This window comes from Rhodococcus sp. NPDC004095, assembly GCF_053604015.1.
In genome coordinates this window covers 476259-526768 of the sequence record NZ_JBSGGS010000004.1, presented here as the reverse complement: position 1 = coordinate 526768, position 50510 = coordinate 476259, and the positions used below count along the sequence as shown (strand labels likewise).

Genomic DNA, 50510 nt, shown 5'->3' with positions numbered 1-50510 from the left:
GTGGCGGGCCACTACACGGTGCGGTATCGACGCACACCGCCCGGATGGCGGAACGTGCACCGGCCGGAGGCGGCGGTTCGACGCGACCGCGCAAACCGCGCACGAGCGCGTCAGCGTCTCTTGTCGTATCGCTCCTGGTCGACGATGATCTCCGGCATCTGCGATTCCACGAGGTCGATCAGGGACTGCAGCTGCGCCGCGACCTGCTCGCCGCGCGCGGTGAGGCTGTATTCGACCTTCGGCGGGATCGTTTCCTGGACGTCGCGGTGCACGAAGCCATCCCGCTCGAGCTGCTGCAGCGTCTGCGAGAGCATCCGCTCGCTGACCCCGTCGACCCGTCGGCGAAGCGCGCTGAAGCGGTAGGGTCCCTCGCCCAGGGCGACCAGTGCGAGCGTTCCCCATCGGCCGGTGACCGCGTGGATCACGTCGCGCGACGGGCAGGCGCGCTCGAACACGTCGGCCGCGAAGTCGAGGCCGGGTTCGGATTCCGGCAGGTCGGGGACACTCATGCGCCCAGATTACTACCAGCGAATCGGATAGCGCTAACAAGATAGATTGCACTTACGAAAAATAAGTGCATGATGGAAGGTGCGACGCATGAAGCGTCAACCCGTCTGTTGGAGGAGCATCCCGTCATGACCATCGCCGTCACCGGAGCAACCGGACACCTCGGCCGTCTCACCGTCGACGCCCTGCTGGCACGTGGCGCGGCACCCGCCGACCTCGTCGCGGTGGTCCGCGACGCGGACAAGGCGGCAGACCTCGCCGCCAAGGGCGTGCAGGTGCGGGTCGCGGACTACAGCGACCCCGCGGCGCTCGAAGCCGCACTCGCCGGCGTCGACAAGCTGCTGCTGATCTCCGGCAGCGAGATCGGGCAGCGTGTCCCGCAGCACACCAACGTGATCAACGCCGCCAAGGCCTCCGGTGTCGGGTTCATCGCCTACACCTCGCTGCTCGACGCGCAGAACAGCCCGCTCGGAATGGCAGCCGAGCACAAGGCCACCGAGGACCTGCTCGCCGCGTCCGGCATCGACCACGCCCTGTTGCGCAACGGCTGGTACTGGGAGAACTACACCATGGACGTCGCCGGGACCGTCGAACGCGGTGCGCTCGTGGGTGCCGCGGGCGAGGGCCGGGTCGCCGGAGCCGCCCGCGCCGACTTCGCCGAGGCCGCCGCCGTCGTGCTGCTCGCCGACGACCAGGCAGGCAAGGTGTACGAACTCGGCGGCGACGAGCGGCTCACCCTCGCCCAACTGGCCGAGAAGATCTCCGAGGCCGCAGGCAAGACCGTTGTGTACCAGGATCTTCCGACCGAGCAGTACCAGGCGGTGCTCGAGGGCGCCGGGATGCCCGCCGTCTATGCCGCGTTGCTCGCCGGCTCCGACGCCGGTATCAAGGTCGGTGCACTCGACACTGAGAGCGGTGACCTGCAGCGGCTCATCGGCCGCAACGCCACGCCGACCGTCGACGTCGTGCGTGCCGCCATCTGATTCCCGCCTCGGCCGCAGGGCACCTTCGTGTGGTTCAACCGCGCGAAGGTGCCCTTCGGCCGTTCTGGTGCAGGTGGTTGGTGCCCACTCAGCGGAAGGTGTCGCGTCCGATGCGGAGGGTGTCGATGGTGGTGGCGAGCATGTCGTACTGCCCGACGAGCAGCACGAACTCGATCATCCCGCGTTCGTCGAGGTGGACGGCGAGCGCGGACCAGGTGTCGTCGCCGATATTCTTCGTGCCGATCAGCTCGTCGACCGCAGCGAGCATCGCGCGGGTGCGGTCGCTCCAGCCGTCGGCGTCCGGGCCGATGAGCACCCGGGCGAGCAGTTCGGCGGTGACGCCGGCGCGGCGGCCGAGCCGGATGTGGTGGTCCATCTCGTAGTCGCAGCCGCGCAGGTGTGCGATTCGCAGGATCACCAATTCCGTTTCGTGCCGGGAGATCCGACCCCCGGGCCGCAGGACGGTTGCCGCGAAATGCAGCCAACCGCGGTAGGTGCCGCCCGCGCGGCCGAGTGTGCTGAACACCTTCGCGTCGGGTGTTCCGGACGCGAGTGAGACGACCCGCCACACGACCCAGTTGACCGGCCCGAGCCGGCGCAGGCGTCCGGGGGCGATCCGCGCGCTCATCGGGTCCGGTCCGGGAGCTGCGGCAGCCGCGTCGTGAAGCGCGCGCGCTCGGTGCGGGCGATCGCCAGGGCCGCCGCCATCCTCGGCTGCGGACGAAGGTCGATGACGCGCTGCGCCGGCACGCGCAGGTGCACGACGCCGCCGACCCAGCCGGGCGCGTAGATCCGTCTGCGGCGCAACGCGATTCCCTTCTCCAGTGCCGATACCGCCGTCTCCATCGGAGACACCGCCGTGAACATGCCCGACCATTTGATCTTGTCGGCTGCGGCGCTGTCGAACCCGATGGTGATCATCTCGGTGTCGATCTCGCCGAGGTAGCCGACGCCGACGCGGGTGCCGAGGTGACGCATCTCCACGCGCAGCGTGTTGCCGAGCGCCTCGACCGCGGCGGCCGTCGCGTTGTACGCGCCGAGCAGCGGCAGGTGGACGGCCGCTGCGCCGGCGGTGACGAGCAACGCGTACCCGTTCGCGTGGCCGAGATGCTCACCTGCGGCGCGCAGTGTGTGGTAGGTCCCCATCAGGTTGACCTCGACGATCTGCCGCATCACCTCCGGGTCGCCGCCGACCATCGGCAGCTGCGCCCCGACACCGGCGTTCGCGACCACCACGTCCAGGCCGCCGAGCTCGTCGACCAGTTCGGCGACCGCGGCCTCGACCGCGGCGCGGTCGCGGACGTCGCAGTGACGCCACGGTGCCCGGCCGCAGGTGACGGCGACCTGGTCGAGTAGTTCCGGTTCGAGTCCGAGCAGCGCGACCCGGGCGCCGCGCCGATGCAGGCGGCGGGCGAGCGCCGCGCCGATGCTGCGGGCCGCGCCGGTGACGATGACCCGGCGCCCGGCCAGCTGCTCGTCCAGCCCCCTTGCCATGGCGTCCCCTCAGGTGTTTCGTGGTGCGACGGTGCATTTCGTCCGATTGGCAAACTAACACCGGACCTGCGGCATCCGGTGCACATTGGCGGCTCCGCCGCCCGGTGGCATTCTCTGCACCGGAAACCGCAAGCACGTCACCGCAGGCCCGAAGCGCCCCGACAGCTCGGTCGATGTGCCCTACCCTTCAGATATGGGCATTGCCCGTCGGGTGGGGGTGGTGGTTGCCGCGCTGCTGTTGGGCACGGGGACGCTCGCGAGCGCCACGGCCGACCCGATCACGGATCTGATCCACCCGCCGCACGATCCCGCGCTGGTGGCGCCGACCCCGCTCGACGACCCCTGGTACGACCCGCCGCCGGGATTCGAGTCGGCGCCGCCGGGAACGGTCCTCGCCGCCCGGCCGGTGACGGTGCGCCCGCTGGTCACCCTGGTCTCGTCGACGGAGGTGCTGGTGCGGTCCACGGATTCGAAGGGGCGCCCGGTCCCGGTGGTGACCACCGTCATCGTCCCGGCCGCGCCGTGGACCGGGCCGGGGCCACGGCCGGTCGTCGACTACAACATGGCGATCGACTCGCTGGGCAACACGTGTGCACCCTCTTACCAAATGCCGCGCGGGCAGGCCCTGGAAGTGGTTGGAGTGCAGTACTTCCTCGCCCGGAACTACGCGGTGGTGGTTCCCGACCATCAGGGCCCACGGCAGGCATATGCCGCGGGCCGGATGGCCGGGCACGCGGTGCTCGACGCCGTCCGGGCCGCGGTCTCGACGCCCGCGTTCGGCCTGACTCCGGACGCACCGGTCGCGATGACCGGGTACTCGGGCGGTGCGATCGCCACCGGGTGGGCGGCGGAACTGGCGCCGACCTACGCGCCGGAATTGCGCGTCGTCGGCGCGGCGCTGGGCGGCACACCCGCCGACTACAACCTGCTGCTCGGGTCGCTGGACGGCAGGAACCTGGCGTCGGGGGTGCTGCTCGGCGCCACCCTCGGGGTGGCCCGCGAGTACCCGGAGCTATACCCCCTGTTCAACGACAACGCCTGGCGGCTCGGGTCTCTCGCCCGTGACCTGTGCCTGTTCGGCTTCGCGGTTCCCGGTGCGCTGGTGCCGATCCGTGCGCAGCACCTGTCCGACGTGCCCGACGTCGTGCACAACCCGGTGGCGCAGGCGGTGATCGCGGACAACCGGCTCGGCGCGCAGGCCCCGGCCGCGCCGATCCTGCTGTACCACGGCCGCCACGAGTTCTGGATCACCCGCCAGAACGCCGAACATCTCTACGCGGAGTGGTGTGCGGGCGGCGCCGACGTCCGGCTCGCCGAGTATCCGGGCGAGCACCTGATCGTCGCGATCGCCGGGATTCCCGAGGCGTACCACTGGATCGACGCACGGCTCGCCGGGGTGCCCGTCGAGCCCGGCTGCTCGAGCGTCGTGCGGTGATCGGTCGGGTCGCGGCGATCGGTTGATCTTCGGGGGCGCTGTGTGCGGCGGATCAGTCGGTCGCCATGGAGCCGAGCCGGGCCAGCAGCGGTGCCGCCTCGACGAGCTTGACGGCGTCTTCCGGGCTCATGTCGGCGAGCAGCCTGCGGACGCCGTCTGTCCACATTTCGTCTATCCGCTGGTTGTTGCGCACGGCCAGCGGGGTCTGGTGCAGCCGGTGCGAGCGTCCGTCTCCGGGGTCGGCCCGCCTCTCGACCAGTCCGCGCTCGACCAGGTGGCGCACGGTGGTGCTCACGTTGCTGCTCTGCAGGCCAAGCAGTCGGGCGATCTCGGACACGGTGCTGCCCGGCCGCTCCGCCAGGACACGGAGTACTTCGATCTCGGACTGGGGGAGCCGCGACAGTCCGGCTTCCTGCTCGCCGAAACGGCGCAACGTCCACACCAGTGACCGGGCGGTCTGCGCCAGGTGCCGGGCGACCTCGTCGCTCACGACATGGTGTTCGCCGTCACCTGCGACCGCTGAATTCGACACGAGACCAGCTTAGTCGGTAATCTAGATATAAATTTAGATCTAAATCTAGACATTCTTTCCGGACTCGGGCACGAAGGGCTGATGTGAACCAGCAAGGAAGCGACATTGCATTGGACGCGCCAGACCTGGCGCACGCCGATCACCCGGGGGTCACGTCCTCCCCGGTTCCGCCGAGGTTGATCGCGACGCTGGCCCTGCTGGCCGCGGTCGCGCCCCTCGCCATCGACATGTACCTGCCTGCCTTCCCCGAGATGGCCGACGAGTTCGGCACCGGCGCGTCCGCGGTGCAGTTGACCCTCACGACGTTCCTGATCGGCCTGGCACTGGGGCAGCTCGCCTTCGGTCCGCTGTCCGACAGGTACGGCCGTCGCCCGATGTTGCTCATCGGCACCCTGGTGTGCACGGTGTTCAGTGCGACATCCGCCCTCGCGCCCACCATCGAACTGCTCGCCGCGTCTCGCTTCCTGCAGGGCTTCGCAGGCGCCGCGGGCATCGTGCTCGGACGTGCCGTGATCTCCGACCGCGCCACCGGTGCCGCCGCCGGCAAGCTGTTCGGCCTGCTGGTTGCCGTCAACGCGGTCGCTCCCGTCGTCGCGCCGCTGCTCGGCGGCGTGTTCGTCACCAACTTCGGGTGGCGCAGTGTGTTCTGGGTGCTGACGGTGCTGTCCGCGCTGATGTTCGTGGCCGTGCTGGCACTGGTCCCTGAGACGCTTCCGAAGGAGGAGCGGGCCACCGGGGGTGTCTCCTCGATGCTCGGTGACGCTCGCACCATCCTCGGCAACCGACGCTACGTCGGGTTCACCCTGGCGTACGCCTTCGCGTTCGGCGTGATGTTCGCCTACATCTCGGCGTCCCCGTTCGTGCTCCAGGACGTCCACGGACTCGCGACGGGCTGGTACACCGCCGTGTTCACCGCCAACGCCCTCGGCCTGGTCGTCTTCAGCATCCTCAACAACGTCGTCGTCGGCCGGATCGGCGACCGGGCGACCCTGCGGATCGGCCTCACGTCGCTCGCGGTGTTCGCGGTCCTGATGCTGATCAACGCGCTCGTCGGCCCGGCGCTGTGGCTCACCCTTGTCGCCATGTTCGGCACCATGGGCAGCCTCGGTCTGGTCATCGCCAACGCCACCACGCTGGCGCTCGGCGAGGCGCACCACCACGCAGGCACCGGTTCGGCGGTCCTCGGCACGCTGCAGTTCCTTCTGGCCGCACTGATCTCGCCCCTCGTCGGCATCGGCGGCGAGGACACCGCTGTCCCGATGGCCATCGCCATGGTCGTCAGCGTCCTCATCGCCCTCGGTGCCCTCGCCCTCACCCGCGGGCGCACGGCGAACCACGCCGCCTAGGGACCCGCCCGAGACGCGAGAACATCGAGCCGCCCCGGATCACGCCGATCCGGGGCGGCTCGCCCCGGTCAGGTCTCGGCGATCAGGTACGGCGACACCGAGCTGCGGTGCTCGTTGATGTCGAGCTCCTTGCCGAGCGGCGGGAACGCCCGCTGCGGGCAGTTGATGCGTTCGCAGACCCGGCAACCGGCACCGATCGGTGTTGCGGCGGCGTCGGATTCGATGTTCAGTCCGTCGGCGTAGACGGTGCGATGCGCATGCCTGAGTTCGCAGCCGAGACCGATCGCGAAGGTCTTGCCGGGCTGCCCGTATCGGGTCGCGCGCCGCTCGACGGTGCGGGCGATCCACAGGTAGCTGCGCCCGTCGGGCATCTGCGCGATCTGCGTCATGATCTTGCCGGGATAGGCGAACGACTCGTACACGTTCCACAACGGGCAGGTGCCGCCGCTGGTGGAGAAGTGGAATCCGGTGGCGGACTGTCGCTTCGACATGTTCCCGGCCCGGTCGACGCGGACGAACGAGAACGGCACCCCACGCAGCTTGGGTCGCTGCAGCGTGGACAGTCGGTGACAGATCGTCTCGTAGGACTGCGAGAAGAACGCCGACAGCCGCTCGATGTCGTAGCGGAAGTCCTCGGCGATCTCGTGGAACTGGCTGTACGGGAGCACGGTCGCGGCGGCGAAGTAGTTGGCCAGGCCGAGCTTTGCCAGCGACCGGGAAGCGTCGGAGGTGAAGTTGCCCTCGTCGACGAGCTTCTCGATCAGGTCGCCGCACTCGAGATACGCCAGTTCCGCGGCGAACTTGAACACCTTCTGCCCGCCGGACAGGTGCGGGGAGATCTCCAGCACCCGGGCCTCCGAGTCGAACCGGTGCAGGACGCCCTCGCCGAGGTCGATGCGCTGGACGATCTGCACGTCGTGCGTCACCTGTAGTCGCTTGGCGATCTCACCCGCGACGTCGCCACGGTGGAACCGCATTCGAGCAGTGAGATCTTCTGCGGCCGTGTCCAGCTCGTGCAGGTAGTTCTGGCGCTGGTAGAAGTAGTCCCGGACTTCCTCGTGCGGCATGGTGATCGAGCCGGAGCCGCTGCCGTCGCTGAACCGGTCCTCGGTCGCGGCGGCCAACTGCGCGGTGGTGTTGCGGTACCGGCGGTGCATGTTCACCACCGCTCGCGCCAGGGACGGGTGTGCGGAGACCATCTCGGCGAGCTCCTGAGGGTCCGCGTCGATGCCCATCTCCTGGTCGAGGGCCACCTCGCGCAGTTCGGCGATCAGCCGGGTGTCGTCCTGGGAGGAGAAGAAGGTGGTGTCGACGCCGAACATCTCGGTGATGCGCAGCAGCACCGGGACCGTCAGCGGCCGCACGTCGTGCTCGATCTGGTTGAGGTAGCTCGCCGAGATCTCGAGGGTCTTGGCCAGTGCCGCCTGGCTCATGCCCCGTTCGGTGCGCAGCTGGCGGAGGCGTGCCCCCACGAAGGTCTTGGCCATCACACGAGGTTAGAGCCGCTCCCGATCCTTCGCAACCAGGGGTTAGCACGATTAGCTCCATCCCTTTGCGGTGCTGGCGGTCTGTTGTCCCGGGGTGCGTCCGCCGCGGCCGCGGTTCGGTGGCGCCCCGCACCTGTCGGTGGCCGATGGCATTCTGTCGGGCTGGCCACGAGGCGGGCGCCGATCCGTCGGCTCGAACGCACCAGGAGGTCTCATGACCAACCCGAACCTGACCCTGATCGCCGTGCTCCTCGACCGCTCCGGGTCGATGCAGGCGATCAAGTCCGACACCGAGGGCGGCTTCGACGCCTTCATCGCCGAACAGCGCATCCAGCCCGGTGCGGCCGTGGTGACGCTGGCCCAGTTCGACAACGACTACGAACGGGTCTACCGGTCGATCCCGATCGAACAGGTGCCGCCGCTGGAGTTGCGTCCACGGGGCAGCACGGCACTGCTCGACGGGATCGGCCGGTTCACCACCGAGATCGGCGAGGAGCTCGCGGCGCTGCCCGAGCACGAGCGGCCGGGCACCGTGATCGTCGTGGTGATCACCGACGGTCAGGAGAACGCCAGCACGGAGTGGAGTCTCGACGCGGTGAAGTCGGCGATCACCCGGCAGGAGCACGAGTACGCGTGGGACTACGTGTTTCTCGGCGCGAACATGGACGCGGTGTCGGTCGGCGCGGGCATGGGATTCGCCCGCGACAAGTCGATCACCTACGACGCGGCCGGCGAGTACGTCGGAGCCGCGTACTCGGTGACCGCCGGCTATGTCAGCCGCAAGCGCAGCGCGCCGATGGGTGCGTCCGTCGCGGGTTTCTCGGACCTTGATCGCTCGGTGACCCGGGAGTAGTCGCGGATGGGACGGCGTCAGGCCCAGGGATTCTCGCGCGCGAAGACGGTCGGGAAGCTCAGTGCGACGCCGTCCGCCTCGGCGAGCCGGGTCAGGACCGTCATCGTGCGGTCCAGGTCGTCGCCTGCGTAGGGGAGCGCGCGCAGAGGTTCGTCGAGGGGGCGGAAGAAGTCGTCCCAGTGGATCAGCACGGCGCGGCGGGCACCGACGGTCCGGACGGTCTCGTGCCAGTACGTCTCGATGTAGTCCGCGGCCTGCAGGCCGAGTTGCCCGACCCCGAGGTAGGCCACCTCGGCCTCGCGACCGGCGAGGGCGCCGGGGACGTGTCCCGCACTGCCCTGGATCAGGGCAGTGCGGCCGGACGCGATGTGGCGCAGAACGATCGACCAGGCGTCTCCGCAACGGAAGGCCGACGCGCGCACCGGGGTCCGCACCGGGGCGGTGATCGCGCCGGGGAACCGGTCCGGCGGGCAGTGGTGCGACGGCACGAAGGTGGCCTCGAAACCGCCCAGCGTCAGCGGCTCCGACGCGGTCACGACCACGACCCGGTCGTCGGGGAGACCGTGCCCGCGACCGAGCTGCGCCGCCGAAGCGCCGCCGACCAGCGTTGCGCCGGTCCGTTCCGCGACCGTGGCGGAGTCCAGCGCGTGGTCGAAGTGGGTGTGCACCGGGAGCACCGCATCGAGATCGGTGATCCCGGTTCGGTCCAGGACCGAGGAGATCCGCGTCCGGTCGGGCGCGATCCGGCCCAGCCCCACCCGAGCCAGCGACGGCCGGCTGAAATACCCGTCCGTGAGGACCGCGGACGAGCCGTCGTCGATCAGCAGGCTGGAGACACCGAGGAAGGTGACGGCGAGACCGTCCTCGGCGGGAGGCACGTCGAACCGGTCGAGGTACGCATGGATGTCGGGGCGTCCGAGGCGCAGTCGCATGCCATCGGACGGTACGGCCTCGCCGCGGCGCCGTCAGCGATTCATCGACCAGACCGCGGTCACCGGTTCATCGACCACACCGCGGTCACCGGTTCGACGACCTCGGCGCTCCGATCCCCGGGTCGATCCGCATCGGGCCCGCCGCCGACGGCGCCACCGGAAAGTCGAAGATCGCCGTCGGCAGGTACACCGTCGAGCACGAGTTCGGGATGTCGACGACGCCGGACAGCCGGCCCTCGATCGGGGCGGCACCGAGCAGCAGGTAAGCCTGTTCGGGGCTGTAGCCGAACTTGGTGAGGTAGTCGATCGCGTGCAGACACGCCCGCTGGTACGACAGGTGCGAGTCCAGATAGCGCTGCTCGCCGTCGAGGGTCACCGACGTGCCGGAGAAGGCCAGCCACTCCGAGTACTGCGGGTCGGTGTTGCCGGGCATGAAGATCGCGTTCTCGGAGACACCGTAGGTGTCCATGCCACCCTTGATCAGGTCGACGCGCAGGTCGATGAAGCCGCCCATCTCGATGGCGCCGCAGAAGGTGATCTCGCCGTCACCCTGGGAGAAGTGCAGGTCCCCGACCGACAGGTTCGCGCCGTCGACGAAGACCGGATAGAAGACGCGGCTGCCCTTGGTGAGGTTCTTGATGTCCTGGTTGCCGCCGTTCTCCCGCGGCGGGGCGGTGCGTGCGGCCTCGCCGGCGACGCGGTCGTGCTCGTCCGCCGGGAGCGATCCCAGCACCGCGTCGCGGGGCTCCGGCGGAAGGGCTAGCGGCGGAACACGATCGGGATCGGTGGCGATGAGGGCACCCTCGCGGGCGTTCCACTTCGCGAGCAGTGCCGCGGACGGCGCGGTGCCCATCAATCCGGGGTGGACGATGCCGGTGAAGGACACGTGCGGCACGTGCCGCGACGTTGCGGTCTGCCCGGAGAAGTCCCAGATCGCCTTGTAGGCGTCGGGGAACTGCTCGGTGAGGAAGCCGCCGCCGTTGCCGCGCGCGAAGATTCCGGTGTATCCCCAGCCCTGGCCTGCGAGCGGACCCGAGTCCTCCTGCGGGATCGGGCCGATGTCGAGGATGTCGACGATCAGCAGGTCGCCGGGCTTGGCGCCCTCGACCGCGAACGGGCCCGACAGTGTGTGCACGGTGGTCAGCGGGGCATTCAGGATGTCCTCGGCCGAGTCGTCGTTGTGGATCGCGCCGTCGAACCACTCCCGGCAGTGCACGCGGAACGAGTCCCCGGGCTTGACGGTGACCGCCGCCGGGATCTCCGGATGCCAGCGGTTGTGGCCGACGAGCGCCTGGTCGGTGAACTTCTTCGCGGAGTCGAGCGGGAACAGCAACTCGGGCATGGGTTCTCCTTATCCGGTGCGTGAACTGGACTGCCGAGGTTTCACGGGCGCGGCAGCCTCCGGTGCAGGGGGTGCGTGGAGGTCGGCGCCGCGGCACGGCGGCCCGGCGGGGTGGCGACGACGTCGGGTTCGTGCGCGGTACGCGCGGTGCGGTCGAGGAGTGCCATCTCGGTGGAGTTGAGGTGGCCCAGCCGGGGTGCGGACACCCGCCGAGGAGCGTCGGCGGCACACCGGTCGCAGGTGACGCGCAGGGGCACGGTCGCCATGGCATGTGTCTGCTCGAACGGCCCGCACTGCGGGCAACGGAACTCGTACAGCGGCACGGTCGACCCCTCTCGCGGACGCGCTGTGGCCCGCATGCGCGACGCACGGTGGGGCGTCGCCGCAGTCCGGTCACGCTCGGTTGCGGGTCACGGTAGCGGCGTTCGCCGAAGTCGGCAGCGCGAGCGCGGACTTCGTGCGAAGACGGTGCGACTTCGCCGGTTGCGAAGTCGGCGCGAGGGTGATTGCCCTCACAATCGGCGGCCGGTTCACGTGATCGGAGCTCGGAGCGGGTGTCCCGGGGTCGCCCGGCAGACGTGCCGTCGGTCACGACTCCGCCGCGCCCTCAGCCTGCAGATTTGCTACTTGACGGTAACTTCAGGCGCTGCGGATTCGCTTCCGGATTCGCCGTACGTGTTCGCAAAGTTAACAACGCGGTTTGAAAACCTAGCCAAGGTTGGCATTTGCAACAGGTAGACGGCAGTTTTTGGGTGTGTCACTCTCGATACGTACACAGGAAGGGCCTGGCAAGGATGCGAAGCCGTACGGACGTACTGGACGAGCAGCCCCCGAAGGGCCGTAGAGAGAGTGGAGTCTTGATGTCGACCACCGGCACCCCGAAGACCGCAGCCGAGATCCAGAAGGATTGGGACACCAACCCGCGCTGGAAGGGAATCACCCGCAACTACACCGCCGAGCAGGTTGTCAAGCTGCAGGGCACCGTCGTCGAGGAAGCCACCCTCGCCCGCCGCGGTTCGGAGATCCTGTGGGACCTCGTGAACAACGAGGACTACATCAACTCCCTCGGCGCCCTCACCGGCAACCAGGCCGTGCAGCAGGTGCGCGCCGGCCTGAAGGCCATCTACCTCTCCGGCTGGCAGGTCGCCGGTGACGCGAACCTCTCGGGCCACACCTACCCGGACCAGAGCCTCTACCCGGCCAACTCGGTGCCGCAGGTCGTGCGCCGCATCAACAACGCGCTGCTGCGCGCCGACGAGATCGCCAAGGTCGAGGGTGACACCTCGGTCGACAACTGGCTTGCCCCGATCGTCGCGGACGGCGAGGCCGGCTTCGGTGGCGCGCTCAACGTCTACGAGCTGCAGAAGGCCATGATCGCGGCCGGCGTCGCCGGCTCGCACTGGGAGGACCAGCTCGCGTCGGAGAAGAAGTGCGGCCACCTCGGTGGCAAGGTACTCATCCCGACCCAGCAGCACATCCGCACCCTGACCTCGGCTCGCCTCGCGGCCGACGTCGCCGACGTCCCGACGGTCGTCATCGCCCGCACCGACGCCGAGGCCGCCACGCTGCTGACCTCCGACGTCGACGAGCGTGACCGGGAGTTCCTGGACGGCACCCGCACAGCCGAGGGCTTCTACGGCGTCAAGAACGGCATCGAGCCCTGCATCGCCCGCGCCAAGGCCTACGCCCCGTACTCCGACCTCATCTGGATGGAGACCGGTGTCCCGGACCTCGAGGTCGCCAAGAAGTTCGCCGAGTCCGTCCGCAGCGAGTTCCCGGACCAGCTGCTGGCGTACAACTGCTCCCCGTCCTTCAACTGGAAGGCGCACCTGGACGACGCGACCATCGCGAAGTTCCAGAAGGAGCTCGGCGCGATGGGCTTCAAGTTCCAGTTCATCACCCTGGCCGGCTTCCACTCGCTCAACTACGGCATGTTCGACCTGGCGCACGGCTACGCCCGCGAGGGCATGACCGCCTTCGTCGACCTGCAGGAGCGCGAGTTCAAGGCCGCCGAGGAGCGTGGCTTCACCGCCATCAAGCACCAGCGTGAGGTCGGCGCCGGCTACTTCGACAGCATCGCCACCACGGTTGACCCGAACACCTCCACGGCTGCCCTCAAGGGCTCCACCGAGGAGGGCCAGTTCCACTAGGAACTGACCGGTTCCCTCTCTCGGGAACCTCCTGTGTCACCGCGACGGCGCTTCCCCGGCGCCATCGCAACGGTTGACCGACTCACCGTCCACCCCGCCGCGGGGCCCACAGCCCGGGCCCCGCGGCGGGGCTGGACATCCCCCGGACCACCGACAGTCTTCTGCATGACGATGACGATCCACCACACGATGAGGAGCTGACGTGACCAGCGAAAAGATTCAGCGCGTCGGCGTGATCGGCGCCGGACAGATGGGCGCCGGAATCGCCGAGGTGTGTGCCCGCGCACATGTCGACGTCCTGGTGTACGAGCAGACCCGCGAGCTCGCGGCCGCCGGACGCGCGCGCATTCTGCGCTCGCTCGACCGCGGTGTGAGCAGTGGGAAGATCACCGAGCGTGAGCGGGAGCAGGCCGCATGGCGGCTGCGCTTCACCTCCGATCTCGGTGACTTCGCCGACCGGCAGCTCGTCGTGGAGGCCGTCGTCGAGGACGAGAAGGTGAAGAGTGCGATCTTCACCGAGCTCGACGAGATCGTCACCGACCCGAACGCGGTTCTCGCCTCCAACACCTCCTCCATCCCGATCATGAAGCTCGGCATCACCACCAGCCGGCCCGAGCGCGTCATCGGCATGCACTTCTTCAACCCGGTCCCGGTGCTCCCGCTCGTCGAGCTGGTGACCACCCTCAAGACCAGCGCCGCGGTCACCGAGCGGGCCGAAGAGTTCGCGAGCGAGATCCTCGGCAAGCAGGTCGTGCGCTCTGCCGACCGCTCCGGCTTCGTCGTCAACGCACTGCTGGTGCCGTATCTGCTCTCCGCCATCCGCATGGTCGAGTCCGGATTCGCCACCAAGGAGGACATCGACAAGGCCACCGTCCTGGGCCTGGCGCATCCGATGGGACCGCTGGCGTTGACCGACCTGGTCGGTCTCGACACCGTCAAGTCGATCGCAGATTCGATGTACGAGGAGTTCAAGGAGCCCCTGTACTCGGCTCCTCCGCTGCTGCTGCGCATGGTCGAGGCCGGCCTGGTCGGCAAGAAGGTCGGCCGCGGCTTCTACGAATACGGCGAGAACGGGCGCGTCGCCAAGAAGGCCAGCTAGGCACACCGCAAGCCAGCAGTCAGCACCTTCGGCGCCCGTGCGTGATTCTCACCCCACCCGGGGTACACATCGCGCACGGGCGCGAATCGCATCACGGAAGGGTCGACACGAATGTCAAGCAGCGCAGCTACTTACGGTTCCAGCGTCCTGGGCTACCCCCGGATCGGCCCCCGGCGTGAACTCAAGCGCGCACTGGAGGCCTACTGGCACGGCCAGGGCACCCGGGCCGAGCTGGTCGCGGTCGGACGCGAACTCCAGGAGCAGACCTGGAGCGAACTGGCCGCCACCGGTCTGACACAGGTCCCCGGAAACACCTTCTCCTACTACGATCACGTCCTCGACAACGCCCTGCTGTTCGGTGCGGTCCCCGCCCGGTTCGCGCCACTGCAGGGCGAGCTCGACGAGCTGGACTTCTACTTCACCATGGCCCGCGGACGGCCCGACTTCCCGCCGCTGGAAATGGTGCGCTACATCGACAGCAACTACTACTACCGCCAGCCCGAGCTCGACGAGAAGACCGTCTTCTCGCTGCATGCCGAGGCGCTGATGGACGAGTTCGAGCGGGCCAAGGAGCGCGGCATCGAGCTGCGCCCGGTGGTGCTCGGCCCGGTGTCACTGCTCCTGCTGTCGAAGGTGGGACCCGGTGCCGCCGAGGGCTTCTCGACCCTCGAACTACTGGATTCCCTGCTGCCGCAGTACGAGGCGCTGTTCGAGCTGCTCGCGAAGGCCGGCGCGACGTGCATCCAGCTCGACGAGCCGATGTTCACCCAGGACCGCACCGCCACCGAACTGGCCGCGCTCGAGCGCGCGTACGCGACGCTCGGACATGCGCCGCTCCGGCCGCGGATCCTGGTCACCGGCCCGTACGGCAACCTCGGGGAGGCGCTGCCGATCCTCGCAGGCACCCAGATCGAGGCCATCGGCCTGGACCTGGTGTACGGCAGGATGTCCGCCGACGAGCTCGCGGCGATCCCCGGCCTCAAGCGCAAGCGCCTCTACGCGGGCGTGGTCAACGGCCGGAATGTCTGGCGCGCAGACAATTTCGTCACCCTGACCTACCTGTCGCAGCTCAAGGACGTCATCCCGGACCTGGTGGTCTCGACGTCCTGCTCGCTGATGCACGTGCCCTACGACGTGCTCGCCGAGTGGGACATCGACGGTGCGGTCGCGGACCGGTTGGCGTTCGCCAAGCAGAAGGTCGGCGAAGTGGTCTCGCTCGCGAAGGCGCTGACCGAGGGACCGTCCGAGCGGTGGCGCAAGAAGCCGACGTCGGTGCACTTCAAGCAGAAGCACGAGGTCCGGTCGCGGGTCAACGCCATCAGGCCCGAGCACCGGGTGCGTGCGCCGTACGAGGAGCGCCGGGCCGCGCAGCAGGCGCGGCTGAACCTGCCACTGGTGCCTGCCACCACGCTGGGCTCGTTCCCACAGACCGGCGAGGTCCGGAAGGTGCGGTACGACCTGGGCGAGGGGCGAGTCGAGTACCCGGACTACGTCAAGCGCATCCAGGAAGAGATCGAGCGCACCATCCGGTTGCAGGAGGACATCGGCCTCGACGTCCTCGTGCACGGTGAGCACGAGCGCAACGACATGATCCAGTACTTCGCCGAGCTGATGGACGGATTCGCCTTCACGCACAACGGCTGGGTGCAGGCATACGGGTCGCGGTGCGTGCGTCCGCCGATCCTGTACGGGGACGTCCGGCGCCGCGGGCCGATGACGGTGGAGTGGATCGGCTACGCGCAGTCGCTGACCGATCGGCCGGTCAAGGGCATGCTCACCGGCCCGGTGACGATGCTGGCCCGGTCGTTCGTCCGGCAGGATCAGCCGCTGCACGAGACCGCCGACCAGTTGGCGCTGGCGATCCGGGACGAGGTCGCCGACCTCGAGGCCGCGGGGATCGCGATCATCCAGGTCGACGAGCCCGCGATCCGCGAACTGCTGCCGCTGCGCGCCGGTGGTCGCGCCGAGTACCTGGGCTGGGCGGTCGATGCGTTCAAGCTGGCCACCGGTGGCGCGAAGCCGGAGACCCAGATCCACACGCACCTGACCTACACCAGCCGCGCCGAGGTGGTGGACGCGATCGAACGCATGGACTGCGACGTCACGGCGATCGTGGCCACCCGCTCGATCGGCTGGGTGCTCGACGCGATCAAGGAACGCAAGCTGACCCACGGTGTGGGACCCGGTGTGTACGAGTCCCGTTCGGCCCGCATCCCCGACATCGACGAACTCGACGAGTTGCTCACCGAGGCGGCCGAGTCGGTGGATCTGGACCGGCTGTGGGCGAATCCGGACGGCGGCCTCAAGACCCGCTACTACTGGCAGCTGGAGCCGTCGCTGCGGAACCTGGTCGCCGCCGCTCGCCGGTTGCGTCGCCGCGCCGCCGCGGAGGGCTGAGCCCGGCGAAAGTCGTGCGTTCCGTCCGCGGCCCGTGAGTGGTCGCGGCCGCGGAGGGAACGCGTCGAGGGGCCCGGACTTCACCGTCGTCCGGGATGAAAAGGCCCCGAACCGATTCCGGTTCGGGGCCTTTTCGTGTCTGCGTGCGGATCAGGAGCCGGCGCTGCCGCTGGAGGACCCGGTTGCGCCATCCGGTCCGCCCGGGAGGTTCGTGCCGTCGGATCCGGTGCCGTGGATCGAGACGGTCACCTGCGCGCCCGGATCGGCCTGGACCGTGACGACACGGGCGCCCGGTTCCGAGGTCACCCGGCCGCCGGCCACCTCGGCCACGTACCCGTCCGGGTAGTGCAGGTCCGAGACGTAGATCTCGGTCGGCTTCGCCGACACCCGCGCGGTGTAGGTGTAGCGGAAGTCGCCGCCGTCGGGGTTGAACGCCAGCGAGCCGGGCGTGCCCGCAGTGGCCCGGGGATAGGTGCGGACCAGTTGACGACCCACCTCGCCCAGGAATGGATCCGTGCCGCTGTCCGCGTCGAAGTGCCAGTACTGCCAGCCGATGAAGCGTTCGTCGGCGCGTTGGAGAGTGTTGCCCAGCACCGTCGGGTCACCGTCACCGAACTCGGTGACCACGGTCGGGATGCCGGCACGCTCGGTGATCGCGTCGATGTTGCGCCAGGTGTTGTCCTGCGTGACAGTGCACAGCGCCCTCAGGTCCTCGGGCAACCCGAGGTAGATCGCGAGCTGGCTGGGGATGCAGTAGTCGTGGGGCGCGAAGACGATGTTCGGGTCGGTGAGTGCCGGCGTCTTCGGAGGATTCGCGACGTTCGAGGGCATCAGTTGATTCCAGGTGACATTCGGTTCCCAGAACACCGGCAGCGTCGGGCTCACCACTCGGACAGCGTCGGTGAGCCGCTGCATCGCTGCCTGGTACGTCCGGTCGAAGTCCGGGCAGCCGTTCGGGAAGCACGTGAGGAAGGGCGATCCGGGCCACGGTTCGTTCATCAACTCGATGCCGAGGACGCCGGGCTTGCCGTCCACCTCCGCGGCGAGGGCGGCCAGAGCGGTGCCGAGGTGATCGAGCGCGCCGTGGGTGTTGTTCCACACCTCGTCCCACCCCCTGTTCATGCTCGGCATCAGGTTGTAGAGCGGGAAGCCGGGATTCGGCTCGTTGGCGCCGGGGCGCGCCTCGATGGCCCAGGCGGGAAAGCCGTTGCCGCCCCAGATCTTCGAGAGTCCGTCCTGATGGTTGTCGAGCAGGACCTGGATGCCGCGCGAGGTGAGGGTGTCGACGACGGTGGACAGCCGGTCGAGGTAGGCGGTGTCGATCTGCCCGCGTTCGGGCATCAGGGCCTCGAACGACGTCCCGAGCCGGACGGTGTTGAATCCGTGCCGGGCGAGCAGATCCGCGTCCGCGGGAGTGAGTACCTCGCCGGCCGAGAGGTACGGGGCCTTCTTGTCGACGGTGTTCACTCCGTGCAGCAGGACGGTGCGGTCGAACTCGTCGACGAAGTGTCGGCCGTCGACACGGACCGATCCCGCCGCTGTCGGGGTCTCGTCGGCGACGGCGACGGCGGGGACGGCCATCAGCGCCCCGACGGTCGCGACCATGGCCACCAGTGACTGCACGCGCATCGCGGAACTCCTCCGGATCGAGTGTGTTGGACAATTGTCCAAATTCACGCGATGTTAGCCAGATTCGCGCCCCGCCGTGTCTGGAACGCCGGAAACTGGCTGTCCGCGGGAGCCGCCCGCCGTTGCACAGGTTCGGGCGACGGGGATAGACATATGCGCATGCTCACTGTTTCCGCCTACGCCGCGACCGCCGCCGACTCCCCGCTCGAGAAGACCACCATCGAACGCCGCGACCTCGGCCCGCTCGACGTCCTGATCGAGATCAAGTACGCGGGCATCTGCCACTCCGACATTCACACCGCACGCAACGAGTGGGGCGGTACCCGATACCCGGTCGTCCCCGGACACGAGATCGCCGGCATCGTCACCGAGGTCGGCTCCGAGGTGACCCGGCACCAGGTCGGCGACCGCGTCGGCGTCGGCTGCTTCGTCGACTCCTGCGGCACCTGCGCGCCGTGCGCGGCGGGCGAGGAGCAGTACTGCGCCAACCGGGTCACCGCCACCTACAACTCCGTCGGCAGCGACGGGCAGGTCACCCAGGGTGGCTACTCGACTCACATCGTCGTCACCGAGCGGTTCGTGGTGTCGATCCCGGACGGGCTGGCCCTCGACGTCGCCGCGCCGCTGCTGTGCGCAGGCATCACCCTCTTCTCGCCGCTCCGGCACTGGAATGCCGGCCCCGGCAAGAAGGTCGCGATCGTGGGAATGGGCGGCCTCGGGCATGTCGGGGTCAAGATCGCGCACGCGATGGGTGCCGAGGTGACCGTGCTGAGCCAGTCGCTGTCCAAGCAGGAGGACGGGCTGGAGTTCGGCGCCGACCACTACCGGGCGACCGCGGATCCCGCGGTGTTCAAGGAATTGCGCAGCACGTTCGACCTCATTCTCAACACCGTCTCGGTCAACCTCGACCTCGACGCCTACCTCGGCATGCTCGCGCTCGACGGCACGCTCGTCCTGCTGGGGCTGCCGGAGAAGCCGATCTCGGTGCGCGCCTTCTCGCTCGCAGGCAACCGTCGCAGCCTGGCGGGCTCCAACGTCGGAGGGATCCGCGAGACGCAGGAGATGCTTGACTTCTGCGCCGAGCACGGCATCGCCGCCGAGATCGAGCTCATCACGGCCGACCGGATCAACGAGGCGTACGACCGCGTCCTGCGCAGCGACGTCCGTTACCGCTTCGTCATCGACGCCGCCACGTTCTAGCCGCCGCGGCGCCCGTGAGTCCCTGCCGCGCCCTCGCGGTCCGGGGGGCGCAGGCGGCGTGGCCCCATCGCCCGGAGAGGGCCATACTCGGTGACGTACGTCACAGTTGATGGAGGGTTGGGGCGATGGGAACGCAACTTCACGGGCACCGAGTGGCGGTCCTCGCCGCCGACGGGGTCGAGCAGGACGAGCTCGTCGAGCCGCGGCGGGCGGTCGAGGCGGTGGGCGGCCGGACCGAGCTGCTGTCGATCGCGCCGGGGGAGATCCAGGCGTACCGGGCCGACGTGATGCTCGGGGAGAGGTTCGCGGTGGACTTGCTGGTCGGTCGCGCCGACGTCGACGACTACGACGCGCTGATCCTGCCCGGCGGCACCCTCGGCCCGGACCGGTTGCGCACCGACGACCACGCGGTCGCGTTCGTGCGGCACTTCATGCACGTCGGCAAGCCGGTAGCCGCGATCGGGCACGGGCCGTGGATGCTGGTCGAATCCGGTTCCGTCGTCGGCCGGACACTCACCAGCTGGCCGAGCCTGCGGACCGACATCATCAACGCCGGCGGCACCCACGTGAACGAGAAGGTCGTCGTCGACCGGAATCTGGTGACCAGCCGCGGCCTGCTGGACCTGGGGTGCTTCTGTAACGCGCTGGTCGGCAAGTTCACCCAGCAGCCCGAGGCGATCGGCCGGTTCTGAACCCGGCGGGACCGATCCGATCGGGCACTGTCGCGTTCGGCGTGCCGGGCGTAGCGTCGATCACAACAGCCGATCCTCGTGACGAGGAGGAGTGAACGATGAAGTTGCATCTTTTCGCCGAATGGGTCGGCTACGCGCTCGGACTCATCGCCGTCATCAGCCTCGCGATGGCCGTCGTCGCGGCGGCATCGGGATTCACCGGGTGGGCGGTGGTCGCCGCCGTGGTCTTCATGGTTTCCATCGCGGCCGGGCTCGGCCTGGTTGGCGGCACCGTGCACCACGACCACAGGCAACGCCGCCACGCGCCGCGGTTCCCGTTGCCGGGCGGCACCGCGTGGCCGGTCAAGGAGTGACAGGCATTCAGGCGGACGTCCCCGGATTCACTGCTCGGATTCACCAGCTCTCCAACTGGGAAGGAATGGTCCGATGAGTCTGAACATCGTCGCGGGCTGGGTGGGGTTCGCCTGCGGGCTGCTGGCCATCGTCGGGATGGCCCTGTTCCTCGTCGCCGCCGGCAGCGGGCACACGGGGTGGGCCGCCGTCGCGGGCGCGCTGTTCCTGTCTGCGATCGTCACGGCGGTCGGCGTCGTCGGTGGGACGGTTCACCACGACCACAAGCTGGGACTGGACGTTCCGCACTTCCCCTGACATCCGTACCGGCGGGTCACGCCTCGGCCAGTCGCCGCTTCTCGGTCGCGACGTCGAAATCGGCGGGCGGCCAGTCGAGGTCGAGGCGCTCGAGCGCGTCGATCAGCAACTCGGTCACGGCGAGGCGGCTGTACCACTTTCGGTCGCAGGGCACGACGTGCCACGGTGCGTGATCGGTGGACGTGCGGTCCAGCATCGCCTGGTAGGCCTGCTGATACTGCGGCCAGTACCCGCGTTCGGTGACGTCGCCCGGGTTGTACTTCCAGTACTTGTCCGGCCGCTCCAGTCGCTCGGTCAGTCGTGCCTTCTGCTCGTCGAGCGAGACGAACATCGCGACCTTCACCAGCGTGGTGCCGGACTCGACGAGGTCCTGCTCGAACGTGTTGATCTCGTCGTACCGCGACTCCCATTCGTTCGGCGGCACCAGGTCGTGCACCCGGACGACGAGCACGTCCTCGTAGTGCGACCGGTCGAAGACACCGAGTTGTCCCTTGCGGGGCAGTGCCTTTCGGATTCGCCACAGGTAGTGGTGCCGCATCTCCTCCGGGGTTGGCACCCCGAACGAGGCGTGGTCGACGCCCTGCGGGTCGACGTGGCCGATCACGTGCCGGACGACCCCGCCCTTGCCCGCGGTGTCCATGCCCTGCAGGATCAGCAGCACCGACCGGTTCTCGTCGCCGGTGCGGGCGTTGGCGAACAGCTTTTCCTGTAGGTCGGACAGGACGGCGCCGCGTTCCTCGAGGAGTTTCTCGCCCAACGCCTTGTCGCCCTCGAATCCGGGGGTGCCGTTCGTGTCCAGTTCGTCGACCCGGGTGCGGTCGGTGACGCGCAGCGCCTCCACCGCGGATGTCCGCCAGCCCTCGCTCGTGCCCATGGCCGTGACTCTGCCACGTGCGAACCGCGGCCGTGGGGATCTACAACGCCTCGGGTGCGCCGGGGAGGAGGGGGTGCGGAGCGGACTTGAAGCGCGCGGGCGACCCGGCCACGGCGGCGATCCCGGTGACCCCGCCCCACGTCATCATGGCGAGGTAGTCGATCAGGTCCTCCGCGGTCATCGACCGGTTCGAGATCCACCAGTGGGTGGCCAGCTGGACAGCACCGACGATTCCGTACGCCCACGGCACCGCGCCGCCCGAATCCATCTCCATCTGCCGCAGCTTCAGGCCCAGCACCGCGGCGAGGGCCTCCGCGATCATCCGCTCCGACTCCGCGACGACGTCTCGGTTGGCCCCGGAGCTGTTGGCCATCACGTAGAGGTAGACCTCGGTGTCCTCGGCGACCGTTTCCACGTACGCGGTGATCGCGACCCGGACCAGTTCGTACTCGTCCATGTCGGCACCGATTGCCGCGTACATGCGCGGCGCGAGGACCGTCTCGACCCAGCGGGTCATGGTCGCGCTGGTGAGGTCGTTCTTGTCGTTGAAGTACCGATAGAGAACGGTCTTGGAGACCCCGATCTGCGAGGCGATCTCGTCCATCCCCACCTCGCGACCGCGGGCGCGGATCGCGGAGAGGGTGCCGTCCACCAACTCCTCGCGGCGCGCGATCTTGTGCTCGCGCCACCGGCGCTTGCGGCCGTCGGACTTCTCGGCCTTCGCGTCCGGTGCGGAGTCGGAAACCACGGGGGAGTCGAGGTCGGGCGCTGTCTTCTTCGACACTGGTGTTTGCCACATCCGTTCAGATCGATCTTCGGCTCAGTTTACGGCGGACGCACCGGGCGGAGCTGGTCCTCCCCGGTGACTCGCCGAATTTCGGCACAATTGGCGAGGTGATGCAGTTGCTGAGCGTCGACGACGCCGCCAAGCGGCGCGATCTTCGGCGGATGAAGGCGGTCGCGACGGGGTTCCTCCTGTTCGCCACCGTGGTGTACCTCTTCTGCCGCTGGCAGGAGACTCGGGGTGCGGGTGAATGGGTCGGCTACGTGCGGGCCGCTTCCGAGGCCGGCATGGTCGGCGCGCTCGCCGACTGGTTCGCCGTGACCGCACTGTTCCGGCATCCGCTGGGGCTGCCGATCCCGCACACCGCCATCATCAAGAAGAAGAAGGACCAGCTGGGGTCCAGTCTCGGCAGCTTCGTCGGGGACAACTTCCTCGCACCGGACGTGGTGTCGCAGAAGGTGCATGCCGCGCAGGTGCCGCTGCGCCTCGGGACCTGGCTGGCCGAGCCCGCCCACGCCGAACGGGTGGCGGCCGAGACCGCGACGCTGCTGCGCGGGTTCGTCGGTGTGCTCCGCGACGAGGACGTCCAGCAGATCATCGACAACACCATCGTGCGGCGCATCGCCGAACCGGCGTGGGGGCCGCCGATCGGCAAGGTGCTCGCCGAGCTGCTCGCCGAGAACCGGCAACTGCCACTACTGGACATGCTCGCCGAGCGCGCCCACCAGTGGGCGCTGGCCAGTCAGCCGACGATCGACCGGATCATCGACCGGGACAGCCCGTCGTGGTCGCCGAAGTTCGTCGACCTGATGCTTGGCGAGAAGATCCACAAGGAACTCGTCGAGTTCACCTGGAAGGTCCGGTCGAATCCGGACCACGAGGTCCGGCTGGCCGTCAACCGGTTCCTGATCGACTTTGCGCAGGATCTGCAGCACGATCCCGCGACCATGGCCAAGGCCGAGAAGGTCAAGGCCGAGCTGATGGGCCGCAAGGAGGTCACCGGCGCCGCCGAGGCGGCGTGGAAGGTGGCCAAGCGGATGATCCTCGAGTCCGCCGACGACCCGAACAGCGCGCTGCGGGCGAAGACCAGGGACACGGTGATCCGGCTGGGGGAGCGACTCCGGGACGAGCCGGAACTGCGTGGGAAGGTGGACGGCTGGCTCGACACCGCCGCGCGGTACGTCAGCGCGAACTACACCAAGGAGATCACCGCGATCATCACGGACACGGTCGCCCGGTGGGACGCCGAGGAGGCCAGCCGCAAGATCGAACTGCAGGTCGGCCGGGACCTGCAGTTCATCCGGATCAACGGCACGGTGGTCGGCGCCCTCGCGGGTCTGGCGATCTACGCGGTGTCGCAGCTGCTCTTCACGTGATCGTGAACACCTGCTAGCACGAGTGCTTGCAGGAGTTAGCACCCTCCCGTACCGTGGATGACGCACACAGGGACAGGGAGCGGAACATGACCGACGAAACCCGGTCGGCCGGCGACAGTGCCGGCGACGTCGCGGCCCGGGTGGTCAGCTCCGCGGCACAGGACATCGGCAGCTTCATCAGGTCGCAACGTGAAGCAGCGCAGGTCTCGCTGCGCCAGCTGTCGCAGTTGGCGGGAGTCAGCAATCCATATCTGAGCCAGATCGAGCGCGGGCTGCGCAAGCCGTCCGGTGAGGTCCTCGGCCAGATCGCGAAGGGCCTCCGGATGTCCGCGGAGGTGCTGTACATGCGGGCTGGACTACTCGAGCAACGCCCAGCCAGTCCGGTACGGGAGGCGCTGCTGTCCGACGTCTCCATCACGGAGCGTCAGAAGCAGGTGCTCCTCGAAATCTACGAGTCGTTCCGGCGTGAGAACACGCCGCGAACCGAATCCCAGCCCGATGAACAGGAGAACGAAGATGACTGATCTCAAGGGTCTCGACAATGTGATAACCCCGCTCTACGCCGCGGTCGGTGCCGGCGACGTCGTCGTCCAGGCGGTTGCCGACGTCGTCGCCCAGGTCCGCGAGCGGGCCGCCACCGCCGGCGACGACCTCACCGTAGACGCGGCGCGCGAGCGGTTCGACAAGTTCGCAGGCGATCTGACCGAGGGTGTCGAGTCGCTGCGTGAGCGGCTCGCCGGACTGCCCTCCGAGCTGCCAGAGGAGCTCGCCGAGCTGCGCGAGAAGTTCACCCCGGAGGAACTGCGCAAGGTTGCCGAGGCGTACCTGAAGGTGGCCTCGGACATCTACACGTCCCTCGCCGAGCGCGGTGAGGAGACGGTGGAGCGCCTGCGCAAGCAGCCCGCCGTCGAGGAGGGCCTCGAGCGTGCCGAGTCGGTGCTCGAGGACGCCGCTACGCTGACCGAGGAGGCGCTCGGGACCGTGGCCCGGCAGACACGGGCCGTCGGCGAGCAGGCCGCCAAGCTCGCGGGCCGTGCGGCCGAGCGGATCAGCGACGTCGCCGACGAGGTCTCCGACGCGGTCGCCGACGCCGGGGAGCAGGTTGCCAGCCGGTTCGTCGGTGCGGGTGAGAAGGCCGAGGCGACCACCGAGGCGGCTGCCGACAAGGTGGCGGCCGCAGGACCCAAGACGGCCGCGAAGCCTGCGCCCGCCAAGGCGCCCGCGAAGCCGACCGCCGCCAAGGCGAGCCCGGCGAAGGCGCCCGCGAAGAAGGCGCCCGCGAAGCCGACCGCCGCCAAGGCGAGCCCGGCGAAGGCGCCCGCCAAGAAGGCTGCCCCGAAGTCGACCGGCGCCTAGTCCTCGACCACACCCGAGCGGATCGACCCCCACGCAGCGCGCTGCGTGGGGGTCGGCGCCGATAGGATGGAACCGTGACCACGGCCTACAACCTGACCACGCTGATCATGATTGCGCTGCGACTGCTCGCGCTGGGCGCCGGCGCCTTTGCGCTGTTCCACGCCATACGCCAGCGCACCGACGCGTTCACCGCGGTGGACAAGCTCAGCAAGCCGATCTGGGTCGGCATCCTCGCGGTCGCGATGCTGGTGGTGTTCCTGTTCGGCGTGGTGTCGCTGTTCGGCCTGGTCGCGGTGGTCGCGATCTGCGTGTACCTGGTCGACGTGCGGCCGCGGGTGGACGAGATCCAGCGCGGTCCCCGCTGGTGAAAACTGCGTGAGAATTTAAGTCACAGATACCCGTTGACAACGGGTATCTCGGCGACGCATGGTTGTGGTGATCGTCGGTGTGCCTGGTGTACGCCGACTACCGGCACCTGAACCGACCGCAGGCACTCGATGAGGAGCGTCGCCATGTCGATCGTCCACGAACGCCCGTCCCGTACGGCCCGGGTGGGGAACCGCCAGGAGACCGCGTCCCGGCTGCTCGCGTCCGCGGCGCGCAAGTCCTACGACCCGCTCGTCGAGGTCGACTGGGAAGCGCCGGTTCCCGAGGACCTGTACGGCATGACCCCCGAGTGGTGCAGCCTGTACGGCACCGACCTGTGGGACTCGATGACCGAGCAGCAGAGGATCACGCTCACCAAGCACGAGGCCGCCAGCATCTCCGGCACCGGCATCTGGTTCGAGATGATCCTGATGCAGATGCTGCTCCGTGACGTCTACACGCACGACCCGGCGACGCCGCACTTCCAGTTCGCGCTCACGGAGATCGCCGACGAATGCCGGCACTCGACGATGTTCGCGAAGTCGGCGACCCGCTTCGGTATCCCGTCCTACCAACCGCGACCGTGGATCCGGCAGTCCGCCCGCCTGTTCAAGGCCACCGCGACCGGGTCGCTCGCCTACGGCGGCACCCTGTTCGCCGAGGAGATCCTCGACATGATGCAGCGTGACTTCATGAAGGACGAGCGCGTGCAGCCGATCACCCGGACGGTGAGCAGGATTCACGTCCTCGAGGAGGCTCGGCACATCAGGTTCGCGCGCGAGGAGGCCGTCCGCCGCGTCGCGAACGTCTCCCGATTCACCCGCGCCCGGATCCGCCTCGCGCTCGGCGTCACCGCCTACTTCGTGGTCACCAGCCTGGTGAACCCCAAGGTGTACGAGGCCGCCGGACTCGATCCGAAGCAGGCGCGGGCCGCGGCCAAGGCGAACACGCACTACCACGACAAGATCCGCACGGGCAGCGCGAAGACGATCGAGTTCCTCGACGGCATCGGGTTGATCGGCGGCCCGTCGACCGCGCTGCTCCGTCGCGCCCACATCATGTGAGTTCCGCGACCGGCGGTGTCGTAGAAGATTGTTCGGTCATTCCCAGTTCTGGAGGAGTATCCGTGTCGGTTCGGTCTGGCGCTACGGCGCGTCGGGTGTTGGTCGGAGCGGCCGCGGTGGCCGCGGTGGCGGGGGCCGGTGCCGTGGCCCGCTCGCGACGGGCCACCACGTCGCGTCCGCCCGGCGTGAACCCCGCGCTCGCCGACCCGATCCTGCATCCCGAGACGGTGCCGGTGGTCTCGGCGGACGGACACCCGATCCACGTGCTCGCATACGGGGACCCCGCCGCCCCGCCGATCGTGCTCGCGCACGGCTGGACCTGCTCGACCGAGTACTGGTACCCGCAGATCAACGCGCTCGCAGACGAGTACCGCGTCGTCGTCTACGACCAGCGTGGGCACGGTCGGACCGGGCGCGGCGCGAGTCCGCTCACTCCCGACCTGCTCGGCGACGACCTCGACGCCGTGCTGGCCGCGACCGTCCGGGACGGGCGCAAGGCCGTGGTGGTCGGGCACAGCATGGGCGGCATGTCGATCATGTCGTGGGCGTTGCGCTATCCGGAGCGGGTGGCCGAACTGGCGAGCGCGGTGATGCTGGCCAGTACCGGGGTCGATCGGTTGATCGCCGAGACGACCGTCCTCCCGCTGCCGAAGCGGGTGCCCGCGGTGCCGCTGCCGGTGGGTCGGGCGATCCTCGGGTCCACGGCCCCGTTGATCTCGACGCCGTTGACGCGCAGGGGAATTCAGTACGTCGCGATGGCGCCGGGATCCACCCGCCAGGAGGTCGACTTCTGTGCGCGCATCGTCCGGGACTGCGCCCCCGCCACCCGAGGCGGGTGGGGCCGGGCGCTGAGCACCCTCGACATCGGCGACGCCCTCGACCATCTCACGGTGCCGACGACCGTCCTGGTCGGCACCGCCGACCGTCTCACCCCGCAGGTCCATGCGGTCCGGATGAGCGAGCGCCTCGACGCCGACGACCACCTGGCGCGGCTGATCCGGCTGCCCGGCATCGGGCACATGTCCACCGTCGAGGCCGCGGACGTGGTCAACGCGGAGATCAGGCGGCTGCGCCGCCTGTGAGTGAAGGATCGAGTTCACTCACAGGCGCTCGGCGAGCCGCAGCTAGCTGAAGACGACGGTGCGGCGACCGTGGACGAGGACGCGGTCCTCGAGGTGCCAGCGCAGGCCGCGGGCGAGGACCAGCTTCTCGATGTCGCGGCCCTGCCGGACCATGTCGCGGACCTCGTCGGAGTGATCCACCCGGATCACGTCCTGCTCGATGATCGGTCCGGCGTCGAGGTCGGCGGTGACGTAGTGGCAGGTCGCGCCGATCAACTTCACGCCGCGCGCGAATGCCTGGTGGTACGGACGGGCGCCCACGAACGACGGCAGGAAGCTGTGGTGGATGTTGATCGCCCGGCCGGCCCAGTGCTCGCACAGCTCGGCGGGGAGCACCTGCATGAACCGCGCCAGCACGACGGCGTCGGGATCGTGGACGTCGACGAGCTTGCGCACCTGCTCGAACGCGGGCCCACGCTCGGCGGGCTCCTTCGGGAACGAGACGTAGTGGAAGTCGATGCCGTGCCTGCGGGTGACCTCCTCGAGGTCGGGATGGTTGCCGATCACTGCGGCGATGTCGGCGGGCAGCTCACCGCCTGCGGCCCGGCCGAGCAGGTCGTGCAGGCAGTGCCCCTCCTTGCTGACCAGCAGGACGATGCGCTTGCGCTGACCGGTGTCGTGCAGGGTCCACTCGGTGTCCGGGCCCAGTTCGGCGGCGACGCCCGCGAACTTCTCGCGCAGCTCGTCGAGGCCGAGCGCGATCGATGATGCACGCACGGCCTGACGGGTGAAGAACCAACCCGAGTCGGGGTCGGCGTGGTACGCGGCTTCGAGGATCGAACCCCCGACGTCGGCGAGGAACGTGGAGATGCGGGCGACGATTCCCGTCCGGTCGGGGGTGCCGAGGGTGAGCACGTAACGGCGGTCGTCGGTTTCGGAGGGCCTACTCATGCGGACAAGTCTCGCAGGTGCCCGAGCGGCCCGAACCGCAACCGGGCGAAGTGTCCACCCGTCGGGCTCATCGCACCACGACCGCGGTCGCGACGAGGGTTCCGGCGTCGACGGTTTCGATGTCCCGCTCGGTCAGCAGCGACAGGAACTCGCGCCGCACGTCCTCGATGGTGTCGGCGTCCAGCGGCTGCAGCGTCGATCGCACCGCGCCGCCGAGGATCAGGTCCCACGAGAGTTCCGGCGTCGCGGGCAGCAGGTTCGACAGTTCGTTCACCTCGACGGAGGCCGCACCGAAGCCGGTCAGCCACGATCGCAACGCGTCGGGGGTGTCGAGTAACGACAGGGCGGCCGGTCGGCTCGGGCGCGCGCCGGGTACGTGGCGGGCGAGCGCGTCGAAGTAGGTGCCGAGGAACTGCTCGAGCGCGCCGCGCCGCCACACCGTCACTCCGACCTTGGAGACCGGGCGAAGGAGCCGGACCAGCCGGGCGACGGCCACGTTGGGGTGCGGCAGGAAGAACACCCCGTAGGAGCAGGCGAGGGCGTCGTATCCGCCGCGGGGGACGCTGCTCGGCGGCTCCCACGTCGTGGCGTCCGCGCGGACGAAGTCGATGTTGTGCAGGGCCCGGTCGGACGCGACGAGCCGGCCCTCCTCGAGGAGGTCGTCGGAGAGGTCGACTGCGTGCACGAGCCCGGTGGGCCCGACCGCCGCGGCGGCGGGCAACGCGGACGCCCCGGCCCCGCAGCACACGTCGAGGACCGCCTCGCCCGGACGCAGCCGCAACTGGAAGGCCAACGCGGCGCCCGCCGGCCCCCACACGGTCGGTGTCAGCCTGGTGAACTCGCGCGCGCCCGCGTCGAACACGGCGGCGATCTCCTCGGCGCCCATGCCAGCCACGGTAGTCCCTGTGGCGCGTGCACAGAACCGGAGTGCGCGGAACGTTTCGCGCAGAACCCGTCAGAGGTCGTAGAACGGCTGCGGATAACGGAATTCGCCCGCGTACTCGGGCGACCACGCGTCGAGGGGACGCACCTGGAAGTGGCTCACCCACTCCGGGACTCCGGGGTCGACCGACAGCGACGCCGCGGGCACGAAGCCGAAGCGGGGGTAGTAGTCGAGGTGCCCGAGCAGTGCGACGAGGGGCTCGCCGAGCGCGTCCGCGGCGCCGAGGCTCGCGTGCATCAGCGCGGACCCGACGCCGGAGTGCTGCACGTCGGCGCGGACTCCGATCGGGCCGAGCGCGAGGGCCGGGCGCCCGGACACCGTGCCCCGGGTCAGGCACACGTGCCCGACCACTCTGCCCGCCGCGTCCTCGGCCACCAACGAAAGGGCGGGCAGCCACGCGTCCGACGCCCGCAGCGCAGCGACCAGGGCGACCTCTGCGGGTTCGTCTGCGCCCGGCGGGGTCTCGTGTGCGAACGCGGAGCGGTGGACGGCGGCGATGGCGTCGATGTCGGTGGTGCGTTCGCGGCGGATCAGCATGACCGCCAGTGTCGATGCGCCCAGGTGTCGGCTGCAACCGGATATCGGCGAACGTCCGCCCGCGGCGATCTGCCCGCAGGGTTGTGCGAAGCTCGTCCCATGTCCGAGAACCCCACCCGTGCCGGAGACCTCACGCGAGCGAGCGTCGCCGCGATGGTCGACCACACCCTGCTCAAGCCGGAGGCGACCGCCTCGGATGTCGCCGCGCTGGTGGCCGAGGCCCACGAGCTCGGGGTGTACTCGGTCTGTGTCTCGCCGTCGATGCTGCCGCTGCGCGCGGGCGGGCTGAAGGTCGCGGTGGTCGCGGGATTTCCGTCCGGCAAGCACCACTCGCTGATCAAGGGCTCCGAGGCACGGCTGGCGGTCCAGCAGGGTGCCGACGAGGTGGACATGGTCATCGACGTCGGCGCCGCCGTCGCCGGCGACTACAACGCGGTCCTCGCCGACATCCTCACCGTCCGCGAGGGCATCGCGGACGGGGCGGTGCTCAAGGTGATCCTCGAGACCGCGGCCCTGTCCGACGACGCGATCGTGGAGTGCTGCCTGGCCGCCGAGCGGGCCGGCGCGAACTTCGTCAAAACGTCCACCGGCTTCCACCCGGCCGGCGGCGCCACCGTCGACGCGGTGCGGTTGATGGCGCGGACCGTCGGCGGCCGCCTCGGTGTCAAGGCCAGCGGCGGTATCCGGACCGCGGACGCCGCGCGCGCGATGATCGAGGCCGGTGCCACCCGGCTCGGGCTGTCGGGAACCCGCGCTGTGCTCGACGGGTTCCCCGACTGACCCACATCGGGACAGAGCGGCCGCCCGTCACGTCGGGACAGAGCAGCTGTCCGTCACATCAGGACAGAGCAGCTGTCCGGGGCCTGGGCGCCGGGCTGCGGGGCCGGCATCGTGTACGCGCCACCGGCCAGCGACAGCTGCAGACCGCTGTCGGTGACGGTGATCGACTGCGCGGTCATGCCGAGCGGGAAGGTCTGAAGGCTGCTGGTGAGGATGTTCACCACGCCGCTGACCAGGTCGGTCGGCAGGCCGAGGCCGAAGATCTCGGCGCCGATGGTCTCCACCCGTACGACGCCGTCGGACACCGTCGGCTTGACGGTGAGCTCCGCGAGGTTGCCCAGGACCTGGAACTGCAGTGTGCCCGCCGACTGATCCGAGGTGACACCGGTGACCAGGGTGCCGAAGGCCTCGCCCTGGATGGTCGCGGCGATACCGGCGGTGGACCAGTCGACATCCGCGGTCGAGCTGCCGATGGTGCCGCCGGACGTGTCGCTGGTGGTCAGGTCGACGTCGTTGACGCGGGCGACCACGTGCATGTCCTTCGCCGGGCCGAAGCTCGAGTCGTCACTGGTGATCGTGATGTACGGGACCTTCTTGTCGACGGCCTGCAGCAGCACCGGCTTGGCGCTGAGCCCGACGTCGACCTGGGAGCCGAGCTGGCTCTGGAACTGGTCCGCCATGCACTGTTTGACGTTGTGCCGGACATACAGTTCCCCGCCGATCAGGACGGCGACGAGGGCGACGATCACGACGAGGGAGATCGTGAGCACCCGGTTGCGCTTGGGTCGCGTGCTCGCGGCGGGGGCGTGCGTGGTGGAGGCCATTGCACGGATTCTTCCGTAGATTCCTGTGTCGGTTCTGAGAACCGGCCCGGCGAAATTGTGTGGAATCCGCCACGCCAGGTTTGAATGTGACGTGAGACACATTTGCGCCGTACGCTGGCGTGCATGGACGAGACCCCGGTACAGGACGAACGTGGCAGCGCCCTGCGTGCGCGGGCGGCAGTGCAGGACGGGTACTTCACCCCGGCGCAGGCGCGGGCCTGCGGGTTTTCGGCCCACGACATGGCCGACGCCGTCGTCTCCGGGCGGTGGACCCAGCCCGATCCCGGCGTGTTCCGGCTGAACCCGTGGCGGTCGGGTGATCTGGACGAGGTGGCGCGCTGCTGCGTCCGGCTGGACGGGGCGGTGGTCTCCCATCAGAGCGCCGCCGAACTGCACGGTCTCGGTCACCTGCATCCGAGCTTCCTGCACGTGACCGCGTCGGATGACGGGCACTTGCGGCTCGACCGGGTGGCGGTGCACCACAACGACCTCGCCGCGGGCGACACCGAACACACCGGCGCGTTCCGGATCACGACACCACTGCGGACGGTGCTCGATCTCGCGGGCGGCGGGGTCTCGCAGTGGGTGCTCGACGAGGTGGTCTGCGACGCGCTCGCGATCGGTCGCCTCGACCGCGGCGAGCTGGAGGCCGGGGCGGACACGGGTAACTCGCGGGTGCGTCAGCGGGTGCGGCGGGCGCTGTCGACGTGGGCGTGAGCGGTTCGCTGTGAGCCGTCACGAACCGGACGGCGCGACCGCCGACCACGGCACGGTCAGCAGGTTGTCACGCAGTCGCCGTCGGGGAACCTCCGCCGGAACACCCTGTGCGCGAAGCATTTCCAGGGTGGCCCGCCAGCGGACGCGAGGGCCGAACGGGGCGTGTGGGGCGGCGGCCGCCCACGCGTGATCCGCCGCTCGCAGCAGGTCGTGGATCCCCTCGCCGGCCACGTTGCGGTGGATCAACGCCTTCGGCAGACGCTCGGCGACGTCACCCGGCCTGGCCACGTCGAACGGGTCCCACGCGAGCGTCAGGGACAGCGGGCCGCGCTCGTCGAGCAGGACCCAGGCGCAGCGGCGGCCGAGTTCGTCGCACGTACCGTCGACGAGCAGCCCGCCGGGGGCGAGTGACGACCGGATCTTCGCCCAGGCGCCGGACACCGCGTCCTCCGGGTACTGGCGCAGCACGTTGAACGCGCGCACCAGCACCGGGCGCAGGCCTGCGAGCTCGAATCCGCCGCGCGCGAAGCTGACGCCGTCGCGGCCGGGAACCACCCGGGCCGGGTCGATCTCCAGCCCGACGACCCGAAGGTCCGGCCGGACCGTCCGTAGCCGGGACGCCAGTTCGAAGGTGGTGTCGGGGCGGGCGCCGTACCCGAGGTCGACCACCAGCGGGTCGGGGGCGGCGCGGAGCAGGTCGGCGACCTGGGGGCGGTGCATCAGCCAGCGATCGCTGCGTCGTAGCCGGTTGATCCCGGTGGTGCCGCGGGTGATGACGCCGTCCGGTTTGGCGGCGTGGTTCATGTCGGACGCTTACTGCTCGGCGAGCCAGTCGGCGGTGACCTGGGCTTCGGTGCGCAGCAGGTCGACGAGGTTGACCAGCATCAACTGTTCGAGTTTGCCGCCGACGAACGGGATGAACACCTTCGCCTCCGAGGAGGTCCGCAGGGTGGACCCGGTGTCGGTGGAGAACAGCGACATCGTGCCGGTGAGGCTGCCCGGGCCGGCCGGGATTGACGCCTCGAAGGTGCCGGTGACCGGTTCGCCGAACGGGCTGTAGTGCTCCTTGCGGGTGATGATCATGTCCTTCTTCATCACCGTCTGCGCGATGTCGGGCAGGGAGTTGCGGGGAATGACGTGGTGGAACACCAGGTCGACACCGGCATCGGTGACCTCGAGGGACTGCACGTCGTTGTCCGAGAACTTCCGCAGTTCGATCATCCGCGCTTCCCAGTATTCCGGGTTGGTCAGCGCGGCGTACACCTGCTCGGTGGAGTGGGTGTAGCGGGCGGAGTAGTCGATGCGGCGAGCCATGACCGGCAAGGTTACCGGCTCGGCACGCATCGACCACACCGGTCCGGTGCCCGGGATCAGGCGTTCGCGGCGACCCATTCCTCGACGGCGGCCTGGTCGCGGCCGAGGATCTCGACGACCTGGTCGGCGACCATGCCCTCGATCGCGCCGCCGATCAGCTTGATGGCGACCTCGACGTCACCCTGCAGGGTCAGCGTCGACTGGGCGCCCGCGTCGGTGAGGACGGCGGTGCCGTTGGCGGTGATCGGCAGGCCGGTGGTGGACACGGTGAACGTGCCGGTGGCCTGGCCGTTCGCGAACGGGCCCCACGCCTCGCCGCGGGTGAGCACGAGGTCGCCCTTGACTGCCTTGGAGACCAGCGACGGCAGGGAGTTCTTGTCGAGGACCTGGCTGATCGCGACGTCGATCGTGCCCTCGCCGCCGTCGAGGTGGTCGAGGGTGACGCCGTTCTCGGCGTTCTTCTCGACGCGAGGGAGCCAGAATTCGCGGCTGGTCAGCGCGTGGTGGACGGCCGCAGCGGGTGCGTTGTAGGTAAGGGTCAGTTCAATTCGGCGTGACATAGTCGGGCAGATTACATGGCTGCCGGACTACTTGTTTTCGGTCAGCCAACCAGCCGTGAATTCGTCTTCGTGCTGCAGAAGTTCGGTGATTCGTTCCGCGATCACCGACTCGATTTTGCCGCCGATTAGCGGCAGGGAGACCTGGATCTGACCGTCGAGGGTGACCGTCGAGCCGGAGCCTTCGGCGGCGAGGGTCAGGGTGCCCGTCAACTCGCCCGGCATGCCGGCGACGTGGGCGGTGAACGTGCCGGTGGCGCGGTCGCCCTCGAGGCGTCCCCAGTCCTCGGTGCGGGTGATCTCGAGGTCGCCGGGACGGATCTTCGTCACGATCGACGGCAGGTGCTCTGCGGGAATCGCCTGCGTCATCTCGACCGCGACGGTGCCGTCCCCGACGTCGATGCGGTCGATCCGCGCGTGGTCCCCGCCCGCCTCCGCGATCCGGGTCCGCCAGTACTGCTCGCTGGTCAGAGCGGCGTGCACCTGCGCGACGGACTGCGGATAACTGGAGGAATGCGGAATGCGGCGAGCCATGCCGGGCACGCTACCGTGTGCAGTCGTGCAGGTAGCGGAGGACGTGGCGGCCGAGTTCGGCGCCGAACTGGAAGTGAACGTGCCGATGTCGGGGCTGACGACGCTCCGGGTGGGCGGCGCGGCCCGCGCGATGCTCACCTGCCGGACCACCGACGCGCTGGTCGGTGTGGTGCGGTCGCTCGATGCGTCGGATGTCCCGGTCCTGATCCTCGGTGGCGGCTCGAACCTGCTCGTCGCGGACGCCGGGGTCGACGCCGTCGTGGTCCGCGTCGCGTCGGACGCGGTCCGGGTGGACGACGGTGTGGTGTCCGCGGAGGCGGGTGCGGTGTGGGACGACGTGGTCGCGCGGTCGGTGGACGCCGGTCTCGGCGGTCTCGAGTGCCTGTCCGGGATTCCCGGGTCCGCGGGCGCGACGCCCGTGCAGAACGTCGGCGCGTACGGCGTCGAGGTCGGGTCGCTGCTGCGGCGCGTGCAACTCCTCGACCGCGCGTCGGGGGAGGTGCGCTGGGTCGGGCCGGAGGCGCTCGGGCTCGGGTACCGCACGAGTGTCCTCAAGCACACCGACACCGCGGTGGTGCTGGCCGTCGAGTTCGACGTGCACGCAGACGGGCTCAGTGCCCCGCTGCGCTACCGGGAGCTGGCGGCCGCGCTCGGCGCCGAGGAGGGGGAGCGGCGGCCGGCCGCGAAGGTGCGCGAGGTCGTCCTGGGACTGCGGTCCGGCAAGGGCATGGTGCTCGACGCCGCCGACCACGACACCTGGAGCGCAGGCTCCTTCTTCACCAATCCCGTCGTCCCCGAAGGCCGGTTGCCTGAGGTCCTGGCCGCCGTCACCGCTCGGGTCGGGGACGTCAACGTCCCGCAGTTCCCCGGTGAGGGGGGCACGAAGCTGTCGGCGGGCTGGCTGATCGAGCGGGCCGGGTTCGGGAAGGGGCATCCCGGACCGGGCGCGCGGGCGCGACTGTCGACCAAGCACACCCTGGCGTTGACGAATCGCGGCGACGCGACGGCGACCGACCTGCTGGCGTTGGCGCGTGAGGTGCGGGCCGGGGTGCAGGACGCGTTCGGGGTACGTCTGGAACCCGAGCCCGTCACGGTCGGCTGCACGGTGTGATCGGGTAGGCACCTGGTTGGGCGGTCGTCGCCCCGGGGTCGTCGGTACCGTGGATTGCGTGGTCAACCAGGGCATTCGGACGAAACGGACACGCGGGCTGTCTCTGCTCGTACTGCTGACGGCGGTGGGTGCCCTGATCGTGGGCTGCACCTCCGGGGGCAGCGCCGGGCCTGCCGCGCAACCCGAGAAGGGGCCGATCGCCGCCGTCACCCACACTCCCGCCGTCGGCGCCGAGGACGTGGCCCCGACGGCACCGGTGTCGGTGACCGTCGCGAACGGAACCCTCCAGGGCGTGGCCCTGACCAGTCCGGCAGGCAAGGTGGTGCAGGGGGCACTGTCCCCGGACCAGCGGACCTACACCGTGACGGAACCCCTCGGCTACGGCGCCACCTACACCTGGTCCGGTACAGCGCTCGGCACGGACGGCAAGACCGTGCCCGTGCAGGGCGCATTCACCACCGTCGCCCCGCAGTCGGTCACCTCCGTGACCACCAACATCGGCGACGGACAGCAGGTCGGCATCGCGGCCCCGTTCATCCTCAAATTCGACGCGCCCGTCGCGGACAAGGCCGCCGTCGAGAAGGCCCTGACCATCACGACCACCCCGCCGACCCCGGGAGCCTGGGCGTGGCTGCCCGACGACGGTGGCTCGCGGGTGCACTGGCGTCCACAGAACTACTGGACACCCGGGACGACCGTGCACGTCGCCGCCGGGCTCTACGGCCTGGACTACGGCGACGGCGCGTACGGCGAATCCGACGTCACCGTCGACTTCACCATCGGCCGCAGCCAGATCGTCAAGGCCAACGCGCCGAGCCACCGCATGCAGGTGGTCCGCGAGGGCGAGACCATCATGGACATCCCCGTCAGCTACGGCGAGGGCAACGAGAACCGCAACGTCACCCGCAGCGGTATCCACGTGGTCACCGAGAAGCACGAGGACTTCCTCATGTCGAACCCGCCGTACTACGAGAACGTGCGCGAACGGTGGGCCGTGCGGATCTCGAACAACGGCGAATTCATCCACGCCAACCCGGCAACCACCGGCGTGCAGGGCGCGGCGAACGTCACCAACGGCTGCATCAACCTGTCGTTGTCCGACGCGCAGGAGTACTTCGGGACCGCGCTGTACGGCGACCCCGTCGAGGTGACCGGCACCCGCATCGACCTGTCCGCCGCCGACGGCGACCTCTACGACTGGGCGATCGATTGGCCGACGTGGCAGTCGATGTCCGCGCTGCCCGCCGCCGCCGGCGCGGCCGCGGCGCCTGCAGCCGCCGTGGCCCCGACGCCTACTCCCGTCAGCTGACCCCGGCCCGACGCATCCCGGCTGAAGGGCACCTTCGTCCGGCTCAACCGGACTGAAGGTGCCCTTCAGCCGAACGGGAAGGCCTACTTCCGGGCGAACCGGCCGGGGGAGGCCTGGTCGCGGGGCTTCATGATGATCTGGTCGAGGTTGACGTGCGAGGGCCGGGACGCGACGAACCCGATCACCTCGGCGACATCCGCGGCGACCAGCGGGGTGATGCCCTCGTACACCTTCGCGGCCCGATCCTCGTCCCCTTCGAACCGCACCAGGGAGAACTCGGTCTCCACTGCGCCGGGCGCGATCTCGGTCAGCCGCACCGGCTGTCCGAGCAGTTCGCCGCGCAGCGTGCGGTGCAGGACGGCCTGCGCGTGCTTGGCGGACGTGTAGCCGGATCCGTTGTCGTACGCCTCGAACGCGGCGACGGAGGTGATCGTGACGATCAGGCCGTCACCGGACTCGATCAGCTTGGGCAGCAACGCCTTCGTCATTCGCAGCGTGCCGAGGACGTTCGTCTCCCACATCCAGCGCCAGTCGTCGAGGTCGGCGTCCATGACGGTGGCCAGTCCCTTGGCGCCGCCTGCGTTGTTGACCAGCACGTCCACGCGGGGCAGCACCGCGCAGAACGCATCGACGGAATCCTCGTCGGTGACATCCAGTTCGAGGGCGGTGCCGCCGATGTCCTTCGCGAGCCGCTCGAGACGGTCCACCCGGCGGGCGCCGACCACCACGTGGAAGCCCTGTGCGGCCAGCGTCCGGGCGGTGGCCTCCCCGATTCCGGAGCTCGCTCCGGTGACGACGGCGACTTGGTCCTCAGGCGTAATGGTCATGTCCTCAGAGTAAGCGGCTGTGCCGCCCGTGCGCGGTTCGCGGGTCCGTGGACTCACCAACCGCGCACGAGCAGGGACGCCTCCCGCTCGCGGGGGACGGAGCCGCCTCTAGTCGGCGGCGTACTCGGCTTCGCGTTCGATCTCGCGGACCGCGGCCGCGGGGACGCCGACCGGGCCGGGGGAGTACGTCACCGAGGTCAGGTCGCCCGTGTAGCGGAACGGCCCGCGGCGCGCGCGCAGATCCCACGACACCGGCCCGCGCGCGTCGACGCCGACCGAGATGCCGGTCCACGGCGCCATGCCGACGAGCTGCACCTGGCCGAGCAGTTCGGCCGCTTCGGCGCCGTCGACCCGGATCGTGAAGTCCCAGCGCAGTCGCGGCGCGACGACCGCGGACACCTCGATCACCCGGGCAGCGGCCGGGAGCGGACCGGCGTCGACCGATGTGTACCGGCCGTAGCTGTTGACGCCGAACACCAGGTGCCCGTCCTCGACGTACAGCAGGTAGCCGCCCTGCACGTCGCCGTGCGCCACCAGCACCCCCTCGTCGCCCGCAGAGTAGCCCGCGGAGTCGCCCAGCTCGACACGGATGTCGAAGTCCCGGAACGAGATCAGCTTCGACGAGCGGTACCGCTCCAGGGTCGGGGTCCCGGGCAGGATTCGCACCGGGCGCGCCAGGGCCTGCTCGGCGGGCCGGCGAGTGAACAGTCCGGCCGGGGTGACCAGCGGGAACACCGTGTTCGCCCATGCCGACTCGTCCCACGCGGCGGCGAGTTCGGCGACCTTCTCCGGATGCCGGTCCGCGAGGTCGTGGATCTCCGTGGGGTCGGACCGCACGTCGAACAGCTGCCACTGCGGATTGTCGACGTCGAGGCCGGGATGCAGCGCGAGCAGCTTCCAGCCGTCCCGGTAGAAGCCCCGGTTGCCCACCATCTCGGTGTACTGCTCGGTGTGCGTGCTTGCGGCGGTCCGGTCCCGCAGCAGCCCCGACGCGTCCACCCCGTCGAACGTCTCGACCGGCAACCCCTTCCGCTCGGTGGGTGCCTGGACCCCGGCGAGGGAGAGGAGCGTCGGGGTGAGGTCGGTGACGTACGCGAACTGGTCCCGGACGCCGTTGTCCCCGGACTCCTTTCGCAGTCCCGCCGGCCACGACAGGACGAACGGCACCCGCACCCCGCCGGCGAACGACTGGCCCTTGTAGAATCGGAACGGGGTGTTCGACGCCTGTCCCCAGCCACGTGGGTAGTGCACACCCAGCCTGGCCGACCCGATCAGCGACTCGTCGTGCGGCACGTCGCCCACCCACTCCGGATCGGGAACGTGGGCGAACTCGGCGAAGTAGCTGCGGGTGCCCTCGGGGCCGCCCTCCGCGGTGCCGCCGTTGTCGGACGTGAAGACGACGATGGTGTTGTCGAGTTCGCCGAGTTCCTCGAGGGTGTCGAGGATCCGGCCGACGGACTGGTCCACCGAGTCCACCATCGCCGCGTACACCTCCTGGTACCTCGCGAAGCGGGCCTGCTGATCGGCGGTCAGCGAATCCCATTCGGGCACGTCGAATCCGGCCTCCACATTCCGTGGAACCTGCTCGGTGCCCTCCGGGAACAGTCCCTGCGCGAGCTGGGAGGCGAAACGGTTCTCCCGCACCGCATCCCATCCCTGCGCGTACCGGCCCCGGTACTTGGCGATGTCGGAGTCCTTGGCCTGCAACGGTCCGTGCATGGCGACGTGTGCGAAGTAGAGGAAGAACGGCTTGTCCGCCTCGTGGGCGCGCAGATCCTTGATGTACGAGACGGCCTTGTCGGTCAGGTCGTCGGTCAGGTAGTAGCCCTCCGGGTACTCGTCGACGTCGACGGCCGAGTTGTCCGACACCAGCTGGTTCGGATGGAAGAACGAGTTGAGTCCCTCCAACGAGCCGTAGTAGCGGTCGAAGCCGCGTTGCGTCGGCCACGAGTCACGGCTCGCGCCGGGACGGATGTTCGCGTCCCGCACCAGGTGCCACTTGCCGACCGCGTAGGTGGCGTACCCACCGGCCCGCAGGATCTCCGGCAGCGTCTGGATGCCCTCGGACAACTCCAGGCGCAGGCCGGGGAAGCCGGGATCGGCGTTCGCGACGAACCCGTAGCCGGCCCGGTGCGGGTTGACCCCGGTCAGCAGCGCTGCCCGCGACGGTGAGCACAGCGGGGTCGTGTGGTAGTTCGTCAACCGCACGCCCGAGGCGGCGAGCCGATCGAGATTCGGGGTGTCGATCTCGGACCCGAACGGTCCGATGTCGCTGAACCCCATGTCGTCGATCAGGACGACGACGATGTTCGGTGATCCCGGCGTGGCCGAGGGGGTTTCGGGCCAGGACGGGATCGAGTCGTCGATGGTGCGGCCGATGCGGCCGGGGAAGCCCTCGTAACCTCGGGCGTGCGGCGGAACGGTCATCAGCCGGCGACCCGGACCGGGGTGTCGATGGACGAGAAGTGCGAGGCGTCGCCGGCGACGATCCTGCTGCGCTCGCCGTGGATGTTCACCGGCACGTCACCGGCGAGGGTGATCCTGGTGAGGCGGCGGCGCTGGCCGTCGTAGTCGTCGATCGCGTAGTGCTGGGTGGCCCGGTTGTCCCAGATCGCGACGTCGCCGGGCTCCCAGTTCCAGCGGGTGGTGTTCTCGAGCTTGGTGACGCGCGCCTGCAGCAGCTGGAACAGGGCCTGCGACTCAGTGGTTCCGAGGCCGACGAAGTTCTTGATGAAGTGACCGAGCAGCAGCGTGCGCTCGCCGGTTTCGGGGTGCACCCGGACCACGGGGTGCTGAGTCTCGTAGTAGGTGGACTGGAACTCGCGGCGGTACTCCGCGGTGTTCGCGTTGATGTCCTCGGCGGCACCGGCCGCGTAGTCGTAGACGTTGGTGTGCGTGGCCCACAGGCTGTCGACCAATGCCCTGAGCGGCTCCGGGAGTGCTTCGTAGGCCGCGGTGGTCGACGCCCAGGTGGTCGAGCCGCCGTAGGTGGGCAGGACGTCGGCGCGAAGGATCGACGCCTTCGGGATCCGGTCGACGAAGGTGACGTCGGTGTGCCAGCTGTTGGCGCGACCGTACTCGGAGTCGATCGGCAGGATCTTCTCGCCCTTGGAGGTGACGGTGGGGTGCGCGGTGGTCGGCTCGCCGAGCAGCTGGGCGAACTCGTACTGGGAGTTCTCGTCCAGGTGGTGCTGGTCGCGGAAGAAGATCACCTTGTGGTCGAGCAGGGCCTTCCGGATCAGCGCGACGGTGGCCGGGTCGAGGTCGCCGCCGAGGGTGACGCCGTCGATCCGGGCGCCGATGTGGGCGCCGAGCCGGGTGACGGACGGGACGGTCGTCTCGCTCTGCCGGGAGGCGAAATCGATGGACATGAAGGACCTTTCGTCGTCGCGGGTGAGGATTGGTCGTTGCTGCTCTCATGGAACAGCTGCGGGTCCCGCGGGCCAAGGCTTTCGGTCACGGTGATCGCAAACCACGGGCCGGGTCGTCACCGATGGCGGGGATTTCCCCTCGTGTCGGGGAGAATTCGGGGGTATTTCCCCTCGCTTGCAGGAGAATTCGGTGGGTGTTAACTTGACGCCCATGACTACAGGCCGACCGTCCCCGATGCGGGTCACCTACGTGACCGCCGCTCTGGGTTCTCGTCTGCCTCTTGCGCGGGAACTCTGTTGTTCCCCCTGCGGTATCTCTCGCTAGTCCGCGCTGCCATCCGCCTCCCCCTCCACCCGGTGTTCCGCCGGGTGTGACGGTGTGTGGGGCCCTGACGCACTCCGCGTCGTGCCCGGATCTGTTCGCAGCGCTCCCGACCGTAGGTATGTCCCCGTGGGGACGAAGCGCAAGGAACTCGTGTGTCCATCTCGACTCTGCCGTCCACCGTCCACCCGCGTCCCACCGCTCACCGTGCCGCACGCGCTCCGCGTCGCGCACCGGGACGCACCCAGATCGTCCGCCCCGAGCTGCGGATCGGCGATTCCCCCGCCGCTGCCGTGTTCCGGGTCGCCTGCTCGCAGGGACCCATCTCCCGTGACACCGCCGCCAAGACCACCGGGCTGAGCACCGCGACCGTCAACCGCCAGGTCGCGGCCATGATCGGTGCCGGCCTGCTGCGTGAGCGTGCGGACCTGACCGCCTCCGGTGTGGTCGGGCGTCCGCGGGTTCCGTTCGAGGTCAACCACGAGCCCTACCTGACCGTCGGCATCCACATCGGCGCGGTGGTCACCGGGATCGTCGCCAGTGACATCCGAGGGCGGATCCTCGGTGGTGTCGAGATTCCCACCCCGACCGGCCCGCAGGACCTGGCTCTCGCCCAGATCACCAGCAGTGCGCGGATGTTCGTCGGCCGCTGGCATCGCCGCCGGCCGCTGTGGGTGGGTGTCGCGCTCGGTGGGCGGGTCGACGGTGACAGCGGGCTCGTCGACCATCCGCGGCTCGGCTGGACCGAGGCGCCGGTCGCCTCGATCATCGGCAGCGGGCTCGGACTCCCGGTCTCCGTCGCCCCGCACGTGGAGGCGATGGCCGCGTCCGAGCTGCTCCTGGCACCGCAGCGTCCCGGCGACGATGTCGCGGCCGGCACCGGACTGTACTTCTACGCCCGCGAAACCGCCGGAGTCGCAATGACAATCGACGGACGCGTGCACACCCCGGCGAACGGGCCCGGCTCCATCGTGCACCTGCCGACCGGCTCGTCGGCGCTGTGCTCGTGCGGTTCGCGTGGCTGCCTCGAGGCGACGGTGAGCGATCGCGCGACGATCGCCGCGGCGCGTGACGCGGGCATCCTCGACGGGTCCGACGACCGCCCGGGTATCGCCGCGGTCTACCGGGCCGCGGCCGGAGGCTCGCTCGCGGCACACGAACTACTGGTCGAACGGGCGCGTGTCCTCGGCCGGACGGTGGCGATGCTGCGGGATCTGTTCAACCCGGACCGGGTGATCCTCGGCGGCCAGGCCTTCACCGAGTACCCCGCCGGCATCCCCCACGTCGCGGAGGCGTTCGCCCGCACATCCAGCTTGGTCCGCAAGGACATTCGCATCACCGGCTTCGGCAACCGGGTGCAGGAGTTCGCGGCGGGTGTCGTCTCGCTGAGCTCCCTCCACGCCGACCCCCTCACTTCCATTCGAAGGACATCCATCCAGTGAGCACTTCACCTCACCTCACGCGCCTCGACCGGCGCACCTTCTTCCGCGGCGCGGGCCTCACGGCAGTGGCGGTCCTCGGCACCGGGCTGCTCGGCGCCTGCTCCTCGGCCGTCGAAGAGCAGAAGGCCGGTGCCGCAGGCACCGGCACCCCCACCCGCGGCGGAACGCTGAAGGCCGGGATCACCGCCGACGTCCTGCCTGCGACCTTCCTGACCAACACCCTCGGCGCGACCACCGTCATCGGGCTCGCCTACGACAGTCTGATCTCGTACCCGACCGACAAGGTCGAGCCGCAGCCGCGGCTGGCGACCGGGTGGACGCTCGCGGAGGATGGGAAGTCGCTCGCCCTCGACCTGCGCGAGGATGTCACCTTCCACAGCGGCCGGCCGTTCACCTCCAAGGACGCCGAGTTCTCCATCCGGACCTACGCGGACCCGAAGTGGACCGCGCAGCTGCGCAGCACCGCCGCCGCCGTCACCGGCTACGACACCAGCGACCCGCACAGGCTGGTGCTCACCTTCGCGCACCCGCTCGGAAACATCTTCGACCTGCTCGACACCGTGCCGATCCTCGACAGCGAGTCCATCGACAAGCTCACCGCCGGTGAGGCATTCATCGGGACCGGCCCGTTCAAGCTGACTTCGAGGACCCCGAACGCGTCGCTGACGTTCGAGCGGAACGAGAACTACTGGATCCCGGAGCGGCCGTACCTCGATCGAGTCGAGGTGTCGGTGATCGAGGACGCACAGGCGCTGCTCAGTTCGCTCAAGTCCGGGCAGGTGCAGGTGGTCAACGGGCTGAACTACCGCGACGTCGAGACCCTCGGCAAGACCGCCGGTTACCAGGCGATCCCGCTGGAGGGCGCCGAACTGCAGGTGTATGTCGGCACCAACGTCACACACCCGGCACTCGCCGACGTGCGGGTGCGTCAGGCGATCGCGTACGCGCTGGACCGCGACCGCATCGTCACCGAGGTGTTCCGCGGGTCCGGCTACCCGGTGAATCTGCCGTGGCCGAAGTCGTCCCCCGCCTACGACGAGGTCCGCAACTCCACCTACGGGCTCGACGCGGCGAAGGCGAAGCAGTTGCTCACCGAATCCGGTGTGGCCGTGCCGAACCTGCCGTTGACGTACCAGGCGGGCAATCCCTTCCACGAGGCGGCGGCACAGATCGTGCAGGCGAACCTGGCCGAGATCGGCATCGGCACCACGCTCGATCCGCAGGAGGGCGCGACGTTCGTCAAGAACCTGATCGGCGCCCAGTTCCCCGCGCTGTGGCTGACCTTCCACTCGTGGGCGCAGTACGTGCCGTCCACGCTGACGGTCAGCGCCTACCCGTTCAACGCCCACAAGAACGCCTCCCGGTTCGACAGCCCCGAGTACATTGCCGCCGCGGACGCTGCCTGGCAGGTGCCGGACGGTACCGGGGCACAGGCCGTCGCCGCGTACCGAACCGTCAGCGACGAACTGCTCGACAACCTGTTCCTGATCGAGATCGGCGTCATCCTCAACCAGATCGCGGCCGCCGAGACGGTGCGCGACATCGGGTGGACGAAGCGGTCCGAGATCCAGCTGACCGACACCTATCTGACCTGACCCCGAAAGGAGCCCTCATGGTGCGCTATCTGGTGCATCGGGTGCCCTCGGCAGTCGCGGTCCTGGTGTTGGCCTCGCTGCTGATCTTCTTCGTCCTGCGTCTCGTGCCGGGTGACCCGGCGACCAGTCTCGCCGGTCCGGATGCCACGCCGGAAACGATTGCCGTGGTGCGGCATTCGCTCGGGCTGGACCGGTCCGTCCCGGCTCAGTACCTGTCCTGGATCGGCGACATGGTCACCTTCGACCTCGGCAGGTCCTACGTCCTCGGCGGGCGGATCACCGACCTCGTCGGAACTGCCCTCGTCAACACCGTGGTGCTGTCCGGGGCGGCGCTGCTGCTCGCGCTGGTGGTGAGCCTGGCGCTGTCCGTCGCCGTCGTGGTGTGGCCGAGCCGATGGCTGACCGGGCTCGTCGCCGGCTTCAACACCCTCGCCGTCGCACTGCCGACGTTCGTGACCGGCGTCCTGCTCGTGCTCGTGTTCGCGGTGCTGCTGCCGGTGCTGCCCTCCGGTGGGATCCCCCCGGGGGGGTTCCTGGCCCGGCCGGACATCTCGCTGCAGTACCTGGCTCTGCCCGCGGTGTGCCTGGGGCTGCCGGTCGCCGCCGCGCTCACCCGGTTCCTCACCGAGGCACTGCGGACCGAGATGCGGCAACCGTACATCCTGACCGCCCGCGCGCTCGGGGTGTCGCGGTGGAACCTGGTCACCCGCAGCGCGTTACGCAACGCGCTGCCGACGATGCTGACCGTGCTCGGACTGCAGACCGGGCAGCTGCTCGGCGGTGCGGTCCTCGTCGAGGCGATCTTCGCGTGGCCCGGCATCGGGCAGCTGATCGAACAGGGCATCAGCCGGCGTGACTATCCGGTGGTGCAGGTGCTGCTGCTGATCGCGGTGTCGGTGTTCGTGATCGTCCAGCTGCTCACCGACATCGTGCACGCCTACCTGGATCCGCGGATCCGGATCGGAGGAGCATCGTGAGCGTGTCCGCCCTCGACAGCGTCGCGGTCGCCGACCGGGGGTTGCCCGATCCGCCGTCACGGCGCCGACCCACGATCGTCGCCCTCACTCGTAGCCAGGGACTCGTCGGAGTGCTCCTCGTTCTCGTCGTCGCGATCGCGGGTCTGCTGGCCCACTGGCTCGCGCCGTTCGGTCCGAACGAGCAGATCGCCGGGGCCAACCTGCTCGGACCGAGCGCCGAGCATTGGTTCGGTACCGACGAGGTCAACCGCGACGTGTACTCCCGGGTGTTGCACGGTATCCGGATCAACCTGCAGATCATCCTCGTTGCCGTGCCCGTGGGCGCGCTGCTGGGATCCCTGCTGGGGCTGCCTTCGACGCTGCACCCCGCCGCGGACGTGGTTGCGCAACGAGCCTTCGACGTCGTGCTCGCGTTCCCCGCACTGATCCTCGCCATCGCGCTGGCCGCGGTTGTCGGACCGGGTGCGATCACTGTCGGGATCGTCATCGTCGTCGCCGAGATCCCGGTCTTCGGGCGAACCGTCCGCACCCAGGTGCTCCGGATCCGGGAGTTGCCGTTCGTGGAGGCGTCCGAGGTGATCGGGGCGTCGCGGTGGTGGACGCTGCGCACCCACGTGCTGCCGAACGCCATCGAGCCGCTGGCCGTGCAGCTGGCGCTGTCGCTGTCGGTTGCGGTGTTCGTCGAAGCGGCCATGAGTTTCATCGGGATCGGGGTGCGGCCTCCCGAGCCGTCCCTGGGCTCGATCGTCGCCGACGCCGTCCCGAACCTCGACGCCAACCCGATGTTCGCGATCGGCCCCCTGGCCGTCATCGCGGCGCTGGTCCTCGGGTTCCTGCTCATCGCCCAGGCCCTCGGCTCGGCCCGTCGGGCCTGACCTCATTCCTCGGTTCCCAAATGTCACATTCGGTCACTTGACGACCCCCAATGTGACATTTGGGAACTCATCGACAGGAGTACACGACGATGACCGAGACGATTCTCGACATCGCAGACCTCACGATCCGGTTCGGTCCGGATGCCCCGCCGGTCGTGTCCGGGCTCGACCTCACCGTCGACGCCGGCGAAATCGTCGCGCTGGTCGGCGAATCCGGATCCGGGAAGTCGATGACCGCGAAGGCGGTCCTCGGATTGCTGCCCGGCGGCGCGGAGGCGCGCGGCTCGATCCTGCTCGGCGGCGACCAGATCGTCGCGGCCTCCGAGGCGGACCTCGCCCGGCTGCGTGGCACCCGTGCGGCGATGGTCTTCCAGGAACCGCAGACCGCGCTCAACCCCGTCCAGAAGGTCGGCTGGCAGATCGCGCAGGCGCTGCGGTCGCACGGCAGGATCTCGCGGTCGGACGCCCGCGACCGGGCGATCGAACTGCTGCGCCTGGTCGAGATCCCTGACCCGGACACCCGCGTCGACTGGTACCCGCACCAGCTGTCCGGTGGGCAGAAGCAGCGGGTGGTGATCGCACTCGCACTGTCCGGGAACCCGGATCTGCTGATCGCCGACGAGCCGACGACCGCGCTCGACGTCACCGTGCAGGCCGAGATCCTCACCCTGCTGCGGGCCCTGCGCGACGAGCGCGGTACCGCGATCCTGCTGATCACCCACAACATGGGCGTGGTCGCGGACATCGCCGACCGCGTCGCGGTGCTGCGTCGCGGCGAGCTCGTCGAGGACCGCGGCGTCCACGACCTGTTCTCCGCCCCGCGGGAGAAGTACACGAGGCAACTGCTGGCGGCCGTCCCTCGACTGCCCGAGGACGTGGACGAGCACACCCCGGCCGCGCAGTCGCCCGAGGCGCCGGTGCTGTCGATCCGTGACCTCGACGTGGTGTATCCGGCCAGGTTGGGCAACAGGGAGTTCCACGCACTGCACCGGGTGAGCCTCGACGTCGCGGCGGGAGAGGTGCTCGGACTGGTCGGCGAATCCGGTTCGGGGAAGACCACTCTCGGACGCGCCGCGCTCGCGGTCGTCAAGGCGACGGGCGGTTCGGTCACGTTCGACGGCACGGACATCACCACGGTGTCGAGGCGGGAGCTACGGGGGCTGCGCCGCGGCGTCGCACTCGTGCACCAGGATCCCGCCGCGTCGCTCGACCCACGGCGGAGCATCTGGGACTCGATCGCCGAACCGCTGGTCGTGCACAGGTCCGCGTCGGGCGCGTTGCTGAGGGCCAGGGTCGCGGAACTGCTGGACTCGGTGCGGCTGCCCCGCGCGTTCGCCGAGCGTCGCCCTGCCGAACTGTCGGGCGGTCAACGACAGCGGGTCGCGCTGGCCCGCGCGCTGTCCCTTGCGCCACGACTGCTGGTCGCGGACGAGCCGACGAGCGCACTGGACGTGTCCGTGCAGGCCGAGGTCCTCGCCCTGTTCGCGGACCTGCGCGACGAGTACCGCTTCGCCTGCCTGTTCATCAGTCACGACCTCGCGGTGGTGCACCAGGTCGCCGACCGGGTGGCGGTGCTGCGGCGCGGCGAGATCGTCGAGACCGGGCCCACCGCCACGGTTTTCAATCGGCCACACGCGGAGTACACGCGCGGACTACTGGACGCGGTGCCGCTGCCGGATCCGGAACTGCAGCGCCGCCGCCGTACGACCGAGGCGGTGCTGTCCGCGGTCGGCTGAGCGCGGGTTCCCCAATGTCACATCGGGGAACCTCAAGTGAGCCGATGTGACATTGGGGAACCAGGGCGCGGCGGGTCAGCGGGGTAGGGGCGGGGCGTCGGCGGCGTCCGGGGTCGCGCCGCGCCGGGTCGTCTCGGCGCGGGCGCGGTCCAGGCCGCCGTGCTCGAGGGCCGCGAGCGACGACGTGCCGGACCAGATCTCGCGGCCGTCGCGCCGCACCGTCACCGACATGCGGGCGCCGAGGTGTTCGATCGCGCCGGGGACGTTGCGACGCTCGGCGGGCAGCGGCACGGGCAGAACGTGGGCGTCACCGAGTGGTCCGGAGCCCTCGACGCAGACGGTCCACCGCGGGCTGCGGCCGCGGATCGTCCACGTGTCGTCGGTGACGGTGGCGCGCACGTGCCGCGGATGGCACAGGCGCAGCACCCGGCCGCCGGGCAGTTGGACGACGACCGCCGTCGTCTCCGTACGGAGCGGGCCGACGTGCACCTCGCCGCCCGCGAACGCCACGCACGCGTCCGGCTCGGTGAACCCCTGCGCCTGCCCCCACCACCAGGAGTCCGGGAAACCGCCTCGGCCCCAGTTCTTCTCCGCGTACACCTGGGCGCCGGTGAGGTCGACACGTCGATCGCCGAGCACCGCGACCCCCTCGGCCCGGCCGCCGAGCAGCCACGGGTGCCAGTACTGGTTCAGCGCGGGAACGGCGTGGAAGGGGCCGGAACCGCCGAACATCCGACGAGGCCACGGCACCGGGTCGACGACACGGACGTCGAGTCGGGCGTCGGGGCCGAGGTCGACCCGCAGCCGGCCGGGGTCGCCCGCGAACGCGGCACCGGCGGCCGCGCCGAGCCGGCGCGGGTCCGCGAACCCGTCCGGGTGGGCCGCGGTGCGCAGGAATCCGCTCGGGTGCCCGGCGAGGCCGAGCGTCGCCCAGTGGCCGGTGGGGGAGCGGTTCACCCCGCACAATGCGATCACGACCTCCCCGGAGCCGGGGACGGTGAACCGCCAGAAGTAGCCCTCCATCGCGACGTCGTGCGCGCGCAACGGATCGCCGAACGGCAGATCGGCGCCGCTCCCTCGGTACGCGCTGTGCGGCCGAAACACATGGTCGCCGTGCAACCGTGTCATGCGGACACGGTAGCGGTGATTCAGGAGACGAGCACGGCCTGCGACTGCGTAACCTGCGCGACCAGGCGAGCCTCGTCGTCCCGCACCTCGATGGTGATCGCGATGGTGGACCGGCCGACGTGCAGGGGGCGGGCGGTCGCGGTGACGGTGCCCTTGCGGACCCCGCGGGTGAAGACGGTGTTCGAACTTGTCGTCGACGTCGCGGCGCCGGGAGGCAGGTTGAGGAACGCGCACACCGCGCCGACACTGTCGGCGAGCGTCATCACCGCGCCGCCGTGCATTCCGGCGCCGGCGGTGGTGCGGTGGGAGTCCCAGTCGAGGGTGCCGACGGTTTCGTCGGGTGCGGCCGCGGTCAGCGCGACACCCGTGTGCACGGCGAACGGCATCGAGGCGATCAGCTCATCCAGGTCCATGTCCGGATGCTAGCCGCGTTGCGTGTCGGACACGGGCGCCGACGCGCGGCCGACCCGCGGCTGCGAGCCGGTTCACCGGGGCAGCAGATCACGCCCGGTCGCGGAGTGTGTACCGCACCTGCGGCCGGCCGGCGCGGCCGTACTCGGTCTGCCGTTCGAGGACTCCGTCGTCGGCGAGCCGTTCCAGGTAGCGCCAGGCCGTCACCCGCGACACCCCGATTGCCGAGCCGACCTCCGCGGCGGTCATCGGGCCGTCGCCCTCGCGCAGGCAGCGGGCGACCGCGTCCAGGGTCCGTGGCGCAATGCCTTTCGGGCTCGCCGACGCGGGTGCGGCGCCGCGCAGGGCGGCCATCGCCCGGTCGATGTCGTGCTGGCCGGCGGCGGTCAGCGGGCCGCGCTCGTCGGCGATCGCGGCGCGGTAGGCGATGTACCGGTCGAGTTTGTCGCGCAGCCCCGCGAAGGTGAACGGCTTGAGCAGGTACAGCACGACGCCACGCGCGACCGCTGTCCGCACCACTTCGAGTTCGCGGGCCGAGGTGACGGCGATGATGTCGGGGCTCGGCCGGAGCGTGCCCAGTGCGGCGGCGACGTCGAGGCCGCTCGTGTCGGGCAGGCCGATGTCGAGCAGCACCAGGTCGAT

The 50510-nt window shown here is 69.6% G+C and carries 51 protein-coding genes (1 of these 51 only partly in view); 26 read left to right on the top strand and 25 right to left on the bottom strand.

Annotation, left to right across the window (positions count from 1 at the left end; all coding sequences use genetic code 11):
• Positions 1-110: 110 nt before the first annotated feature.
• Entirely contained in the window at positions 111-509 is a 399-nt protein-coding gene (locus tag ACWEPG_RS10695; RefSeq protein WP_450117026.1) for a winged helix-turn-helix transcriptional regulator, read from the bottom strand.
• A 126-nt stretch (positions 510-635) separates the two neighbouring features.
• Here ACWEPG_RS10695 and ACWEPG_RS10690 point away from each other — a divergent pair, with 126 nt between their 5' ends.
• On the top strand, positions 636-1490 hold the full coding sequence (locus ACWEPG_RS10690; protein WP_452594362.1) for an SDR family oxidoreductase: 855 nt from the start codon (positions 636-638) through the stop codon (positions 1488-1490).
• 88 nt (positions 1491-1578) lie between these two features.
• Here ACWEPG_RS10690 and ACWEPG_RS10685 read toward each other — a convergent pair whose 3' ends face one another.
• Together ACWEPG_RS10685 and ACWEPG_RS10680 are read right to left on the bottom strand one after the other, a co-directional pair.
• Positions 1579-2118, bottom strand: a complete 540-nt coding sequence (locus ACWEPG_RS10685; RefSeq protein WP_450117028.1) for a carboxymuconolactone decarboxylase family protein — start codon at positions 2116-2118, stop codon at positions 1579-1581.
• Positions 2115-2984 (bottom strand): SDR family NAD(P)-dependent oxidoreductase, encoded by an 870-nt coding sequence (locus tag ACWEPG_RS10680; RefSeq protein WP_450117029.1) that lies wholly within the window; start codon positions 2982-2984, stop codon positions 2115-2117. The genes ACWEPG_RS10685 and ACWEPG_RS10680 overlap by 4 nt, the downstream gene beginning before the upstream one ends.
• Positions 2985-3177: 193 nt before the next feature.
• Between ACWEPG_RS10680 and ACWEPG_RS10675 the strand changes: the two genes are divergently transcribed.
• Positions 3178-4419: a lipase family protein gene (locus ACWEPG_RS10675; protein ID WP_452594361.1), complete on the top strand. Its 1242-nt coding sequence runs from the start codon at positions 3178-3180 to the stop codon at positions 4417-4419.
• 52 nt (positions 4420-4471) lie between these two features.
• Here ACWEPG_RS10675 and ACWEPG_RS10670 read toward each other — a convergent pair whose 3' ends face one another.
• A complete protein-coding gene (locus tag ACWEPG_RS10670) occupies positions 4472-4951 on the bottom strand; it encodes a MarR family winged helix-turn-helix transcriptional regulator (protein WP_452594360.1) in 480 nt (159 codons plus the stop codon).
• A gap of 110 nt (positions 4952-5061) precedes the next feature.
• On the opposite strand from ACWEPG_RS10670, the gene ACWEPG_RS10665 reads away from it, so the two are divergent.
• Positions 5062-6297, top strand: a complete 1236-nt coding sequence (locus tag ACWEPG_RS10665) for a multidrug effflux MFS transporter (RefSeq protein WP_452594359.1) — start codon at positions 5062-5064, stop codon at positions 6295-6297.
• A gap of 68 nt (positions 6298-6365) precedes the next feature.
• On the opposite strand, the gene ramB is transcribed toward ACWEPG_RS10665, so the two are convergent.
• Entirely contained in the window at positions 6366-7784 is a 1419-nt protein-coding gene (ramB, locus tag ACWEPG_RS10660) for an acetate metabolism transcriptional regulator RamB (RefSeq protein WP_452594358.1), read from the bottom strand.
• A 214-nt stretch (positions 7785-7998) separates the two neighbouring features.
• Between ramB and ACWEPG_RS10655 the strand changes: the two genes are divergently transcribed.
• Complete coding sequence (locus ACWEPG_RS10655) at positions 7999-8637, top strand: VWA domain-containing protein (RefSeq protein ID WP_452594357.1); 639 nt, start codon at positions 7999-8001, stop codon at positions 8635-8637.
• Between the two features lie 17 nt (positions 8638-8654).
• Here ACWEPG_RS10655 and ACWEPG_RS10650 read toward each other — a convergent pair whose 3' ends face one another.
• From ACWEPG_RS10650 to ACWEPG_RS10640, 3 genes are all read right to left on the bottom strand, one after another.
• Positions 8655-9569 (bottom strand): MBL fold metallo-hydrolase, encoded by a 915-nt coding sequence (locus tag ACWEPG_RS10650; protein WP_452594356.1) that lies wholly within the window; start codon positions 9567-9569, stop codon positions 8655-8657.
• An 85-nt stretch (positions 9570-9654) separates the two neighbouring features.
• Entirely contained in the window at positions 9655-10911 is a 1257-nt protein-coding gene (gene fmdA / locus ACWEPG_RS10645; RefSeq protein ID WP_450117036.1) for a formamidase, read from the bottom strand.
• A gap of 41 nt (positions 10912-10952) precedes the next feature.
• Positions 10953-11270, bottom strand: coding sequence for an FmdB family zinc ribbon protein (locus ACWEPG_RS10640; RefSeq protein ID WP_450117037.1), 318 nt, complete (start codon positions 11268-11270; stop codon positions 10953-10955).
• A gap of 501 nt (positions 11271-11771) precedes the next feature.
• On the opposite strand from ACWEPG_RS10640, the gene aceA reads away from it, so the two are divergent.
• The 3 genes from aceA to metE all read left to right on the top strand — a co-directional run bounded on the left by aceA (position 11772) and on the right by metE (position 16557).
• Positions 11772-13061 carry an isocitrate lyase gene (gene aceA / locus ACWEPG_RS10635; RefSeq protein WP_450117038.1) on the top strand — a complete coding sequence of 430 codons (1290 nt, stop codon included), beginning with the start codon at positions 11772-11774 and terminating at the stop codon, positions 13059-13061.
• A gap of 202 nt (positions 13062-13263) precedes the next feature.
• On the top strand, positions 13264-14160 hold the full coding sequence (locus tag ACWEPG_RS10630) for a 3-hydroxybutyryl-CoA dehydrogenase (protein WP_450117039.1): 897 nt from the start codon (positions 13264-13266) through the stop codon (positions 14158-14160).
• Positions 14161-14271: 111 nt separating this feature from the next.
• The gene (gene metE / locus ACWEPG_RS10625) at positions 14272-16557 is read left to right on the top strand and encodes a 5-methyltetrahydropteroyltriglutamate--homocysteine S-methyltransferase (protein ID WP_452594355.1); all 2286 of its coding nucleotides are present in this window, start codon (positions 14272-14274) and stop codon (positions 16555-16557) included.
• A gap of 150 nt (positions 16558-16707) precedes the next feature.
• On the opposite strand, the gene ACWEPG_RS10620 is transcribed toward metE, so the two are convergent.
• On the bottom strand, positions 16708-18186 hold the full coding sequence (locus tag ACWEPG_RS10620; RefSeq protein WP_450117041.1) for an endoglycoceramidase I: 1479 nt from the start codon (positions 18184-18186) through the stop codon (positions 16708-16710).
• Between the two features lie 159 nt (positions 18187-18345).
• On the opposite strand from ACWEPG_RS10620, the gene ACWEPG_RS10615 reads away from it, so the two are divergent.
• From ACWEPG_RS10615 to ACWEPG_RS10600, 4 genes are all read left to right on the top strand, one after another.
• Positions 18346-19386, top strand: a complete 1041-nt coding sequence (locus ACWEPG_RS10615; protein WP_450117042.1) for an NAD(P)-dependent alcohol dehydrogenase — start codon at positions 18346-18348, stop codon at positions 19384-19386.
• A gap of 125 nt (positions 19387-19511) precedes the next feature.
• The gene (locus tag ACWEPG_RS10610) at positions 19512-20078 is read left to right on the top strand and encodes a type 1 glutamine amidotransferase domain-containing protein (protein WP_450117043.1); all 567 of its coding nucleotides are present in this window, start codon (positions 19512-19514) and stop codon (positions 20076-20078) included.
• 98 nt (positions 20079-20176) lie between these two features.
• Positions 20177-20431 carry a hypothetical protein gene (locus tag ACWEPG_RS10605; RefSeq protein WP_450117044.1) on the top strand — a complete coding sequence of 85 codons (255 nt, stop codon included), beginning with the start codon at positions 20177-20179 and terminating at the stop codon, positions 20429-20431.
• 73 nt (positions 20432-20504) lie between these two features.
• Positions 20505-20726 carry a hypothetical protein gene (locus ACWEPG_RS10600; RefSeq protein WP_450117045.1) on the top strand — a complete coding sequence of 74 codons (222 nt, stop codon included), beginning with the start codon at positions 20505-20507 and terminating at the stop codon, positions 20724-20726.
• Positions 20727-20742: 16 nt separating this feature from the next.
• Here ACWEPG_RS10600 and ACWEPG_RS10595 read toward each other — a convergent pair whose 3' ends face one another.
• Both ACWEPG_RS10595 and ACWEPG_RS10590 read right to left on the bottom strand, forming a co-directional pair.
• Positions 20743-21600: a polyphosphate kinase 2 family protein gene (locus ACWEPG_RS10595; protein ID WP_450135770.1), complete on the bottom strand. Its 858-nt coding sequence runs from the start codon at positions 21598-21600 to the stop codon at positions 20743-20745.
• A gap of 40 nt (positions 21601-21640) precedes the next feature.
• A complete protein-coding gene (locus ACWEPG_RS10590; RefSeq protein WP_450117047.1) occupies positions 21641-22384 on the bottom strand; it encodes a TetR/AcrR family transcriptional regulator in 744 nt (247 codons plus the stop codon).
• Between the two features lie 113 nt (positions 22385-22497).
• Between ACWEPG_RS10590 and ACWEPG_RS10585 the strand changes: the two genes are divergently transcribed.
• The 6 genes from ACWEPG_RS10585 to ACWEPG_RS10560 all read left to right on the top strand — a co-directional run bounded on the left by ACWEPG_RS10585 (position 22498) and on the right by ACWEPG_RS10560 (position 27628).
• Positions 22498-23760 (top strand): DUF445 domain-containing protein, encoded by a 1263-nt coding sequence (locus tag ACWEPG_RS10585; protein ID WP_450117050.1) that lies wholly within the window; start codon positions 22498-22500, stop codon positions 23758-23760.
• Positions 23761-23846: 86 nt separating this feature from the next.
• Positions 23847-24284, top strand: coding sequence for a helix-turn-helix domain-containing protein (locus ACWEPG_RS10580; protein ID WP_450117048.1), 438 nt, complete (start codon positions 23847-23849; stop codon positions 24282-24284).
• Entirely contained in the window at positions 24277-25116 is an 840-nt protein-coding gene (locus ACWEPG_RS10575; RefSeq protein WP_450117049.1) for a heparin-binding hemagglutinin, read from the top strand. The genes ACWEPG_RS10580 and ACWEPG_RS10575 overlap by 8 nt, the downstream gene beginning before the upstream one ends.
• A 74-nt stretch (positions 25117-25190) precedes the next feature.
• On the top strand, positions 25191-25484 hold the full coding sequence (locus ACWEPG_RS10570) for a DUF2516 family protein (RefSeq protein ID WP_450116601.1): 294 nt from the start codon (positions 25191-25193) through the stop codon (positions 25482-25484).
• A 144-nt stretch (positions 25485-25628) separates the two neighbouring features.
• Complete coding sequence (locus ACWEPG_RS10565; RefSeq protein WP_450116602.1) at positions 25629-26546, top strand: AurF N-oxygenase family protein; 918 nt, start codon at positions 25629-25631, stop codon at positions 26544-26546.
• Between the two features lie 62 nt (positions 26547-26608).
• Positions 26609-27628: an alpha/beta fold hydrolase gene (locus ACWEPG_RS10560; RefSeq protein ID WP_452594354.1), complete on the top strand. Its 1020-nt coding sequence runs from the start codon at positions 26609-26611 to the stop codon at positions 27626-27628.
• Positions 27629-27670: 42 nt separating this feature from the next.
• On the opposite strand, the gene purU is transcribed toward ACWEPG_RS10560, so the two are convergent.
• The 3 genes from purU to ACWEPG_RS10545 form a co-directional block, all read right to left on the bottom strand.
• Positions 27671-28558, bottom strand: a complete 888-nt coding sequence (gene purU / locus ACWEPG_RS10555; protein ID WP_450116604.1) for a formyltetrahydrofolate deformylase — start codon at positions 28556-28558, stop codon at positions 27671-27673.
• A gap of 67 nt (positions 28559-28625) precedes the next feature.
• On the bottom strand, positions 28626-29444 hold the full coding sequence (locus ACWEPG_RS10550) for a class I SAM-dependent methyltransferase (RefSeq protein WP_450116605.1): 819 nt from the start codon (positions 29442-29444) through the stop codon (positions 28626-28628).
• Positions 29445-29513: 69 nt separating this feature from the next.
• Positions 29514-30038 carry a GNAT family N-acetyltransferase gene (locus tag ACWEPG_RS10545; protein WP_450116606.1) on the bottom strand — a complete coding sequence of 175 codons (525 nt, stop codon included), beginning with the start codon at positions 30036-30038 and terminating at the stop codon, positions 29514-29516.
• Between the two features lie 99 nt (positions 30039-30137).
• On the opposite strand from ACWEPG_RS10545, the gene deoC reads away from it, so the two are divergent.
• Positions 30138-30818: a deoxyribose-phosphate aldolase gene (gene deoC, locus ACWEPG_RS10540; protein WP_450116607.1), complete on the top strand. Its 681-nt coding sequence runs from the start codon at positions 30138-30140 to the stop codon at positions 30816-30818.
• Positions 30819-30871: 53 nt separating this feature from the next.
• On the opposite strand, the gene ACWEPG_RS10535 is transcribed toward deoC, so the two are convergent.
• Complete coding sequence (locus ACWEPG_RS10535; RefSeq protein WP_450116608.1) at positions 30872-31642, bottom strand: LmeA family phospholipid-binding protein; 771 nt, start codon at positions 31640-31642, stop codon at positions 30872-30874.
• Between the two features lie 123 nt (positions 31643-31765).
• Here ACWEPG_RS10535 and ACWEPG_RS10530 point away from each other — a divergent pair, with 123 nt between their 5' ends.
• Complete coding sequence (locus ACWEPG_RS10530; protein ID WP_450116609.1) at positions 31766-32359, top strand: type IV toxin-antitoxin system AbiEi family antitoxin domain-containing protein; 594 nt, start codon at positions 31766-31768, stop codon at positions 32357-32359.
• An 18-nt stretch (positions 32360-32377) separates the two neighbouring features.
• On the opposite strand, the gene ACWEPG_RS10525 is transcribed toward ACWEPG_RS10530, so the two are convergent.
• The 4 genes from ACWEPG_RS10525 to ACWEPG_RS10510 are packed head-to-tail and all read right to left on the bottom strand — an operon-like array spanning position 32378 to position 34764.
• A complete protein-coding gene (locus ACWEPG_RS10525; protein WP_450116610.1) occupies positions 32378-33163 on the bottom strand; it encodes a class I SAM-dependent methyltransferase in 786 nt (261 codons plus the stop codon).
• A 9-nt stretch (positions 33164-33172) separates the two neighbouring features.
• Entirely contained in the window at positions 33173-33673 is a 501-nt protein-coding gene (locus ACWEPG_RS10520; protein WP_450116611.1) for a DUF2505 domain-containing protein, read from the bottom strand.
• A 56-nt stretch (positions 33674-33729) separates the two neighbouring features.
• On the bottom strand, positions 33730-34233 hold the full coding sequence (locus ACWEPG_RS10515) for a DUF2505 domain-containing protein (protein ID WP_450116612.1): 504 nt from the start codon (positions 34231-34233) through the stop codon (positions 33730-33732).
• Positions 34234-34260: 27 nt separating this feature from the next.
• Positions 34261-34764: a DUF2505 domain-containing protein gene (locus ACWEPG_RS10510; RefSeq protein WP_450116613.1), complete on the bottom strand. Its 504-nt coding sequence runs from the start codon at positions 34762-34764 to the stop codon at positions 34261-34263.
• Here ACWEPG_RS10510 and ACWEPG_RS10505 point away from each other — a divergent pair.
• Positions 34763-35875 (top strand): UDP-N-acetylmuramate dehydrogenase, encoded by a 1113-nt coding sequence (locus ACWEPG_RS10505; RefSeq protein ID WP_450116634.1) that lies wholly within the window; start codon positions 34763-34765, stop codon positions 35873-35875. The two genes, ACWEPG_RS10510 and ACWEPG_RS10505, sit on opposite strands and share 2 nt — an antisense overlap.
• Positions 35876-35933: 58 nt before the next feature.
• Complete coding sequence (locus ACWEPG_RS10500; RefSeq protein WP_452594353.1) at positions 35934-37184, top strand: L,D-transpeptidase; 1251 nt, start codon at positions 35934-35936, stop codon at positions 37182-37184.
• A gap of 83 nt (positions 37185-37267) precedes the next feature.
• On the opposite strand, the gene ACWEPG_RS10495 is transcribed toward ACWEPG_RS10500, so the two are convergent.
• From ACWEPG_RS10495 to ACWEPG_RS10485, 3 genes are all read right to left on the bottom strand, one after another.
• A complete protein-coding gene (locus ACWEPG_RS10495; RefSeq protein WP_450116615.1) occupies positions 37268-38011 on the bottom strand; it encodes an SDR family NAD(P)-dependent oxidoreductase in 744 nt (247 codons plus the stop codon).
• 108 nt (positions 38012-38119) lie between these two features.
• Complete coding sequence (locus ACWEPG_RS10490; protein ID WP_452594352.1) at positions 38120-40438, bottom strand: arylsulfatase; 2319 nt, start codon at positions 40436-40438, stop codon at positions 38120-38122.
• Positions 40438-41382, bottom strand: a complete 945-nt coding sequence (locus ACWEPG_RS10485) for a TauD/TfdA dioxygenase family protein (protein WP_450116617.1) — start codon at positions 41380-41382, stop codon at positions 40438-40440. The genes ACWEPG_RS10490 and ACWEPG_RS10485 overlap by 1 nt, the downstream gene beginning before the upstream one ends.
• Positions 41383-41859: 477 nt before the next feature.
• On the opposite strand from ACWEPG_RS10485, the gene ACWEPG_RS10480 reads away from it, so the two are divergent.
• From ACWEPG_RS10480 to ACWEPG_RS10460, 5 genes are all read left to right on the top strand, one after another.
• Positions 41860-43146, top strand: coding sequence for an ROK family protein (locus ACWEPG_RS10480; RefSeq protein WP_450116618.1), 1287 nt, complete (start codon positions 41860-41862; stop codon positions 43144-43146).
• Positions 43143-44741: an ABC transporter substrate-binding protein gene (locus ACWEPG_RS10475; RefSeq protein WP_452594351.1), complete on the top strand. Its 1599-nt coding sequence runs from the start codon at positions 43143-43145 to the stop codon at positions 44739-44741. The genes ACWEPG_RS10480 and ACWEPG_RS10475 overlap by 4 nt, the downstream gene beginning before the upstream one ends.
• 17 nt (positions 44742-44758) lie before the next feature.
• Positions 44759-45718: an ABC transporter permease gene (locus tag ACWEPG_RS10470; RefSeq protein WP_450116620.1), complete on the top strand. Its 960-nt coding sequence runs from the start codon at positions 44759-44761 to the stop codon at positions 45716-45718.
• Positions 45715-46593 (top strand): ABC transporter permease, encoded by an 879-nt coding sequence (locus ACWEPG_RS10465; RefSeq protein ID WP_450116621.1) that lies wholly within the window; start codon positions 45715-45717, stop codon positions 46591-46593. Before ACWEPG_RS10470 ends, ACWEPG_RS10465 begins: the two co-directional genes overlap by 4 nt.
• Positions 46594-46682: 89 nt before the next feature.
• On the top strand, positions 46683-48329 hold the full coding sequence (locus ACWEPG_RS10460) for a dipeptide ABC transporter ATP-binding protein (RefSeq protein WP_452594350.1): 1647 nt from the start codon (positions 46683-46685) through the stop codon (positions 48327-48329).
• Between the two features lie 75 nt (positions 48330-48404).
• Here the strand turns inward: ACWEPG_RS10460 and ACWEPG_RS10455 are convergent, their stop codons facing one another.
• From ACWEPG_RS10455 to ACWEPG_RS10445, 3 genes are all read right to left on the bottom strand, one after another.
• Positions 48405-49457, bottom strand: coding sequence for a tocopherol cyclase family protein (locus ACWEPG_RS10455; protein WP_452594349.1), 1053 nt, complete (start codon positions 49455-49457; stop codon positions 48405-48407).
• Between the two features lie 20 nt (positions 49458-49477).
• Entirely contained in the window at positions 49478-49870 is a 393-nt protein-coding gene (locus ACWEPG_RS10450) for a PaaI family thioesterase (protein WP_450116624.1), read from the bottom strand.
• Positions 49871-49958: 88 nt separating this feature from the next.
• Positions 49959-50510, bottom strand: partial view of a response regulator gene (locus ACWEPG_RS10445; RefSeq protein WP_450116625.1) — the 3' portion only. Its footprint extends 156 nt past the window's final position; the window shows 552 of its 708 coding nt (coding positions 157-708); its start codon lies off the right edge, out of view; its stop codon occupies positions 49959-49961.

Excerpts from the sequence above, each read along its gene's own strand:
- deoC (WP_450116607.1), top strand. The coding sequence starts at position 30,138 with ATGTCCGAGAACCCCACCCGTGCCGGAGACCTCACGCGAGCGAGCGTC.
- ACWEPG_RS10460 (WP_452594350.1), top strand. The coding sequence starts at position 46,683 with ATGACCGAGACGATTCTCGACATCGCAGACCTCACGATCCGGTTCGGT.
- ACWEPG_RS10490 (WP_452594352.1), bottom strand. The coding sequence starts at position 40,438 with ATGACCGTTCCGCCGCACGCCCGAGGTTACGAGGGCTTCCCCGGCCGC.
- ramB (WP_452594358.1), bottom strand. The coding sequence starts at position 7,784 with ATGGCCAAGACCTTCGTGGGGGCACGCCTCCGCCAGCTGCGCACCGAA.
- ACWEPG_RS10650 (WP_452594356.1), bottom strand. The coding sequence starts at position 9,569 with ATGCGACTGCGCCTCGGACGCCCCGACATCCATGCGTACCTCGACCGG.
- ACWEPG_RS10585 (WP_450117050.1), top strand. The coding sequence starts at position 22,498 with ATGCAGTTGCTGAGCGTCGACGACGCCGCCAAGCGGCGCGATCTTCGG.
- ACWEPG_RS10605 (WP_450117044.1), top strand. The coding sequence starts at position 20,177 with ATGAAGTTGCATCTTTTCGCCGAATGGGTCGGCTACGCGCTCGGACTC.
- ACWEPG_RS10485 (WP_450116617.1), bottom strand. The coding sequence starts at position 41,382 with ATGTCCATCGATTTCGCCTCCCGGCAGAGCGAGACGACCGTCCCGTCC.
- ACWEPG_RS10535 (WP_450116608.1), bottom strand. The coding sequence starts at position 31,642 with ATGGCCTCCACCACGCACGCCCCCGCCGCGAGCACGCGACCCAAGCGC.
- ACWEPG_RS10610 (WP_450117043.1), top strand. The coding sequence starts at position 19,512 with ATGGGAACGCAACTTCACGGGCACCGAGTGGCGGTCCTCGCCGCCGAC.
- ACWEPG_RS10550 (WP_450116605.1), bottom strand. The coding sequence starts at position 29,444 with ATGGGCGCCGAGGAGATCGCCGCCGTGTTCGACGCGGGCGCGCGCGAG.
- ACWEPG_RS10580 (WP_450117048.1), top strand. The coding sequence starts at position 23,847 with ATGACCGACGAAACCCGGTCGGCCGGCGACAGTGCCGGCGACGTCGCG.
- ACWEPG_RS10600 (WP_450117045.1), top strand. The coding sequence starts at position 20,505 with ATGAGTCTGAACATCGTCGCGGGCTGGGTGGGGTTCGCCTGCGGGCTG.
- ACWEPG_RS10470 (WP_450116620.1), top strand. The coding sequence starts at position 44,759 with ATGGTGCGCTATCTGGTGCATCGGGTGCCCTCGGCAGTCGCGGTCCTG.
- ACWEPG_RS10530 (WP_450116609.1), top strand. The coding sequence starts at position 31,766 with ATGGACGAGACCCCGGTACAGGACGAACGTGGCAGCGCCCTGCGTGCG.
- ACWEPG_RS10675 (WP_452594361.1), top strand. The coding sequence starts at position 3,178 with ATGGGCATTGCCCGTCGGGTGGGGGTGGTGGTTGCCGCGCTGCTGTTG.
- ACWEPG_RS10510 (WP_450116613.1), bottom strand. The coding sequence starts at position 34,764 with ATGGCTCGCCGCATTCCGCATTCCTCCAGTTATCCGCAGTCCGTCGCG.
- ACWEPG_RS10615 (WP_450117042.1), top strand. The coding sequence starts at position 18,346 with ATGCTCACTGTTTCCGCCTACGCCGCGACCGCCGCCGACTCCCCGCTC.
- ACWEPG_RS10505 (WP_450116634.1), top strand. The coding sequence starts at position 34,763 with ATGCCGGGCACGCTACCGTGTGCAGTCGTGCAGGTAGCGGAGGACGTG.
- ACWEPG_RS10655 (WP_452594357.1), top strand. The coding sequence starts at position 7,999 with ATGACCAACCCGAACCTGACCCTGATCGCCGTGCTCCTCGACCGCTCC.
- ACWEPG_RS10525 (WP_450116610.1), bottom strand. The coding sequence starts at position 33,163 with ATGAACCACGCCGCCAAACCGGACGGCGTCATCACCCGCGGCACCACC.
- ACWEPG_RS10690 (WP_452594362.1), top strand. The coding sequence starts at position 636 with ATGACCATCGCCGTCACCGGAGCAACCGGACACCTCGGCCGTCTCACC.
- ACWEPG_RS10565 (WP_450116602.1), top strand. The coding sequence starts at position 25,629 with ATGTCGATCGTCCACGAACGCCCGTCCCGTACGGCCCGGGTGGGGAAC.
- ACWEPG_RS10680 (WP_450117029.1), bottom strand. The coding sequence starts at position 2,984 with ATGGCAAGGGGGCTGGACGAGCAGCTGGCCGGGCGCCGGGTCATCGTC.
- aceA (WP_450117038.1), top strand. The coding sequence starts at position 11,772 with ATGTCGACCACCGGCACCCCGAAGACCGCAGCCGAGATCCAGAAGGAT.
- ACWEPG_RS10495 (WP_450116615.1), bottom strand. The coding sequence starts at position 38,011 with ATGACCATTACGCCTGAGGACCAAGTCGCCGTCGTCACCGGAGCGAGC.
- ACWEPG_RS10595 (WP_450135770.1), bottom strand. The coding sequence starts at position 21,600 with ATGGGCACGAGCGAGGGCTGGCGGACATCCGCGGTGGAGGCGCTGCGC.
- ACWEPG_RS10515 (WP_450116612.1), bottom strand. The coding sequence starts at position 34,233 with ATGTCACGCCGAATTGAACTGACCCTTACCTACAACGCACCCGCTGCG.
- ACWEPG_RS10575 (WP_450117049.1), top strand. The coding sequence starts at position 24,277 with ATGACTGATCTCAAGGGTCTCGACAATGTGATAACCCCGCTCTACGCC.
- ACWEPG_RS10620 (WP_450117041.1), bottom strand. The coding sequence starts at position 18,186 with ATGCGCGTGCAGTCACTGGTGGCCATGGTCGCGACCGTCGGGGCGCTG.
- ACWEPG_RS10450 (WP_450116624.1), bottom strand. The coding sequence starts at position 49,870 with ATGGACCTGGATGAGCTGATCGCCTCGATGCCGTTCGCCGTGCACACG.
- metE (WP_452594355.1), top strand. The coding sequence starts at position 14,272 with ATGTCAAGCAGCGCAGCTACTTACGGTTCCAGCGTCCTGGGCTACCCC.
- ACWEPG_RS10695 (WP_450117026.1), bottom strand. The coding sequence starts at position 509 with ATGAGTGTCCCCGACCTGCCGGAATCCGAACCCGGCCTCGACTTCGCG.
- fmdA (WP_450117036.1), bottom strand. The coding sequence starts at position 10,911 with ATGCCCGAGTTGCTGTTCCCGCTCGACTCCGCGAAGAAGTTCACCGAC.
- ACWEPG_RS10520 (WP_450116611.1), bottom strand. The coding sequence starts at position 33,673 with ATGGCTCGCCGCATCGACTACTCCGCCCGCTACACCCACTCCACCGAG.
- purU (WP_450116604.1), bottom strand. The coding sequence starts at position 28,558 with ATGAGTAGGCCCTCCGAAACCGACGACCGCCGTTACGTGCTCACCCTC.
- ACWEPG_RS10685 (WP_450117028.1), bottom strand. The coding sequence starts at position 2,118 with ATGAGCGCGCGGATCGCCCCCGGACGCCTGCGCCGGCTCGGGCCGGTC.
- ACWEPG_RS10545 (WP_450116606.1), bottom strand. The coding sequence starts at position 30,038 with ATGCTGATCCGCCGCGAACGCACCACCGACATCGACGCCATCGCCGCC.
- ACWEPG_RS10455 (WP_452594349.1), bottom strand. The coding sequence starts at position 49,457 with ATGACACGGTTGCACGGCGACCATGTGTTTCGGCCGCACAGCGCGTAC.
- ACWEPG_RS10640 (WP_450117037.1), bottom strand. The coding sequence starts at position 11,270 with ATGCGGGCCACAGCGCGTCCGCGAGAGGGGTCGACCGTGCCGCTGTAC.